General features: G+C 70.8%; 46 protein-coding genes and 2 tRNA genes. 17 read left to right on the forward strand and 31 right to left on the reverse strand.

What is annotated here, in order from left to right; genetic code table 11:
- Window positions 1-200 precede the first annotated feature (200 nt).
- Complete coding sequence (locus tag ACFXPL_RS19355) at window positions 201-1,598, forward strand: tyrosine-type recombinase/integrase (protein ID WP_384920533.1); 1,398 nt, start codon at window positions 201-203, stop codon at window positions 1,596-1,598.
- Window positions 1,599-1,645: 47 nt separating this feature from the next.
- Here the strand turns inward: ACFXPL_RS19355 and ACFXPL_RS19360 are convergent.
- The 11 genes from ACFXPL_RS19360 to ACFXPL_RS19410 all read right to left on the reverse strand — a co-directional run bounded on the left by ACFXPL_RS19360 (window position 1,646) and on the right by ACFXPL_RS19410 (window position 18,128).
- Window positions 1,646-1,719: transfer RNA gene (locus ACFXPL_RS19360), tRNA-Thr, on the reverse strand.
- A 106-nt stretch (window positions 1,720-1,825) separates the two neighbouring features.
- Window positions 1,826-3,367 (reverse strand): alpha/beta hydrolase, encoded by a 1,542-nt coding sequence (locus ACFXPL_RS19365; RefSeq protein ID WP_384920536.1) that lies wholly within the window; start codon window positions 3,365-3,367, stop codon window positions 1,826-1,828.
- A gap of 110 nt (window positions 3,368-3,477) precedes the next feature.
- Window positions 3,478-4,683 (reverse strand): DNA polymerase III subunit delta', encoded by a 1,206-nt coding sequence (locus ACFXPL_RS19370; protein ID WP_384920539.1) that lies wholly within the window; start codon window positions 4,681-4,683, stop codon window positions 3,478-3,480.
- 163 nt (window positions 4,684-4,846) lie between these two features.
- The gene (tmk, locus tag ACFXPL_RS19375) at window positions 4,847-8,182 is read right to left on the reverse strand and encodes a dTMP kinase (protein ID WP_384920542.1); all 3,336 of its coding nucleotides are present in this window, start codon (window positions 8,180-8,182) and stop codon (window positions 4,847-4,849) included.
- 224 nt (window positions 8,183-8,406) lie between these two features.
- Entirely contained in the window at window positions 8,407-11,250 is a 2,844-nt protein-coding gene (gene topA / locus ACFXPL_RS19380; RefSeq protein ID WP_384920545.1) for a type I DNA topoisomerase, read from the reverse strand.
- Between the two features lie 433 nt (window positions 11,251-11,683).
- On the reverse strand, window positions 11,684-11,881 hold the full coding sequence (locus tag ACFXPL_RS19385) for a hypothetical protein (RefSeq protein ID WP_384920548.1): 198 nt from the start codon (window positions 11,879-11,881) through the stop codon (window positions 11,684-11,686).
- Between the two features lie 145 nt (window positions 11,882-12,026).
- A complete protein-coding gene (locus ACFXPL_RS19390; protein WP_384920551.1) occupies window positions 12,027-13,529 on the reverse strand; it encodes a methyltransferase in 1,503 nt (500 codons plus the stop codon).
- Between the two features lie 145 nt (window positions 13,530-13,674).
- Window positions 13,675-14,268 carry a small secreted protein gene (locus ACFXPL_RS19395; protein ID WP_384920554.1) on the reverse strand — a complete coding sequence of 198 codons (594 nt, stop codon included), beginning with the start codon at window positions 14,266-14,268 and terminating at the stop codon, window positions 13,675-13,677.
- Between the two features lie 310 nt (window positions 14,269-14,578).
- Complete coding sequence (locus tag ACFXPL_RS19400) at window positions 14,579-16,990, reverse strand: sodium-translocating pyrophosphatase (protein WP_384920557.1); 2,412 nt, start codon at window positions 16,988-16,990, stop codon at window positions 14,579-14,581.
- A 235-nt stretch (window positions 16,991-17,225) separates the two neighbouring features.
- Window positions 17,226-17,672: an ATP-binding protein gene (locus tag ACFXPL_RS19405; RefSeq protein WP_384920560.1), complete on the reverse strand. Its 447-nt coding sequence runs from the start codon at window positions 17,670-17,672 to the stop codon at window positions 17,226-17,228.
- 102 nt (window positions 17,673-17,774) lie between these two features.
- Window positions 17,775-18,128: an STAS domain-containing protein gene (locus tag ACFXPL_RS19410; RefSeq protein WP_003967428.1), complete on the reverse strand. Its 354-nt coding sequence runs from the start codon at window positions 18,126-18,128 to the stop codon at window positions 17,775-17,777.
- Window positions 18,129-18,207: 79 nt separating this feature from the next.
- Between ACFXPL_RS19410 and ACFXPL_RS19415 the strand changes: the two genes are divergently transcribed.
- A complete protein-coding gene (locus tag ACFXPL_RS19415) occupies window positions 18,208-20,757 on the forward strand; it encodes a DEAD/DEAH box helicase (RefSeq protein WP_384920562.1) in 2,550 nt (849 codons plus the stop codon).
- Here ACFXPL_RS19415 and ACFXPL_RS19420 read toward each other — a convergent pair.
- The 7 genes from ACFXPL_RS19420 to ssd are packed head-to-tail and all read right to left on the reverse strand — an operon-like array spanning window position 20,639 to window position 25,697.
- Complete coding sequence (locus ACFXPL_RS19420; protein ID WP_384920565.1) at window positions 20,639-21,067, reverse strand: Rv3654c family TadE-like protein; 429 nt, start codon at window positions 21,065-21,067, stop codon at window positions 20,639-20,641. The two genes, ACFXPL_RS19415 and ACFXPL_RS19420, sit on opposite strands and share 119 nt — an antisense overlap.
- A complete protein-coding gene (locus tag ACFXPL_RS19425) occupies window positions 21,064-21,504 on the reverse strand; it encodes a TadE family type IV pilus minor pilin (protein WP_384920568.1) in 441 nt (146 codons plus the stop codon). Before ACFXPL_RS19425 ends, ACFXPL_RS19420 begins: the two co-directional genes overlap by 4 nt.
- Complete coding sequence (locus ACFXPL_RS19430; protein WP_384920571.1) at window positions 21,491-21,712, reverse strand: DUF4244 domain-containing protein; 222 nt, start codon at window positions 21,710-21,712, stop codon at window positions 21,491-21,493. The genes ACFXPL_RS19425 and ACFXPL_RS19430 overlap by 14 nt, the downstream gene beginning before the upstream one ends.
- 55 nt (window positions 21,713-21,767) lie before the next feature.
- Window positions 21,768-22,544: a type II secretion system F family protein gene (locus tag ACFXPL_RS19435; RefSeq protein WP_384920574.1), complete on the reverse strand. Its 777-nt coding sequence runs from the start codon at window positions 22,542-22,544 to the stop codon at window positions 21,768-21,770.
- On the reverse strand, window positions 22,541-23,407 hold the full coding sequence (locus ACFXPL_RS19440; RefSeq protein ID WP_384920722.1) for a type II secretion system F family protein: 867 nt from the start codon (window positions 23,405-23,407) through the stop codon (window positions 22,541-22,543). Before ACFXPL_RS19440 ends, ACFXPL_RS19435 begins: the two co-directional genes overlap by 4 nt.
- A gap of 8 nt (window positions 23,408-23,415) precedes the next feature.
- Window positions 23,416-24,591, reverse strand: coding sequence for a TadA family conjugal transfer-associated ATPase (locus ACFXPL_RS19445; protein WP_384920577.1), 1,176 nt, complete (start codon window positions 24,589-24,591; stop codon window positions 23,416-23,418).
- Between the two features lie 8 nt (window positions 24,592-24,599).
- Window positions 24,600-25,697 carry a septum site-determining protein Ssd gene (ssd, locus tag ACFXPL_RS19450; protein WP_384920580.1) on the reverse strand — a complete coding sequence of 366 codons (1,098 nt, stop codon included), beginning with the start codon at window positions 25,695-25,697 and terminating at the stop codon, window positions 24,600-24,602.
- A 514-nt stretch (window positions 25,698-26,211) separates the two neighbouring features.
- On the opposite strand from ssd, the gene ACFXPL_RS19455 reads away from it, so the two are divergent.
- Window positions 26,212-27,057: an HAD family hydrolase gene (locus ACFXPL_RS19455; protein ID WP_384920584.1), complete on the forward strand. Its 846-nt coding sequence runs from the start codon at window positions 26,212-26,214 to the stop codon at window positions 27,055-27,057.
- Between the two features lie 306 nt (window positions 27,058-27,363).
- Here the strand turns inward: ACFXPL_RS19455 and ACFXPL_RS19460 are convergent, their stop codons facing one another.
- Window positions 27,364-28,302, reverse strand: a complete 939-nt coding sequence (locus ACFXPL_RS19460) for an oxidoreductase (protein WP_384920587.1) — start codon at window positions 28,300-28,302, stop codon at window positions 27,364-27,366.
- Window positions 28,303-28,426: 124 nt separating this feature from the next.
- Between ACFXPL_RS19460 and ACFXPL_RS19465 the strand changes: the two genes are divergently transcribed.
- Window positions 28,427-29,413 (forward strand): ATP-binding protein, encoded by a 987-nt coding sequence (locus ACFXPL_RS19465; protein WP_384920589.1) that lies wholly within the window; start codon window positions 28,427-28,429, stop codon window positions 29,411-29,413.
- Between the two features lie 225 nt (window positions 29,414-29,638).
- On the opposite strand, the gene ACFXPL_RS19470 is transcribed toward ACFXPL_RS19465, so the two are convergent.
- On the reverse strand, window positions 29,639-30,913 hold the full coding sequence (locus ACFXPL_RS19470; RefSeq protein WP_384920592.1) for a hypothetical protein: 1,275 nt from the start codon (window positions 30,911-30,913) through the stop codon (window positions 29,639-29,641).
- 258 nt (window positions 30,914-31,171) lie between these two features.
- Between ACFXPL_RS19470 and ACFXPL_RS19475 the strand changes: the two genes are divergently transcribed.
- The 6 genes from ACFXPL_RS19475 to ACFXPL_RS19500 all read left to right on the forward strand — a co-directional run bounded on the left by ACFXPL_RS19475 (window position 31,172) and on the right by ACFXPL_RS19500 (window position 39,303).
- Window positions 31,172-33,625, forward strand: coding sequence for a bifunctional SulP family inorganic anion transporter/carbonic anhydrase (locus ACFXPL_RS19475; protein WP_384920595.1), 2,454 nt, complete (start codon window positions 31,172-31,174; stop codon window positions 33,623-33,625).
- A gap of 221 nt (window positions 33,626-33,846) precedes the next feature.
- Entirely contained in the window at window positions 33,847-35,802 is a 1,956-nt protein-coding gene (gene acs / locus ACFXPL_RS19480) for an acetate--CoA ligase (RefSeq protein WP_384920598.1), read from the forward strand.
- Window positions 35,803-35,986: 184 nt separating this feature from the next.
- Complete coding sequence (nhaA, locus tag ACFXPL_RS19485; protein ID WP_384920601.1) at window positions 35,987-37,387, forward strand: Na+/H+ antiporter NhaA; 1,401 nt, start codon at window positions 35,987-35,989, stop codon at window positions 37,385-37,387.
- Between the two features lie 85 nt (window positions 37,388-37,472).
- Window positions 37,473-37,967, forward strand: a complete 495-nt coding sequence (locus tag ACFXPL_RS19490) for a phage holin family protein (RefSeq protein ID WP_384920604.1) — start codon at window positions 37,473-37,475, stop codon at window positions 37,965-37,967.
- Entirely contained in the window at window positions 37,964-38,959 is a 996-nt protein-coding gene (locus ACFXPL_RS19495) for an alpha/beta fold hydrolase (protein WP_384920607.1), read from the forward strand. The genes ACFXPL_RS19490 and ACFXPL_RS19495 overlap by 4 nt, the downstream gene beginning before the upstream one ends.
- A 164-nt stretch (window positions 38,960-39,123) precedes the next feature.
- On the forward strand, window positions 39,124-39,303 hold the full coding sequence (locus tag ACFXPL_RS19500) for a hypothetical protein (RefSeq protein WP_384920610.1): 180 nt from the start codon (window positions 39,124-39,126) through the stop codon (window positions 39,301-39,303).
- A 331-nt stretch (window positions 39,304-39,634) separates the two neighbouring features.
- On the opposite strand, the gene ACFXPL_RS19505 is transcribed toward ACFXPL_RS19500, so the two are convergent.
- The 3 genes from ACFXPL_RS19505 to nth form a co-directional block, all read right to left on the reverse strand.
- Window positions 39,635-40,834 (reverse strand): MarP family serine protease, encoded by a 1,200-nt coding sequence (locus ACFXPL_RS19505; RefSeq protein ID WP_384920613.1) that lies wholly within the window; start codon window positions 40,832-40,834, stop codon window positions 39,635-39,637.
- Between the two features lie 68 nt (window positions 40,835-40,902).
- On the reverse strand, window positions 40,903-41,607 hold the full coding sequence (locus ACFXPL_RS19510) for an NUDIX hydrolase (RefSeq protein WP_384920616.1): 705 nt from the start codon (window positions 41,605-41,607) through the stop codon (window positions 40,903-40,905).
- A 192-nt stretch (window positions 41,608-41,799) separates the two neighbouring features.
- The gene (nth, locus tag ACFXPL_RS19515; protein WP_384920619.1) at window positions 41,800-42,660 is read right to left on the reverse strand and encodes an endonuclease III; all 861 of its coding nucleotides are present in this window, start codon (window positions 42,658-42,660) and stop codon (window positions 41,800-41,802) included.
- Window positions 42,661-43,012: 352 nt separating this feature from the next.
- Between nth and ACFXPL_RS19520 the strand changes: the two genes are divergently transcribed.
- Complete coding sequence (locus tag ACFXPL_RS19520) at window positions 43,013-43,687, forward strand: Crp/Fnr family transcriptional regulator (RefSeq protein ID WP_015034542.1); 675 nt, start codon at window positions 43,013-43,015, stop codon at window positions 43,685-43,687.
- Between the two features lie 120 nt (window positions 43,688-43,807).
- Here the strand turns inward: ACFXPL_RS19520 and ACFXPL_RS19525 are convergent, their stop codons facing one another.
- The 4 genes from ACFXPL_RS19525 to ACFXPL_RS19540 form a co-directional block, all read right to left on the reverse strand.
- Window positions 43,808-44,665: an MBL fold metallo-hydrolase gene (locus tag ACFXPL_RS19525; RefSeq protein ID WP_384920622.1), complete on the reverse strand. Its 858-nt coding sequence runs from the start codon at window positions 44,663-44,665 to the stop codon at window positions 43,808-43,810.
- Entirely contained in the window at window positions 44,662-45,726 is a 1,065-nt protein-coding gene (locus ACFXPL_RS19530; protein WP_384920625.1) for an NUDIX hydrolase, read from the reverse strand. The genes ACFXPL_RS19525 and ACFXPL_RS19530 overlap by 4 nt, the downstream gene beginning before the upstream one ends.
- Window positions 45,727-45,943: 217 nt before the next feature.
- Window positions 45,944-46,414, reverse strand: a complete 471-nt coding sequence (locus ACFXPL_RS19535) for a RidA family protein (RefSeq protein WP_384920627.1) — start codon at window positions 46,412-46,414, stop codon at window positions 45,944-45,946.
- Complete coding sequence (locus ACFXPL_RS19540) at window positions 46,411-46,572, reverse strand: DUF4177 domain-containing protein (protein ID WP_329824119.1); 162 nt, start codon at window positions 46,570-46,572, stop codon at window positions 46,411-46,413. The genes ACFXPL_RS19535 and ACFXPL_RS19540 overlap by 4 nt, the downstream gene beginning before the upstream one ends.
- A 71-nt stretch (window positions 46,573-46,643) precedes the next feature.
- On the opposite strand from ACFXPL_RS19540, the gene ACFXPL_RS19545 reads away from it, so the two are divergent.
- Together ACFXPL_RS19545 and ACFXPL_RS19550 are read left to right on the forward strand one after the other, a co-directional pair.
- Window positions 46,644-47,609: an ArsA family ATPase gene (locus ACFXPL_RS19545; RefSeq protein ID WP_384920630.1), complete on the forward strand. Its 966-nt coding sequence runs from the start codon at window positions 46,644-46,646 to the stop codon at window positions 47,607-47,609.
- Window positions 47,606-49,030 carry an ArsA family ATPase gene (locus ACFXPL_RS19550; protein ID WP_384920633.1) on the forward strand — a complete coding sequence of 475 codons (1,425 nt, stop codon included), beginning with the start codon at window positions 47,606-47,608 and terminating at the stop codon, window positions 49,028-49,030. Before ACFXPL_RS19545 ends, ACFXPL_RS19550 begins: the two co-directional genes overlap by 4 nt.
- A gap of 240 nt (window positions 49,031-49,270) precedes the next feature.
- On the opposite strand, the gene ACFXPL_RS19555 is transcribed toward ACFXPL_RS19550, so the two are convergent.
- Window positions 49,271-49,615, reverse strand: a complete 345-nt coding sequence (locus tag ACFXPL_RS19555; RefSeq protein ID WP_030353248.1) for a WhiB family transcriptional regulator — start codon at window positions 49,613-49,615, stop codon at window positions 49,271-49,273.
- A 397-nt stretch (window positions 49,616-50,012) separates the two neighbouring features.
- Here ACFXPL_RS19555 and ACFXPL_RS19560 point away from each other — a divergent pair, with 397 nt between their 5' ends.
- Window positions 50,013-52,286, forward strand: a complete 2,274-nt coding sequence (locus ACFXPL_RS19560) for a transglycosylase domain-containing protein (protein WP_384920635.1) — start codon at window positions 50,013-50,015, stop codon at window positions 52,284-52,286.
- Window positions 52,287-52,392: 106 nt separating this feature from the next.
- Here ACFXPL_RS19560 and ACFXPL_RS19565 read toward each other — a convergent pair whose 3' ends face one another.
- Window positions 52,393-52,863 carry a GatB/YqeY domain-containing protein gene (locus tag ACFXPL_RS19565; RefSeq protein ID WP_384920638.1) on the reverse strand — a complete coding sequence of 157 codons (471 nt, stop codon included), beginning with the start codon at window positions 52,861-52,863 and terminating at the stop codon, window positions 52,393-52,395.
- A 131-nt stretch (window positions 52,864-52,994) separates the two neighbouring features.
- On the opposite strand from ACFXPL_RS19565, the gene ACFXPL_RS19570 reads away from it, so the two are divergent.
- The 3 genes from ACFXPL_RS19570 to ACFXPL_RS19580 all read left to right on the forward strand — a co-directional run bounded on the left by ACFXPL_RS19570 (window position 52,995) and on the right by ACFXPL_RS19580 (window position 55,803).
- Window positions 52,995-53,933 (forward strand): metallophosphoesterase, encoded by a 939-nt coding sequence (locus tag ACFXPL_RS19570; protein ID WP_384920641.1) that lies wholly within the window; start codon window positions 52,995-52,997, stop codon window positions 53,931-53,933.
- A gap of 168 nt (window positions 53,934-54,101) precedes the next feature.
- Window positions 54,102-54,175, forward strand: a tRNA-Pro gene (locus ACFXPL_RS19575).
- A 227-nt stretch (window positions 54,176-54,402) separates the two neighbouring features.
- Window positions 54,403-55,803, forward strand: a complete 1,401-nt coding sequence (locus tag ACFXPL_RS19580) for a DNA-binding protein (protein ID WP_384920644.1) — start codon at window positions 54,403-54,405, stop codon at window positions 55,801-55,803.
- A 139-nt stretch (window positions 55,804-55,942) separates the two neighbouring features.
- Here ACFXPL_RS19580 and ACFXPL_RS19585 read toward each other — a convergent pair whose 3' ends face one another.
- Both ACFXPL_RS19585 and ACFXPL_RS19590 read right to left on the reverse strand, forming a co-directional pair.
- A complete protein-coding gene (locus ACFXPL_RS19585) occupies window positions 55,943-56,302 on the reverse strand; it encodes a hypothetical protein (RefSeq protein WP_384920647.1) in 360 nt (119 codons plus the stop codon).
- A gap of 258 nt (window positions 56,303-56,560) precedes the next feature.
- Complete coding sequence (locus ACFXPL_RS19590; RefSeq protein ID WP_384920650.1) at window positions 56,561-57,079, reverse strand: DUF4232 domain-containing protein; 519 nt, start codon at window positions 57,077-57,079, stop codon at window positions 56,561-56,563.
- Between the last annotated feature and the right edge of the window lie 592 nt (window positions 57,080-57,671).

A 57,671-nucleotide genomic window follows, 5' to 3' on the forward strand; every position in this document is an offset into this window, starting at 1 on the left:
CCCACACCCCCCCCACCGCCCCCCCGCCCCGCCCGCCCGCGGCGCCGCGCACCACCTCCACCCCCGCGTCCTCGTGCAGCCTCCGGAGCCCTCCGAGATCTTCTCGACCTATGTCGTGGGCAGCGTCAGTTGTGTATAAGCGACAGCCCCTGTGGCGCCCCGCCCACCCCCCGGGGGGCGCCTCCTGCATGGAGGAACACATGAGCCCGCGAAAGCCCAACATGGAATCGTCCATCTACCTTGGCGCCGACGGCTGGTGGCACGGTCGCGTCACGATGGGCGTGAAGAACGACGGCAGTCCCGACCGACGCCACCGTCGCGCCAAGACCGAGCCCGGCATCAAGAGCAAGGTGCGGGAGTTGGAGCGCCTCCGCGACCAGGGCCGCGCGCCGGCCGCCGGGCGCAAGCCGACCGTAGCGAAGTGGATGGAGACCTACCTCACCGACATCGCGAGCCTGAAGCTCAAGCCGCGGTCGCTGGATGACTACTGGTCCAAGACCCGCAACGACATCGTCCCGGGGGTCGGTCAGCACCGGATCGACAAGCTTCAGCCGGAGCACCTGGAACGCATGTACCGGGCGCTGCTCGATGCCGGACACGCACCGTCCCACGTGGTGAAGGTGCACCGCATTCTGTCCCGCGCCCTGAAGATTGCCCACCGCCGCCGCATCATTGGCGAGAACGTCGCCACGCTCGTGGACCCGCCCAGCGTCGACGAGACGGAGGCCAACCCCTTCACGCAGGAGGAAGCGAAGGCGTTCCTTGAAGCTGCGGCGAAGCGGCCCTCCTTCATGCGGTGGATCGTCGGCGTCGGCATGGGGTTCCGGCAGGGCGAGACGCTCGGGTTGCGGTGGCAGTACGTCGACCTGGAGGCCGAACTGTTCCACCCCAAATGGCAGCTTCAGCGGCTGACATGGCGGCACGGCTGCGGCGACCCGCACGCCTGTGGAGCGCGTCTGCACCGCTTCAGCCCGTGCCCGCCGAACTGCACCACGCACGAGGGCTACAAGCGCGGTTGCCCGAGGCCCTGCGCCAAGACGTGCACGAAGCACGCGAGCGCCTGCCCCGCGCGCAAGGAGGGCGGTCTGGTCTTCACCCGGCCCAAGACCAAGAAGAGCCAGAACTCCGTGCCGATCCCGCCCGTCTTTGTCCCGTTCCTTCATGACCACAGGGCGCAGCAAGACGAGATGCGAGCCGCAGCGGCCGAACTGTGGCAGGAGTACGACGTCGTCTTCTCGCGGCCGGACGGGCGCCCGCTTGACCCGCGCGCCGACTACGAAGAGTTCAAGGAGCTGCTTGTGGAGGCTGGGATCGACGACCGCCGCCTGTACGACGGCAGTCGCCACACGGCCGGCACGATCCTCAACGAACTGGGCGTGGACATGCCCACCATCATGGAGATCCTTCGACACACCCAGATCAGCCAGACCCGGCGGTACGTGAAGGGGCGGTCCCACCTGTCGAAGGACGCCATGCGCCGCATGGGCGAGTTCTTCGTACCCCCGCCGGCGAAGCCGGATCCGGGCCCCACTGAGACCAGAACTGAGACCAGCGACACTCGCGCGGCCCGCGCTCGGCGGCGCCGCCGCATCCAGTAAAAGCAAAAGCCCCAGGTCACGGCGAGTGAGTCCTGAGGCTTTCACGGAGCCGCCTTCGGGATTCGAACCCGAGACCTACGCATTACGAGTGCGTTGCTCTGGCCAACTGAGCTAAGGCGGCGTGCCGTCCGGACCATCGTGCGGTCTGCGGCGCCGCCAAGTCTACACAGTTTCGAGGGGTGCTCCGTACACCCCCGGTTCGCAGGAGTTCTCGCAGGTCAGGGCGGTCAGGAGCACTTCTTGCCCTGGGCGGGGGGCGTGCCCTCCAGGAGGTAGGTGTTGATCGCCGTGTCGATGCAGTCGCTGCCGCGGCCGTACGCCGTGTGGCCGTCGCCGTTGTACGTGAGCAGCGTGCCGGAGGAGAGCTGGTCCGCGAGGGAGCGGGCCCATTTGTAGGGGGTGGCCGGGTCGCGGGTGGTGCCGACCACGACGATGGGGGCCGCGCCCTTCGCCTCGATGCGGTGGGGGGCTCCGGTGGCCTTGACCGGCCAGTACGTGCAGTTCAGGGCGGCCCAGGCGAGGCCCTTGCCGAAGACCGGGGATGCCTGTTCGAACGAGGGGAGCGCCTTGGTGACTTCGTCGGGGCCGGTGAAGGAAGGCGGGAGGTCCAGACAGTTCACGGCGGAGTTGGCGAACATCAGGTTGGCGTACGTGCCGTCGCTCTCGCGTTCGTAGTACGAGTCGGCGAGGGCGAGCAGCGCCGCCCCGTCGCCGTCCATCGCGCCGGCCAGCGCCTCGCGGAGCTGGGGCCAGGCGGACTCGTCGTACATCGCGGCGATCACGCCGGTCGTGGCGAGGGATTCGCCCAGCTCGCGGTTTTCGCCCGCCGGGACGGGCCGCGCGTCCAGCTTCGCGAAGAAGGCCTTCATGCGGTTCGAGACATCGGCCGCGGACTTCTGGCCGAGGGGGCAGTCCGCCTGCTTCACACAGTCCTCCGCGAAGGACCGGAAGGCCGTCTCGAAGCCGGCCGTCTGGTCGCGGTTCAGCTCGCGAGCTGGGAGGGACGGGTCCATCGCACCGTCGAGGACAAGGCGGCCGGTGCGCTTCGGGAACAGTTCGGCGTAGGTCGCGCCGAGGAAGGTGCCGTACGAGGCGCCGACGTACGACAGTTTCCGGTCACCCAGGACGGCGCGGAAGACGTCCATGTCGCGGGCCGCCTCGACCGTGGAGACATGCGGGAGGACCGTTCCGGAGCGCTTCTTGCAGCCTTGGGCGAACCTCTTGAAGGACTCGGTCAGCTTCGTGACCTCCGCCTGGTCGTCAGGGGTCTGGTCGACCTGCGTGTACGCGTCCATCTCCTTGCCGTTGAGGCATTCGACAGGCTCGCTGCGGGCCACCCCGCGCGGGTCGACGGCCACCATGTCGTACCGGGCACGAACCGGGGCCGGGTAGCCGATGCCCGCGTACGCCTGGAGGTAGCCGACGGCTGAGCCGCCGGGGCCGCCCGGGTTGACCATGAGGGAGCCGAGGCGCTTGCCAGGACCCGTGGCCTTCTTGCGTGCGACGGCCAGGTCGATCTCGGTGCCGGCCGGCTTCGCGTAGTCGAGCGGCGCCTTCATCGTGGCGCACTGGAAGTCGGGGACACCGCAGCCGCGCCACGTGAGCTTCTGCTCGTAGTACTTCTTCAGCGCGGCCGGATCGGCGGATCCCGAGGACGAGTCCGACGCGGACGCCTCCGAGGGCGAGCCGCCGGAGCTGCAGCCGGAGATCAGCAGACCGGCAGCGGCCAGCGCGGTGGCGGAGATGCGGAGCAGGCGCCTGGTGTCCATCCAGGGATGCTAGCCGTCCGGCCACGTCAGAGGTCCGGCCACGCTCGTACGGGTGAATACCAGCCCATACGGATGACCTTCCGACCGCACGAGCGAGTCGGCCCCCCGGATCACCCCGTTCTGAGCGACACGGCCATCGCCTCCACCGCGAGCAGCGGCGCCACGTTACGGTCCAGGGCCTGGCGGCAGGCGACGATCGCCTCGATGCGGCGCAAGGTCCGCTCCGGGGTGGAGACGCGGGCGACCCGTTCCAGCGCGTCCCGCACATCGGTGTTGGCGAGCGCGACCCGTGATCTCATCTGGAGGGCGAGCACATCGCGGTAGAACCCGGTCAGGTCGGTGAGGGCCAGATCGAGGCTGTCGCGCTGTGTGCGGGTGGACCGGCGCTTCTGGCGGTCGGCCAACTCCTTCATCACCCCGGCCGTGCCCCGGGGCATCCTGCCGCCCGCCGCGGCGCCGAGCGCGGCCTTCATCTCGTCGGTCTCCTTGACGTCGACCTCCTCGGCGACCTGCTTGGCGTCCTCGGTGGCGGCGTCGATCAGCTCCTGCGCCGCCTTGAGGCAGCCGCCGATGTCGTCCACGCGCAGGGGCATCTTGAGGACGGTGGCACGCCGGGCCCGGGCGCGCGGGTCGGTGGCCAGGCGGCGGGCCCGCCCGATGTGGCCCTGGGTGGCCCGCGCCGCGGCGTGGGCGGCGTCCGGCTCGATGCCGTCGCGCCGGATCAGGACATCGGCGACGGCGGCCACGGGCGGGGTACGCAGGACCAGGTGGCGGCAGCGGGAGCGGATCGTGGGCAGGACGTCCTCCAGGGAGGGCGCGCAGAGCAGCCAGACCGTCCGGGGCGCCGGCTCCTCCACCCCCTTCAGCAGGACGTTGCCCGCGCCTTCGGTGAGGCGGTCGGCGTCCTCCAGCACATTGACCTGCCAGCGTCCGCCGGCCGGCGAGAGCTGGGCGCGGCGGATCAGTTCCCGGGTCTCCTTGACACCGATGGAGAGCAGGTCCGTACGGATGACGTCCACATCGGCGTGCGTACCGATCAGGCTCGTGTGGCAGCCGTCGCAGAATCCGCACCCCGGCTCCCCGCCGAGGGCCCGGTCCGGGCTGGTGCACTGAAGGGCCGCGGCGAATGCGCGGGCCGCCGTGGACCGGCCCGACCCCGGCGGTCCCGTGAACAGCCAGGCGTGCGTCATCTTCGACGCCTCGGGCGGGGTCCCGCCCCCGGCCTCGGCCGTGACCAGCGCGTCGGCGTCCCGGGCGGCGGCGGCCAGCGTCTCGCGGACGCGGTCCTGCCCGACCAGCTCGTCCCATACGGTCATGCGCTGTCACCCCGTTCTCGCCGCGCGGCCCCTTGGCTCAGCGACTCCGTACCGTGTGCCGTCCCGACGGGACGGGCCCGCTCGGATTCCATTGTGGGGCCGGGGTCTGACAATCCGGCCCCACACGGTCACCAGGCCGAGTCTCCGGGCAGAGTCGCCAGGTTCAACGGCGGCGCTTGCCGTCGGAGTCGTCTTCGTCGTCGTCACGCGGGCCGAGCAGCTCGTCCGCCAGGGTCGGCAGATCGTCCAGCGGCGTCTCCTCCGCCCAGTCCGAGCGGCGGCGCGGGCGCTCCGGCGGCCGCTGGAGGCGGGCCTCCGGAGCGGCGTCCGGGTCGATCACCGGCAGTTCCCTCGTGCGCTCGTTCTCCCGCTCGCCGGACGGCGCCGGAGCGTCCTCGCGGAAGAAGCCCCGCGGCACCCGGTCCGCCGGATCGCTGTCCCGGGCAGGCGCCGCGTCACCGTTCCGCACGGGCGGCAGGACGGCGGTCTCGTCGGCCGCACGCGCATCGCGCGGGGACTCCTTCCGCCCGTCGCGCGCGGCCCCCCGCGGTTCGTCGCGCACCTGCGGCAGGACGGCCGTCTCGTCGGCCGCGCCGGTCCTGTCCTGTCCGGCGCCCGGCCGGTCTCCCCCGGCCCGCCGAGTATCCGGGCGTACCGCCGGAACCTCCTGCGTCACGTCCTCCGGGGTGCTCTCCGGCTTCCTGAGGTTCGGCTTGACCACCGGTGTGGGCACCGTGATCTCGTTCGGCGAGACCTCGGCCGCGGCTGCCGCCGCCGCGGCCTCCTCCGCGCGCCGACGCGCTTCCTCGGCCCTGAGCAGCGCTTCCTCCGCCTTGCGCTGCTTCTCCAGACGCCGCTCCTCCGCTTCGGCACGGAGCCTGGCCTCCTCCTGGGCCTGCCGCCTGAGACGCGCCTGCTCCGCCTCGTACGCCCGCTCCTCGGCCTCGCGCCGCTTGCGCGCCTCCTCGGCGACCCTGCGCTCCTCCTCGGCGCGCGCCCTGGCCTCCTCCGCCAGGCGCTCCTCCTCGCGGCGGCGCGCCTCCTCCAGCTCGCGGCGCTTGCGCTCCTCCTCCTCGGCACGGAGCTTGGCGAGCTGCGCCTGGCGCTCACGCTCCAGCCGCTCCTCCTCCGCCTTGCGCGCGGCTTCTTCCTCGGCCTTGCGGCGGGCCTCCTCGATGGCGGCCTTCCGCGCCTCCTCCCGGGCCTCGATCTCGGCCTCGGAGAGCGGCAGAAGCTGGTCGAGCCGGTGCCGTACGACCTTGGTGACCGCTTCCGGCTCCTGGCCCGCGTCCACGACGAGGTAGCGCGTCGGGTCCGCGGCGGCCAGGGTGAGGAAGCCGGACCGTACCCTCCGGTGAAACTCGGCGGGCTCGGACTCCAGCCGGTCCGGTGCCTCCGTGAAGCGCTCGCGCGCCGCCTCCGGGGAGACGTCGAGCAGCACCGTGAGGTGCGGTACGAGACCGTCCGTCGCCCAGCGCGAGATACGGGCGATCTCGGTCGGGGAGAGGTCGCGGCCCGCTCCCTGGTAGGCCACGGACGAGTCGATGTAGCGGTCGGAGATGACGATCGCGCCACGCTCCAGGGCGGGGCGTACCACCGAGTCGACGTGCTCGGCGCGGTCCGCGGCGTACAGCAGTGTCTCGGCGCGGTGCGAGAGTCCGGCGCTGGACACGTCGAGCAGGATCGACCGGAGCCGCTTGCCGACCGGGGTGGCGCCCGGCTCGCGCGTGACCACCACCTCGTGGCCCTTGGCCCGGATCCAGTGGGCCAACGCCTCGACCTGTGTGGACTTCCCGGCACCGTCCCCGCCCTCCACAGCGAGGAAGAAGCCGGTCCCGACCCGAGCCGGTACGGGGTCGGCTCCGCCGCGCACCGCGTCACGGAGATCACGCCGGAGCGGCACGCCGGACCGGTCGTCCGTCTTGGCCAGCACGACCGCCGCGACGGGCAGCAGCAGCGCGCCGACCAGCATCAGGGTGAAGGCGGCGCCGTCGTGGGCGAAGACGAAGGTGCCGCTGGCGAGGCGGTGCGGGCCGATGGCCGCGGCGACGAGGGGGGCGACGACGACGCCGAGCGCGACAAAGACCCTTACTACAGCGTGCAGGTGTTCGGTGACTCGCTGTCGACGATACTCCTCGATCTCCACATCGATAAGGGCGTGGCCGGTATACGCCACGACACCCGCCGTGAAGCCGGTGAACAGTGCGAGGAACAGCACCGTAGCCGTGTCCGGTACGAGACCCATGGCGAGCAGCGCGACACCGGTGACCGCGACGCCCAGCGCGAACAGCCGGCGCCGGGACAGGGAGGGGAGCACCTTCGCGCCGCTGCGGATACCCAGTGCCGTACCGCCGGTCAGCGCGAGGACCAGCAGGGCGAAGGCGACAGGGCCGCCGCCGAGGTCCTTGGCCTGGAGGACGGAGACGGCCACGGCCGCCGCGACGGCTCCGGCGATCGCGCCGCAGGCGGCGACGAGCAGCGGCACCGCGCCCGTACGGCCCTTGTCGCCGCCACCGGAACCGGAGCCGCCGGGTCGGCGCAGTCCTTCGAGCGGGGAGCGCGGCCGGGGCGTCGGCCCGTCGGGCAGTTCCAGGAAGTACAGCGCGGAGACGGATGCCGAGAAGAGCCCGGCCGCGACGTACGAGCCGAGCGCCGCCTGGTGGAGCGAGAACCACTCGATGCCGGTGCCCAGCAGATTGCCGATCAGCGTGGCGACGAGCAGGACCGCGGCGGCGGCGGGGACTGACAGGAACGTCGTACGGAGCGAGAGCCGGCGCAGCGCGTCGAGGTGGTCGGGCAACGGGCGTACGGCGGCGCCCTCCAGCGGCGGGGGCGGCAGCAGGGCCGGGGCCGCGCTCTCCTTGGCCACCGCCCAGAAGCGCTCGGCCACGCCCAGGACGAAGACGGTGCTGAGGAGGATCGGAAGGGCGCGGTCGGGTGTCCAGTCGAGCCAGAGCGGCGCGACGATCAGCAGGCCGAGGCGGAGGACGTCCGCGACGATCATCGTCCAGCGGCGGTCCAGCGGACCGCCGTCCCGCGCGGGCTTGGCCGGTTTGGCGGGTTTCACGGGGGTCGCGCCGGTCCCGGCCCCGTCAGACGCCGCACTCGCGGGCACGGGCTTCCCGGCCGCCTCCTGCTTCCCGGCGGCTCCTGGGGCTCCCGTACGGGGTGCGACCAGCGCCGTCAGCGGTCCCAGCAGCACGGCGCCGAACAGCAGCGTGGCCAGGATCCGGGCGCCGAACACGGCGGCGACGGCGAACGCCGCGCCCCGGTATCCCGTACCGAGCGAGCCCTCGGAGATCGCCGCTTGCAACGACAGCAGCAGAAGCACGAGAACGGCGAGTACGTCGCCGATCCCGCCGACGAACTGGGCGCCCCACAACCGCCGCAGCGGAGGGAGGCGCAACAGTGATCGAACGGCGCGCTCTCGTGAGTCTGCGGCAAGTGCGTCGGAGTCGGAGGAAGGGCTCACGACCGTTGGCTGCTCGGCTCGCGTCATCCGCCCAGCCTATCCGGCCCCACCGACAACCCTGGAGCCCCGTCCGAACAAACGACCACGTGGCCGCCCCCGCCGGACCTCCCGGGCCGCGCCCGGCCGTCTCCCCGCCCCGTCTCCTACCGCACGGACACGTCCGCGCCTCGTACAGCGCCCAGGCCTCGTACAGCGCCCAAGACCTCTTAGGCCGCCCATGCCTCGTACAGCGCCTACGCGTCTTACGACGTCTACATGTCCGTCTTCGCCGAGCCCGAGGCCGAAGCCGACGACTTCTTGGCAGCCGTCTTCTTCGCGGTCGCCGTGCCGGCTCCGGCCGCCTTCTTCGCCGTCGTCTTCTTCGCGGCGGCCTTCTTCGCCGTCGTCGCCTTCTTGGCCGGGGCCTTCTTCGCCACCTTCTTGGCGGTCTTCTTGGCCGGGGTCTTCGCGCGCTTCTCCGCGAGCAGCTCGTACCCGCGCTCCGGGGTGATCCCCTCGACGCTGTCGTCCGTCCGCAGGGTCGCGTTCGTCTCGCCGTCCGTGACGTACGGGCCGAACCGCCCGTCCTTCACGACCACCGGACGCTCGCTCACCGGGTCCGTGCCCAGCTCCTTCAGCGGAGGCTTGGCCGCGGCCCGGCCCCGCTGCTTGGGCTGCGCGTAGATCGCCAGCGCCTCTTCGAGGGTGATGTCGAAGAGCTGGTCCTCACCGGTCAGCGACCGCGAGTCGGTGCCCTTCTTCAGATACGGGCCGTACCGGCCGTTCTGTGCGGTGATCTCGACACCTTCGGCGTCGGTCCCGACGACCCGCGGCAGCGACATCAGCTTGAGCGCGTCGTCGAGGGTGACCGTGTCGAGCGACATGGACTTGAAGAGCGAGGCGGTACGGGGCTTGACCGCGTTCTTGCCGGTCTTCGGCGTACCGTCCGGCAGGATCTCGGTGACGTACGGGCCGTAGCGGCCGTCCTTCGCCACGATCTGGTTCCCGGAGACCGGGTCGGCGCCCAGCTCGAAGTCGCCGCTCGGCTTGGCCAGCAGCTCCTCCGCGTACGCGACGGTCAGCTCGTCGGGCGCCATCTCCTCGGGCACGTCGGCGCGCTGGTGGCCCTCCGCGTCCTTCTCGCCGCGCTCCACGTACGGTCCGTACCGTCCGACGCGCAGCATGATGCCGTCGCCGACGGGGAACGAGGAGATCTCCTTGGCGTCGATCGCGCCGAGGTCGGTGACGAGCTCCTTGAGCCCACCGAGGTGGTCCCCGTCGCCGTTGCCCGCGCTGGAAGCGGCGCCCGCGTTGTCGTCGCCCTCACCGAAGTAGAAGCGCCTGAGCCACGGCACGGCCTGGGCCTCGCCCTGCGCGATGCGGTCGAGGTCGTCCTCCATCTTGGCCGTGAAGTCGTAGTCGACCAGGCGGCCGAAGTGCGTCTCCAGCAGGTTGACGACAGCGAAGGACAAGAAGGACGGGACCAGCGCCGTGCCCTTCTTGAAGACGTAACCGCGGTCGAGAATGGTGCCGATGATGGAGGCGTACGTCGACGGGCGGCCGATCTCGCGCTCTTCCAACTCCTTGACCAGCGACGCTTCGGTGTAGCGCGCCGGGGGCTTGGTGGCGTGGCCGTCGACCGACATCTCCTCGGCGGAGAGCGCGTCGCCCTCGGCGACCTGCGGCAGCCTGCGCTCGCGGTCGTCCAGCTCCGCGTTCGGGTCGTCCGCGCCCTCGACGTACGCCTTCATGAAGCCGTGGAAGGTGATCGTCTTGCCGGAGGCGGTGAATTCCGCGTTCCGGCCGTCGCTCGACGTTCCGCCGATCCTGACGGTGACGCTGTTGCCGACCGCGTCCTTCATCTGGGAGGCGACGGTCCGCTTCCAGATCAGCTCGTACAGCCGGAACTGGTCGCCGCTCAGCCCGGTCTCCGCCGGGGTGCGGAAGCGGTCGCCCGAAGGACGGATCGCCTCGTGCGCCTCCTGCGCGTTCTTGACCTTCCCGGCGTACGTACGCGGCTTGTCCGGCAGATAGCCCGCCCCGTACAACTGCGTGACCTGGGCGCGTGCCGCCGAGATCGCGGTGTCCGACAGCGTCGTGGAGTCCGTACGCATGTAGGTGATGAAGCCGTTCTCGTACAGCTTCTGCGCGACCTGCATCGTGGACTTCGCGCCGAAGCCGAGCTTGCGCGAGGCCTCCTGCTGGAGCGTCGTCGTGCGGAAGGGCGCGTACGGGGAGCGGCGGTACGGCTTGGACTCGACCGAGCGCACGGCGAAGGAGGAGTCCGCCAGCGCGGCGGCCAGCGCCCGCGCGTTCGCCTCGTCGAGGTGCAGCACCTGGTCGGACTTGAGCCGGCCGTCCGGGCCGAAGTCGCGGCCCTGGGCGACGCGCCGGCCGTCGACCGAGTTCAGCCGGGCGACCAGCGAGGACGGGTCGGAGGGGTCACCCGGGCGGCCGGTGGAGAACGTGCCGGTCAGGTCCCAGTACTCGGCGGAGCGGAAGGCGATGCGCTCGCGCTCGCGCTCGACGACGAGCCGGGTGGCGACGGACTGGACGCGGCCCGCGGAAAGGCCGCGCATGACCTTCTTCCACAGGACCGGCGAGACCTCGTAGCCGTACAGCCGGTCGAGGATACGGCGGGTCTCCTGGGCGTCGACCATGCGCGTGTTCAGCTCACGCGGGTTGGCGACGGCGGCCCGGATCGCGTCCTTGGTGATCTCGTGGAAGACCATCCGGTGGACGGGGACCTTGGGCTTCAGGACTTCCTGGAGGTGCCACGCGATGGCTTCGCCCTCGCGGTCCTCATCGGTGGCGAGGTAGAGCTCGTCGGACTCGGCCAGCAGCTCCTTGAGCTTTCTGACCTGCGCCTTCTTGTCGGCGTTGACGACGTAGATGGGCTGGAAGTCGTGCTCGACGTCCACACCGAGGCGGCGCACCTCGCCGGTGTACTTCTCGGGCACCTCGGCGGCGCCGTTCGGGAGGTCGCGGATGTGCCCGACGCTCGCCTCGACGACATAGCCAGGGCCGAGGTAGCCCTTGATCGTCTTCGCCTTGGCAGGCGACTCGACGATGACGAGTCGGCGGCCGCCGTGTGCGGTCTCGCTGGTCGGGGACAACTTCGCTCTTCTCTCCGGTCGACGCTGGGTGGGCCCGTACGGCAGTACGGCAGAACGGCACGGCGGGGCGCGGGACCGCCCAGCGATGACGCTGCTTCGCTGCGGAGTGTGACGGTACAACCCGCCCCTGTGTCAAACGACGAAAGACCGCAACGGCCACTCGAACGGTAACCCGACTCCAGCCATTCCTGCCGCCCGGACCCCCGCGCCCGTCGCGTCGGGCCATGCCGGCGGTGGGTACGCCGGGACGCCTGAGGAGCGTCGGGCAGGGGGGCCGCGTGAGGCGCCCGACGAGGCGCCCGCGCGGGCCCCGGCGCAGGTCCGGCCCAGGTCCGGCACGCCTCAACGGCAGGTCCGGGGCGATGTCGGCGCGGCGCGGAGGGCCGGGACGATCATGGCCAGGAAACTGCCTCAGGGCCGGGGAACGTGTGGATCAGATACGACCGAAGCACCACACGCCGAGAGCGAGAAAGACCACGCCCGAGAGTGTCGCGAGCGTGATGGACGCCGCAGGCCGGACGCCGTGGGCCACCGGCGCCCGGTGCAGGACGCGAGCCCCCGTCCACAGCAGCAGCCCTGCGCCGAACAGCGTGAACACCGCTCCCGCGAAGATCGCCGGCTCGCTCTCCATGTCCGCCCCCATTCCTCCTCCGTGGCGCCTGTTCCGTGGCGCCGGGAATCCAGTAGGCGGATGCTGGCAGCCCGGGACATACCCGGCGCGAACTCCGGGTGAACGCGGCACGTCGCCGTCCGTCGGGCGGCTCACCGGGGAGGGCTCATCCCCGCGAGGCCGGTTCCAGGAAGCCCTCCTCCACCAGCAGCCGGATCGACTGCGGGGTCCGGTCACGGAGCAGGACCGGGTCCTCCCCCATGAGCTGGGCGATCGCGTCCAGGATCCGTCCGGCGCTCAGGGATCCGTCGCAGACCCCCGCGAACCCGGCGCCGACCGTGTCGACCTTGGTGGCCCGCCGCATCCCGCGGTTCTGCCGGAGCACCACGTGCTCGGGGTCCTCCGCGCCCGGCAGCCCGACCTGCTCCTGGACGACCTCGGCCGCGAGGACGAAGTGGTCGGAGAGCAGCGCGGCGTCGTCACGGGCCCGCAGATAGTCCTGCCGGTCGAAGTGGGCCCGTACGCTCTCGCCGAGCGGCTGCTCCACCGAGTGCGGCCACTCCTCCACGACGACGGACGGCTGCGCGGCGCCCGACTTCCTGAGCGAGATCCAGCCGAAACCGACGGCCTTCGTCCCACGGGCTTCGAACTCGTCCAGCCAGGCGTCGTAGCGCGCCGCGTACGCCTGCGGATCGCTGCGGTGGTCACCGCTGTCGCGCAGCCACAGCTCGGCGTACTGCGTCACGTCCTGGATCTCGCGCTGCACGATCCAGGCGTCGCAGCCGCGCGGCACCCACGACCGCAGCCGCTCCTGCCAGTCCTCCCCCTCCACGTGCTGCCAGTTGGCGAGGAACTGCGCGTATCCCCCCTCGTTCAGCCGCTCCCCCGCCTGCTGAACGAGCGTGCGGCACAGATCGTCCCCGCCCATCCCGCCGTCCCGGTAGGTCAGCCGGGCGCCGGGCGAGATCACGAACGGTGGGTTGGAGACGATCAGGTCGTACGTCTCGTCCCCGACCGGCTCGTAGAGCGAGCCCTCGCGCAGCTCGGCGGCGGGCGCGCCGGAGAGCGCCAGCGTCAGCCGGGTGAAGCCGAGCGCCCGCGGGTTGAGGTCGGTGGCGGTGACGCGGGTGGCGTGCTGGGCGGCGTGCAGCGCCTGGATGCCGGAGCCTGTGCCCACGTCCAGCGCGCTGCCCACGGGCGTACGGACCGTGAGCCCGGCCAGGGTCGTCGAGGCGCCGCCGACGCCGAGCACCACGCCCTCGTCGTGGCCGCTCGCCCCGGAGGCGCCGCCGACGGAGCAGCCCAGGTCGGAGACGATGAACCAGTCCTGCCCCTCGGGTCCGCCGTACGGCCGTACGTCCACGGCGGCGGTGATCCGCGCGCCGTCCCGTACGACCCAGCCGTCCGTCAGGACCTCGTCCAGCGGAAGGGCGGCTTCCGCACGCTCCTGGGGAACGGACCGCTGGAGCAGGAAGAGCCGGACGAGCGTTTCGAGCGGCGTGTCGCCGCGGGTGGCGCGCAGGGCGGGCACGGTCTCGCTGCGGGCCAGGGCGGCGTAGGCGGGGGCGCCGAGCAGCTCCAGGAGGCCGTCGGCGGTGAAGTCGGCGGCGAGCAGGGCCGCACGGAGTCGGGGCGAGTGGTCGGGCGCGGGAAGGCTGGTCGTACTCACCCGCCCATTGTGGCGTCTCCCACTGACAACGGCCCGCGGCCCGGCCCCTGGACGAGCGAGTCCGGGCCGGGCCGCGGGTACCGCGTTCGAGAGCGCGAGCCGCGCGTCGCGGCCCGTGGACCGCGGGCGGACTCCGCGGCGCCGGTCAGGACTGGCTGCCCGCCGTCGTGGGAGAGGCGGACGCGCCGCCGACCGTGGGCTTCTGGCAGCCGGGCTGCTTCGCCATCGCCTTGCCGACATCGCCGGACTGGAGCTTCTGGAGCGCCTGGTCGCCGCTCTTGCTGAGGGTCGCCAGTTCGTCCGCGACGCCCTTGAGGCCGTCGGCGAACTTCGCCTGGTCCTTGGTGTCCAGCTCGTCGACCTTCGCCTTGAGGCCTCCGTAGGACGCCGCGGTGGCGTTGAGCTCCTTGACGGCCTCCTGCTGGGTCTTCTCGCCGTCGGTGACGGGCGGGGCGCCCGCGCTGTTCACGGCGGCACCCAGCGACTTGTACGCCTGGGAGATGGACTGGAAGGCGGCGGAGTCCGTCGTCTGGACGTCAGCGGGCTTACTGCTGTCCGAGGTCGCCTGCTGGATGGACGTGTTGGCGTCCGCGATCTTCTTCAGCTGTGGCTGTACCTGGTCGCAGACCTTCTTGGCCCAGTCGTTCACCTTGCTGTCGTTGTCGTCGCCACTGCAACCGGACAGCGCCATGAGCAGTACCGCACCGCCGGACAGCGCGGCCACAAGCTTCTTGTTCACCGGATGGGTCCCTTCCAAGGCTCTCGGCCCCGGAACATACACGCCGTCGGGGCGGCAGCCATGCGCCGGACGTCCGGTACGTAGGCTATTGAAGCCATTTGCACCAAGGGAGAGACACCTCACGCGTACGACCCGTTCCGGGACGGCGCGGCCCCCGGTCCGCGCGCCGGCCCCTGTCGGCCCGCGTACGGACGGCGCGTCAATCCACGCCGTCCGTACGTTTCTTGACCGGCTCCGATCAGCTAGGCGGCGAGAAGTGAAGAGAAGCGGTCGTTCGGTGATCGGTGGGCGATCGGCGGATGACCGGCTGTCATGAGGCCGCCACCGGATCGGGCGACTTCTCGCTGCCGCCGCCACTGCCCTCCCCGCCGCCCCCGTCCGCGTCGTCCACGGTGACGGAGCGCCGCTTGGAGACGTAGACCGCGCCCACGATGACGGCGAGGGCGAGCACCGCGACCAGCGCGCGGACCCCGGCGTTGGCGTCGTCGCCGTAACTGAACTGCACGACCGCCGGGGCGATCAGCAGCGCCACCAGGTTCATCACCTTGAGCAGCGGGTTGATGGCGGGCCCTGCCGTGTCCTTGAACGGGTCGCCGACGGTGTCGCCGATGACCGTCGCGGCGTGCGCCTCGCTGCCCTTGCCGCCGTGGTGCCCGTCCTCGACCAGCTTCTTCGCGTTGTCCCAGGCGCCGCCGGAGTTGGCGAGGAAGACGGCCATCAGGGTGCCGGTACCGATCGCGCCCGCCAGGAACGATCCGAGCGCCCCCACGCCGAGCGAGAACCCCACGGCGATCGGCGTGAGCACCGCGAGCAGCCCCGGCGTGGCCAGCTCGCGCAGCGCGTCCTTGGTGCAGATGTCGACGACGCGCCCGTACTCCGGCTTCTCCGTGTAGTCCATGATCCCGGGGTGCTCGCGGAACTGCCGCCGCACCTCGTAGACCACCGAGCCGGCCGACCGCGACACCGCGTTGATCGCCAGCCCGGAGAAGAGGAAGACGACCGCGGCGCCGAGGATCAGCCCGACCAGGTTGTTGGGCTGGGAGATGTCCAGGCTGAGCGTGAGTTCGCCCGCTCTGGCCCCCACGTCCGCGACGGCCGTCGCGATGGCGTCCCGGTACGAGCCGAAGAGCGCCGCCGCGGCGAGTACGGCCGTGGCGATGGCGATGCCCTTCGTGATCGCCTTGGTGGTGTTCCCCACGGCGTCGAGGTCGGTGAGCACCTGGGCGCCCGCGCCCGTCACGTCCCCGGACATCTCGGCGATGCCCTGGGCGTTGTCGGAGACCGGCCCGAAGGTGTCCATGGCGACGATCACGCCGACGGTGGTGAGCAGCCCGGTGCCGGCCAGGGCCACCGCGAAGAGGGCGAGCATGATCGACGTACCGCCGAGCAGGAACGCCCCGTACACCGCGAGACCGATCAGCAGCGCCGTGTAGACGGCGGACTCCAGGCCGATGGCGATGCCCGCGAGCACGACCGTGGCGGGGCCGGTCAGGGCTGATTTCCCGATGTCCTTGACCGGGCGCCGGGAGGTCTCGGTGAAGTAGCCGGTGAGCTGCTGGATCAGGGCCGCGAGCACGATACCGATGGCCACCGCGACCAGGGCCAGGACCCTCGGGTCGCCGCCGTGCGTGAGGATCGACCGGTCGGAGACGCCGTCCAGCTCCGCGTACGAGGACGGCAGGTAGACGAAGGCCGCCACGGCCACGAGGGCGAGCGAGATCACCGCGGAGATGAAGAAGCCGCGGTTGATGGCGCTCATGCCGCTGCGGTCGGCACGGCGCGGGGCGACGGCGAAGATGCCGATCATGGCGGTCACCACGCCGATCGCGGGGACGATCAGCGGGAAGGCGAGACCGAAGTCCCCGAAAGCCGCCGTGCCGAGGATCAGCGCGGCGACGAGCGTCACGGCGTACGACTCGAAGAGGTCGGCGGCCATGCCCGCGCAGTCGCCGACGTTGTCGCCCACGTTGTCGGCGATCGTGGCGGCGTTGCGCGGATCGTCCTCGGGGATGCCCTGTTCGACCTTGCCGACCAGGTCGGCGCCGACATCGGCGGCCTTGGTGAAGATGCCGCCGCCGACCCTCATGAACATGGCGATCAGGGCGGCACCGAGGCCGAAGCCCTCCAGCACCTTGGGGGCGTCGGCCGCGTAGACGAGCACCACGCAGGAGGCACCGAGCAGGCCGAGCCCCACCGTGAACATCCCGACCACGCCGCCCGTACGGAATGCGATCTTCATGGCTTTGTGCGAGACGGCCGTCAGATCCTTTTCCGGTTCACCCTCCGCCGGTGTCGCCTCACGCGCGGCGGCGGCCACCCGCACATTGCTGCGTACGGCGAGACGCATGCCGATGTAACCGGTGGCCGCCGAAAATCCCGCACCCACCAGGAAGAACAGCGAACGTCCCACACGCTGCGACCAGTTGTCGGCCGGCAACACCAGGAGCAGAAAGAAAACCACCACGGCGAAAACGCCGAGGGTGCGCAACTGCCTGCCCAGATAGGCATTCGCGCCTTCCTGTACAGCGGCCGCGATCTCCTTCATGGAATCGGTGCCCTCACCGGCCGCCAGGACCTGGCGTACCAGCACCTGGGCGACGAACAGGGCGGCCAGTGCGACGACCGCGATGACGATCACGATCAGCCGATTGCCGTCCGTGAGTATCGCGGCCGCGAGAGAAGTGGGGTGCTCGGACAGTTGTGGTTGGAAGTGTCCCGCCATTCGTCCTCCTTGACGCTCAGCGTTCAAGATGGACGGATTGTAGGGAGCGGAACCTGATCAAAACAGAGCGCGCCACAGCGTCATTGACCTTGACATAAGGAATCACCCGGGAAACGAGTAATGGGATAAAAGCGTTTACGAAGCCCGGGGAAATAAGAAAGGCCCTGCTCAGCAGGGCCTTTCTCCGGACGGCCGGAAGGGGTCGGCCGACAGAATGATCAGGAGATGAGAATGATCAGGACGTCGAGACGGGTGGCGTCGTGGGCCAGGTCATCCGGATGACGCCGCCGTCGTCCCCCGATGTCACCTCGACGTCGTCGACGAGGCCGCTGATGACCGCGAGGCCCATCTCGTCCTCGCTCTCGGCGTCACCCTCGTAGTCGCCCGAGGACGCGCCCTCGCCCGCCTCCGAGGCCCTGGCGCTGCCCGTACCGGACACTCCGTCGCCGACCTCGATGGAGAAAGTCTTCTCCTCCTCGGTGAGCACGACGCGCACGGGTTCGGTGACGCCATGGCTACGGTGCAGCCCGACCGCACGGCTGCATGCCTCGCCGACGGCAAGTCTGACCTCGTCCAACACAGCTTCGTCGACGCCTGCCCGACGAGCCACGGCGGCCGCCACCAGACGGGCCGTTCTGACGTGTTCGGGCTGGGCGCTGAAGCGGAGTTCAACGGTGGCCATGCGATCCCCCTCGAACGTACGGGCGTGCGAAATCACGGGCGCGGGCACCCGGGCGGGATGCCCGGTGCCTCTGCCCACTCCTCCGGAAAGCGGCGTCCGACCTCAGTCGGTGGCCGCCACGGCCTCGTCGACCGTGGTGTGGATCGGGAACACCTTGGTCAGACCGGTGATCCGGAAGATCTTGAGAATGCGCTCCTGGTTGCAGACCAGACGCAGCGAGCCCTCATGGGCGCGCACACGCTTCAGTCCACCCACGAGCACGCCGAGACCGGTCGAGTCAAGGAAGTCCACGCCCTCCATGTCGACGACCAGGTGGTAGCTGCCGTCGTTCACCAACTCGACCAACTGCTCGCGCAGCTTGGGCGCGGTATACACATCAATCTCGCCACCGACCTCGACGACCGTACGGTCGCCACCAGGGCCGGACACATTGCGAGTCGACAGGGACAGGTCCACGGATCCTCCAGCACCTTGCTATCGAGCGGTCGCCCCTCGGGTCTCCCCGACGGAGCCAGGGGACGTATCGCCAGCCGCGATGGCATTCAATCACTTACCAGCGGTCATGCACGACGCCTTGGGTCCATTGTCCGTCATGCCAGTGACACACTCGATGCCGATGGCCAGGAATCATCACCCCAGTGGACCCCCGCAGACCGGGGGCGAACGCCCCTCTCCCGGTACGGTCCTCGACCGGCTCGCCGCGGGGGCGGGCCGTGCTGCGCGCATCACCCATACGGAGCACCTGCCCCCACGTGAGGGCCGTCATGCCGTCTGGCCCGATCGCATCCGCGGAGAAGTGATCAACGCCATTCAGCAGGCGGGCATCGACCATCCGTGGACGCACCAGGCCCTCGCCGCCGAACACGCCCTGGACGGCGCATCCGTCGTGATCGCCACCGGAACGGCCTCCGGCAAGTCGCTGGCCTACCTCGCCCCCGTGCTGACCACGCTCCTCGACGGCTCCGAGGCGCCCAACGGCCGGGGCACCACGGCGCTCTACCTCGCCCCGACGAAGGCCCTCGCCGCCGACCAGCGGCGCGCCGTGAAAGCCCTGGCCGCCCCGCTCGGCAACAGCGTGCGCCCCGCCGTCTACGACGGCGACACCCCCGTGGAGGAGCGTGAATGGGTCCGGCAGTACGCGAACTACGTACTGACCAACCCGGACATGCTGCACCGGGGCATCCTCCCGTCCCACCCCCGCTGGGCCTCCTTCCTGCGCTCGCTGCGCTATGTCGTCATCGACGAGTGCCACACCTACCGCGGCGTCTTCGGCTCCCACGTGGCCCAGGTGCTGCGCCGGCTGCGCCGCGTCTGCGCCCGCTACGGCGCGAACCCGGTCTTCCTGCTCGCCTCGGCCACCGCCGCCGAGCCTGCCCAGGCCGCGGGCCGGCTCACCGGTCTGCCCGTGCGCGAGGTCGCCGACGACGCCTCGCCCCGGGGCGAGGTGGTCTTCGCCCTGTGGGAGCCCCCGCTCACGGAGCTCCACGGTGAGCGGGGCGCGCCCGTACGCCGTACCGCCACCGCCGAGACCGCCGACCTCCTGACCGATCTGACCCTCCAGGGCGTCCGTACGGTCGCCTTCGTACGCTCGCGACGCGGCGCCGAACTGATCTCCGTCATCGCCCAGGAACGCCTCGCCGAGGTGGACCGCTCGCTGGCCCGCCGGGTCGCCGCCTACCGGGGCGGCTACCTCCCGGAGGAGCGCCGCGCGCTGGAGAACGCCCTGCACTCCGGCGAGCTGCTCGGCCTCGCCGCCACCACTGCCCTGGAGCTCGGCATCGACGTCTCCGGCCTGGACGCCGTCGTGATCTCCGGCTACCCCGGCACCCGTGCCTCGCTCTGGCAGCAGGCGGGCCGGGCAGGGAGGTCGGGACAGGGCGCGCTGGCCGTTCTCGTCGCCCGGGACGACCCGCTGGACACCTTCCTGGTCCACCACCCCGAGGCGCTGTTCCAGCAGCCCGTGGAGTCCACCGTTCTCGATCCGGACAATCCGTACGTACTCGCTCCCCATCTCTGCGCCGCCGCAGCCGAACTCCCCCTCACCGAGGACGACCTGACGCTCTTCGGCCCGGCCGCGCCCGCTCTGCTGCCGCAACTGGAGTCGGCGGGGCTGCTGCGCCGCCGCGCCTTCGGCTGGTACTGGACCCGCCGCGAGCGGGCCGCCGATCTCGCCGACATCCGGGGCGAGGGCGGCCGTCCCGTCCAGATCGTCGAGGCGTCGACCGGGCGGCTGCTCGGCACGGTCGACGAAGCCGCCAGCCACACCGCCGTCCATGACGGCGCCGTCCACCTCCACCAGGGCCGCACCTACCTGGTGAAGGAGCTCGACCTGTCGGAGTCGGTCGCCCTGGTCGAGGAGGCCAACCCGCCGTACTCCACCACCGCACGCGACACCACCGCCATCTCCGTCCTCGAAACCGACACCGAGATCCCCTGGGGCACCGGACGCCTGTGCTTCGGCTCCGTCGAAGTCACCAACCAGGTCGTCTCCTTCCTGCGCCGCCGGCTCATCACCGGCGAAGTGCTCGGCGAGAGCAAGCTCGATCTGCCACCACGGACCCTGCGCACCCGGGCCGTGTGGTGGACGGTCACCGAGGACCAGCTCGACGCGGCCCGGATCAACCCCGAGCAGCTCGGCGGCGCGTTGCACGCCGCCGAACACGCCTCCATCGGCATGCTGCCGCTCTTCGCCACCTGCGACCGCCGGGACATCGGCGGCGTCTCCGTACCGCTGCACCCGGACACGCTTCTGCCGACCGTCTTCGTGTACGACGGTCATCCCGGCGGCGCGGGGTTCGCGGAACGTGCCTTCCGCACGGCCCGCGCGTGGCTCACCGCCACCCGTGAGGCCATCGCCTCCTGCGAGTGCGAGGCGGGCTGCCCGTCCTGCATCCAGTCGCCCAAGTGCGGCAACGGCAACGACCCGTTGCACAAGCGGGGCGCCGTACGGCTGCTCACCGAACTGCTCAGGGAAGCGCCGGCGGACCCGGCCGGCCCAGGCGCGGCGGATCCGGGTACGGCGGACCCGGCGGGGAAGGCGGATCCGGCGGGTACGCCGATCGGGGCGGACCGGCCCGCGCCCTGACCGTGGGCGCGTACGGGCCGAATTGCGCCGTGGCCGTCACCTCCGCGATCTCACCGCTCACCACGCACCGGACCACCCGCGCACCCTGCGCCGCCGCCACGTCGGCCGCCCCGCGACAGGCGACGGCCGGGCCGCTCGGCACGCGGTCGGCCGCGGCGAGCGCCGCCAGGTCCGCGGCGGCCCCGGCACGGTGGCGTGCGACGACCGCCTGGCCCAAGGCGAGCACCGCGGCGAAGACCACACACATCGTGGTCGCCGCCATGGCCGCCCACACCGTCGCCGCGCCCCGGTCCCGGCTCGTGCGGCTCATGAAGTCACCTCCACCGGTCCCGGGCCTCCTGGGGCCTCTCCAGGGCCGTCCTGGGCGTCCTCCGCCGCCGCGACGGCCTCGGAGGCGAGCGTCAGAGACAGTGAGCCCGGTCCTGGCGCCGGCGCCTCCACCCGGACCCGCCACAGATCGCCCGTACGGCCCAGGGTGACCCGGGCGCCCTTCGGGGCGGCGGAACGGGCGGCGTCCAGCGCCACGGCCCGGGGCTCGGACCTGGCCGCCGCCCGCGCCCCCGCTCTGGCGGCGTCCACGCACTGAATCTGCGCTGCCGCCGCCGTCAGCCCCCAGACCAGCGACAGGGCGAGGACCACCAGCGCGGGCACCGCGACGGCCGCCTCCGCCGTCACTGAGCCCCCGTCCGCCGCTCCCGCCCCGGAGCGATGCCCCAAGGCCGTACGGACCGGCTCAGAACTGCGCATCGAGCGCCCTGCCGATCAACCCCTGCAACGCGCCCGAGACCGACCCGCTCGTGACCACCCGGTAGAGCACCGCCGCGAAGGCGCAGGCGGCGATCGTGCCCACCGCGTACTCGGACGTCGTCATCCCCGTGTCGGCCCGCGCCCGCCTCAGGCAGGTCCGGCGCAGCCTGTCCGCTCGCCGCGTCCATCGTGTCCACACATGCCGCATAGGACTCTCCCCGTGTTCCCCGTGAGAAATCGTCGAAATTCGTCGACGGAACAGTTCAGTTGCCGCTCAGCAGCCCGCTCGCCAGACCGATGACCACCGGGGCCACCCCCACCGCCAGGAAGGCGGGCAGGAAGCACAGCCCCACCGGCGCGGTGATGAGCACCTGGGCCCGCTGGGCCCGGGCCACCGCGTCCCGGGACCGGGCCGCCCGGAAGCCGTCGGCGAGCCGGGAGACCGGCTCCGCGGCCGGCGCCCCGGTGACGCCCGCCCGCTCCAGGCAGCGGGCCAGCCCGGCGGCGCCCGGTATCGCACCGAACCGCCCCCACGCCTCGGCCGGTTCACCACCGAGCCGGATCTCGGCCGCCGTACGCGCCAGTCGGTCACCGACGGGGCCGCCCAGCGACTCACCGACGGCCTCCGCGGCCTCGCGCGGCCCTGCCCCCGCCGCGACGCAGGCGGCCAGCAGATCGGCGGCGAGTGGAAGCTGTCTCGCCGTCGCGTCGGCAAGAGAGCGGTCGGCCGGCCGGTGCGTACGCAGCCATCTCCGGATCCCGTACGCCCCGGCCAGCCCGATCGCCGCTCCCGTCGCTCCGCCGATCAGGGCCCAGCCGATGGCCACCACGCCGAGCGGCGGACCCCAGCGCCAGGCCCGTTCCGCCGTCCACGGACGCGCCCGTGAAGGCCGCTGTTCGTACCCGACGCCCAGGAGCACCGCGAGCCGGCCGCGCACCCGCCGTTCGTGCCGCCCGACCGATACGGCGAGAGCCAGGCACCCGACGGCGGCCAACAGCGGAACAACCGTCCACAGCCCGGGGAGGAACGCGGCGCTCATGGCGCCTCCCCGGTCCGTACGATCCGTGCCGCCCACAACAGCCCCGCAGCCTCCAGCAGGCCGCCCACCGCCAGACAGCCCAGACCGGCGGGGGTGTGCAGCAGCACACGCAGAGGGTCCGCGCCCAGCGCCCAGCCCAGCGCCAGCCCCACGACGGGCAGCAGCGCGAGCACGACGACCGTCGACCAGGCGCCCGCCAACTGCGCGCGCAACGCCTCCCGCTGATCCCTCTCCGCCCGGAGCGCCGCCTCCAGCCGGTCCAGCCCTGCGGCCAGCCCCGCGCCGCCGTCCACAGCCACCCGCCAGCACGCCGCGAGCCCCACCAGCCCCTCGGCCCCCGGCTCACGCGCCGCCCGCCGCAACGCGTCCGGTACGTCACCGCCGAACCGCGCCGCGGCCAGTACGGCGGGCTCGGCGCCGCCCAGACCACCGGTGAAGGCCGCCGCCGCCAGCAGGGCCTGTACGGGCTGGAGACCCGCCCGCAGTTCGGCCGCGGCCGCACCGCAGATCGCCACGATCCCGTCGGCCCGCCGCTCCCGCGCCTTGCGCTCCTCGACGGCCCGCAGCCGTCGCCTCACCAGCGGCACCGCCAGCGCGCCTCCGAGCAGCGGCAGCACCGACTCGCCCAGCAGGGCGAGCAGCGCCGCCGGAGGCACGCACAGCCACTCCCGGGGCAGCCCGCGCGCCCGCTCACGGGCCCCGGGCAGCAGGCCCTCCCACAGCGGCCTCCCGAGCGCCGGGCGCCGGGGCGTGCCGACGGGCGCGAGCAGCAGCCAGGCCCTGCGCAGTCCCCTCTCCTGGTGCAGAGCCAGCCGGACGGCGGCCACCGCGCACGGCACCGCCGCACAGGCGACGGCCGTCATGGACGCAGTCACAGCGCACCCCCGAGCAGAGTCCGCAGCCGCGGCCAGCCCCGCTCGTACGCGAAGCCGTCAACACCCCAGCGCAGCGCGGGCACCGGCACCACGAGCCCGGCGTCGTCCCGCTCCAGAACATGCACCTCGGCGAGTCGCCGGCGCCCGTCACGGTCCCGTACGAGATGGATGACGACGGACAGCGCGGCCGCCAACTGGCTGTGCAGCGCGGCCCGGTCCAGCCCCGCCACTGTGCCGAGGGCTTCCAGGCGCGCGGGTACGTCCGCCGCCGTATTGGCGTGGACCGTGCCGCAGCCGCCCTCATGGCCCGTATTGAGCGCCGCCAGCAATTCAGAGACTTCCGAACCTCTGACCTCGCCGACCACCAGCCGGTCCGGCCGCATCCGCAGTGCCTGCCGGACCAGATCCCGCAGGGTCACCAGACCGGCGCCCTCCTGGTTCGCCGGGCGGCCCTCCAGCCGCACCACGTGCGGATGGTCGGGCCTCAACTCCGCCGAGTCCTCGGCCAGTACGATCCGCTCGCGCGCTCCGACCAGGCCGAGCAGGGTGGACAGGAGCGTCGTCTTCCCGGTGCCCGTACCGCCACTGATCAGGAAGGACAGCCGGGCGTCCATCAGCGCGCGGAGCAGCCGCTCGCCGCCCGGCGGGACCGTTCCGGCCTCGGTCAGCTCCGCGAGGGAGTAGGCCTTGGGGCGCACCACCCGCAGTGACAGACAGGTCGAGCCGACGGCGACCGGGGGCAGCACCGCGTGCATCCGTGTCCCGTCGGGCAGCCGGGCGTCGGCCCAGGGCCTGGCGTCGTCGAGTCTGCGTCCGGCCGCCGCGGCGAGCCGTTGTGCGAGCCTCCGTACGGAAGCCGCGTCCGCGAACGACACCGCCGTGCGTTCGAGGCCCCGGCCCCGGTCCACCCACACCTGATCAGGTGCGGAGACCAGCACATCCGTCACGGACGGGTCGGCGAGCAGCGGCTCCAGCGGTCCCGTGCCCACCAGCTCGCACCGTAACTCCTCGGCGGCTCCGAGTACTTCCGAGTCGCCCAGCAGCCGCCCCTGCGCCCGTAGAGCGGCGGCCACCCTGGCCGGTGTCGGTTCGGCCCCGCTCTCCGCGAGCCGTTGCCGCACGGCGTCCAGCAGGCCGCCGGCCGCGGAGGCTGACCTGGATGTCAGAGGCATCGTGGGCGTCATGCCGTCACGCTCCCGTCCCCGGCGAGGGCTTGCTCCCAGAAGGCCGCGCAGAACGCCGCGAGCGGGCCGCGCACCCTGGATCCCGGCGGCGCTCCGCTCTCCTGGGCCTCCGACAGCCTTGGCTCCGGAGGAAGTTCGCCCGCCAGCGGGAGGCGGAGCGCGTCCGCGATCCACTGCTCGTCGAGGCCCACGGCGTACGGACCACGGACCACCGCGCGCAGATCCTGAAGGACCATGCCCACCGCCGAGGCCACCCGTCCGGCCGCCGCGACGGCCCGCAACTCGGCCGGGACCACCAGCAGCCCCAGGTCCACCTGGGCCAGCGCCTCGGCCATGGCCTCGTCCACGCGGCGCGGGAGGTCCACGACGACCACACCGCCACGCCTGCGGGCGGCGGCGAGCACCGATCTCATGGCCTCCGGCCGGACCACCACGGAATCTCCACGGTCCCAGCTGAGCACCCGCAGGTCGTGCAGGAAGGGCAGCGACTCCTCCAGGGCGCCGCCGGCGACCCTTCCTTTGGAAGCCGCGAAATCCGGCCATCGCCGCCCCTCGACCTGTTCGCCGCCGAGCAGGACGTCGAGACCTCCGCCGAGCGGATCACCGTCGACGAGCATCGTGCGCCGGCCGGCCCGAGCCGCGGTGACGGCCAGGGCGCAGGCGAGCGTGGAGGCCCCGGCGCCGCCCCGTCCGCCGATCACCCCGACGGTCAGCGCCGGCCTGCCGACGCCTTCGACGGCGTCCGCGATGCGGTCGACCAGCCAGTTCTCCGCGTCGGGCAGTCGCAGCACGCAGTCGGCGCCGATCTCCACCGCACGCCGCCATACCTCCGGATCGTCCTGGTCCTTCCCGACGAGCATGACTCCGCGCCTGCGCGTGGCGCCCCGGCAGCGGGCCGCCGCGTCATCCCCGACCAGGACCATCGGCGCGTCCTCCCAGGAGCCCTTTCGCTCCGGCACCGAGTGGTGCACCTCCGGCTCGGCGCCGGCCGCGGCGCACAGGCGCAGCAGGTCGTCGAGCAACTCCACGTCCTCGGTGAGGATCAGCGGTCCGGTCCGGTGTCCGTCCGGCCCGTGCGAGCGATCGGATGTCATGGATCCAGCCACGATCTCCGCCCCCTATCTCTGACGTGATCCGGTATCCGCGAGGCGCATCTCTCCGCGATCTCGCACTGATCCGGTATCCGTGATTCCGGCTGCCGCGAAGTTCGCGGCCGGAATCACCGTGCAGGACAACAAGAAATCGTGTGGATCTTGCTGGAAAACTGTGGACAACTCACCAGTTGTGAATATCCCGGTAGCTCATACCGGTGACTTTCGGAGCGGAGTGCATCGACTACACAACGTGACGAGCATGCTGATCGCGAGGTCGCCGCGCAGAGAGATCAAAGAGAGGGGGACGCCGTGGCACGAGAGCCAAAAACGCGTCCGGACATGCGACGACCCCCGCCGGGGGGGAGAGCGGGGGTCGTCCCCAGGGCCGACTCGGGGGGGGGAGGAGCCGGACCGGGTTAGCACGGTCGCGAACGATCCGTGACTTCCATGGTGTACCCGAGAGGCTTCTCAGGCAAACCCACGCGCCGCACCTTACGCCGAATGGTGGGCGCATATGCTCGACCTCGTGGAAAACCACTCCTTGCCTCGCACAGCAGCCTTCTTTGACCTGGACAAGACGGTCATTGCGAAGTCCTCGACGTTGACCTTCAGCAAGTCCTTCTACCAAGGCGGCCTGATCAACCGCCGCGCCGTGCTGCGCACCGCGTACGCACAGTTCGTCTTCCTCGCCGGGGGCGCGGATCACGATCAGATGGAGCGGATGCGGGAGTACCTTTCCGCGCTCTGCAAAGGCTGGAACGTCCAGCAGGTCAGGGAGATCGTCGCGGAGACCCTGCACGATCTGATCGACCCGATCATCTACGACGAGGCGGCCTCCCTCATCGAGGAGCACCACACCGCCGGCCGCGACGTGGTGATCGTCTCCACCTCGGGCGCGGAGGTCGTCGAGCCCATCGGCGAGCTGCTGGGCGCCGACCGGGTCGTGGCCACCCGAATGGTCGTCGGTGCCGACGGCTGCTTCACCGGCGAGGTGGAGTACTACGCGTACGGGCCGACCAAGGCGGAGGCGGTCAGGACGCTCGCCGCGTCCGAGGGGTACGACCTGGCCCGCTGTTACGCGTACAGCGACTCTTTCACCGATGTACCGATGCTCGAATCGGTCGGTCACCCCTTCGCCGTCAATCCGGACCGGGCGCTGCGGCGCGAGGCGGTGGCACGCGAATGGCCGGTTCTCGTCTTCAACCGGCCCGTCCGGTTGAAGCAACGGCTGCCCGCCTTCTCCATGCCTCCCCGCCCCGCGCTGGTCGCCGCGGCGGCGGTGGGCGCGGCAGCGGCGACGGCCGGGCTGGTCTGGTACGCGAGCAGGCGTCGCCAATCCGCTCTCTTTGCCCGTGTTTGAACCTAAAAGTAAAGAAGTGGGGCCGGGGGTTCCGCATCCTGGCGGACAGGAGTAGAAAGGAGTCAACGGCCCGCGAGACCAAGGACATCCGAGAGGATCACCTTTTATACGCACCAGGCCCCACGGACCGAGCATGGAAGCTGGGCACCCACGCGACGTCGACCCGTCGATTACGGGCCAGCCGCACCAGGTGACGGGCAAAGCACCCGACCTGATGGGCGAACACACGAGGACGCCTGGTAACCCGGTGGACATGCCAGCGGCGGTGCCCCTACGGCGCCGCCGCAACTTCGTCCGGGACGGGCTTCAGGCCGCGCCTCGCTGGAGCGCCTCGCAGACGGCCGTCGACTCCCGCACCCCCAGCTCGACCGCGCGACCGCAGTGCGTGATCCACGCCACCATCCCCTCGGGGGTCCCGGAGAGATAGCCGTCGAAGGCAGCCGCGTACGCCGCGCGCCCCAGCTCCGCGTGACCGACCTCCGCCGGACAGATCGACTTGGGGTCGAGACCGCTGCCGATCAGCACGACGCGCTCGGCCGCCCGCGCCACCAGGCCGTTGTACGAGCCGAAGGGGCGCAGTGCCAGCAGTTCGCCGTGCACCACCGCGGCGGTCACCAGCGCGGGCGCGGCGCTGGTCGCGATCACCAGCCGAGCCAGCCCGTCCAGCCGGGCGGCGACCTCGTCGGCGTCCGGCAGTGGCGTCCCGGCCAACGGCACCCGGGCCGGAGCCTCCTCGGCCGCCATCTCCTTGGCAGGCGGGGCTCCGGGCGCCGGAGCCCCGGCGACAGCTCCAGGCGCTTCCACGACCGGCTCGCCCGCCAGCCGGGGCCGACCCACGGTGCGGTCGGACACTCCGGCGCCACCGGCCGCCACCAGGTGCAGCCGGGCCAGCACCCGGAGCGGCGACTGCGACCAGACGGAGAGCAGTTGGCCTGCCTCGGCGTTCAGCCGCAGAGCGGCACCGACCGTACGGGCCTCGGCGTCGGAGCCGAAGTCGCTGCGCCGGCGCACCTCTTCGAGCGCCCAGTCCGCCCCGGACAGCGCGGCGGACCCCCGCGCCGCCCGCAGGGCCGCCTCGGACGTGACCTCGGCGCTGCGACGCCGCATCACACGGTGGCCGTAGACCCGGTCGACGGCCTTGCGTACGGATTCCACCGCGCCGGGAACGCCCGGCAGGGCGGCCAGGGTGGCCAGGGGGTCCTCCGGCCGCGGCGCGGAGGAGGCGTCAGGGGCTGTCGTACTCATAGGCAGCGAGGCTACGCGCCCCGTGCGCGCGCCCCACCTTGGAGTGGTCTTCTCCACACGAGGGAGTGGTCTTCTCCACACGAGCCCATCACCTGGAGCGAAATTACCGCTACCCTACGTGAACATGAAGATCGCTTTCGTGGGGAAGGGCGGCAGCGGCAAGACGACGCTGTCCTCGCTCTTCATCCGCCACCTGACCGCCAATGAAGCCCCCGTCGTCGCGGTGGACGCCGATATCAACCAGCATCTCGGGGCCGCGCTCGGCCTTGACGAGACAACGGCCGCGACGCTGCCCGCGATGGGGGCGCATCTCCCGCTGATCAAGGAGTATCTGCGGGGCACCAATCCGCGGATCGCCTCGGTGGACGCGATGATCAAGACGACGCCGCCGGGTGAGGGCTCACGGCTGCTGCGGGTCTGCGAGAACAACCCCGTGTACGACGCGTGCGCCCGCCCCGTGGCTCTCGACGACGGCGAGATCCGACTGATGGCCACCGGCCCGTTCTCGGAATCCGATCTGGGGGTGGCCTGCTACCACTCGAAGGTCGGCGCGGTCGAGCTGTGCCTGAACCATCTCGTCGACGGGCCCCACGAGTACGTGGTCGTCGACATGACGGCCGGTTCCGACTCGTTCGCCTCCGGGATGTTCACCCGGTTCGACATGACGTTTTTGGTGGCCGAGCCGACCCGCAAGGGCGTGTCGGTGTACCGCCAGTACAAGGAGTACGCGCGGGACTTCGGCGTCTCGCTGAAGGTCGTCGGCAACAAGGTCCAAGGCCGCGACGACGTGGAATTCCTCCGCGACGAGGTGGGCGAGGACCTGCTCGTCACGGTCGGCCACTCCGAATGGGTCCGGGCGATGGAGAAGGGCCGGCCCTCCCGGTTCGAACTGCTGGAGGCGGACAACCGCTGCGCCCTCCAGACACTGCAGGACACGGCGGAGGACTCGTACGAGCTGCGCGACTGGGAGCGCTACACACGGCAGATGGTCCATTTCCACCTCAGGAACGCCGAGAGCTGGGGCAACGCGAAGACGGGCGTCGACCTGGCATCCCAGGTCGACCCCGCCTTCGTCCTCAGCGAAGCACTCGCCCTGCCTCAGCCGTCCTGACCGGGACACACGCCGATCGCGCCCACCGGCGGACGGAGTCCGGCGCAGCGCGCCGAAGCCCGGGAGGCGCCCCGGCGCCGACCGGTGCGAGGGGCGCGTGAAGAGGAATCCGCCCGGCATCCCAGGTCGACCGGACCCCGCCGTCGTCCTCAGCGAAGCACCCGCCCCGCCCGGCCCTCCTGACGAGAGTCCGTCCGCCCAGCGACGTTCCGGCCCCGGAGCAGCTCAGTGCTTCGCTGCCACCGCCGGGGAGGCCGAGTCGGCCGGGGAAGCGGAGTTCGGCGGGGTCGACGTGTAGGCCGGCCAGCCGCCCTTCGGGGCCTCGCCCACGCCGAGGCCCCGAAGCTTCTCCAGGGTCGCCGGGTCCTGCGCGTCCAGCCAGTCAACAAGCTGGCGGAAGGTCACGCACCGTACGTCCTTCTGGGGGCAGACCGTCTTGATGGTGTCCTCGACGGCGCGCATGTACGTGCCCCCGTTCCAGGACTCGAAGTGGTTGCCGATGATCAGCGGGGCGCGGTTGCCCTGGTAGGCGCGGTCGAACGCCTGGAGCAGGCCGTCACGCATCTGGTTGCCCCAGTACGCGTGCTGCGACTCGTCGCCGCTCGACTCCCCCGACTGGTTGTACATGAAGTTGTAGTCCATCGAGAGCGTCTCGAACTCGCGGCCGGGCACCGGGACGAGCTGGAGCGGGATGTCCCACAGCCCCTCCTTCCTCTTCGGCCAGACCTGGTTGCCGATGCCGCTGGAGTCGTAGCGGAAGCCCATCGCCTTGCCCGCGCGCATCGCGTTCTTCTGCCCCTCCAGGCACGGGGTGCGGGCGCCGATCAATTCCTTGTCGTAGTCGAAGGGCAGCGGGGCCTCGCTCTGGAGGCCCGCGTTGGTCTTCCAGCCCTTCACGAACGACTTGGCCTGGGTGATCTCGCTCTTCCACTCGTCGACGGACCAGGTGCCGACGCCGCCGTTCTTGCCGCAGAAGTGGCCGTTGAAGTGGGTGCCGATCTCGTTGCCCTCGCTCCAGGCGGCGCGCACCTCCCGCAGGGTGTCCTTGATTCCCTCGGTGTCGTTGAAGCCGATGTCGGATGTGCCGACGGTGTGCTTCGGCGGGTCGTACTGCTTGGCCTTCTCCTCGGGGAGCAGGTAGACGCCGCTCAGGAAGTACGTCATCTTCGCGCCGTACTTCTTGGACAGCTCCCGGAAGTACGAGAAGAGCTGCTGGCTGTCCTCGCCTGCGCCGTCCCAGGAGAACACCACGAACTGCGGAGGCTTCTGGCCGGGCTTCAGCCGCTGCGGCTTGTCGAGGTGAGGCTGGAGGCCGGTGAACGCGGTCGAGCCGTCACCGATGAGCCGTACGGCAGCGGGTGCCCCCGGCGCCTCCTTCGCCGCCTTTGAGCCCTTCGACGTTTCCTGCTTGGCGTCCTGAGCACCGGAGCATCCGGCGAGGCCGACGGCGAGCGCCATGGCAGCAGCGCCGAAGGAAATTCGTTTTGTGGCGGCCAGCATCCGCCCACCTCTTCCTTCAGATTCAGTACCGAAGTGCCGAGCGGCGACTGCCGGCGCGGCGTCGAGCGCCGACAACCTCGCACCGAGACTGATCAGAAGAAGAAACGACAAGCCGTACAAAATGACTAATCATCATCCTGGGTGAACGGCTAGCCCATTTGCCCGAAATATCATGTCTTGATCTTTACTCTCCGTTACGATCCATTTACCAAGAGTTGAGATAACGCATCCGCCAGCCGCCCGGAGGGGACGGGAAATATGACTGCCGGCGTACCCACTCACACCGACCGCCCGACCCGCCCCACCCCGCCTGGCGGCCGCGGATTCCGGATCGCGGGGGCCGATCTCTCCGCGTCGATCTCCGTCTTCCTGATCGCGCTGCCGCTCTCCCTGGGCATCGCGCTCGCCACCGGCGCGCCGCTCCAGGCGGGCCTGGTGGCCGCCGCGGTCGGCGGGCTGGTCGTCGGCCGGCTGGGCGGCGCCCCGCTCCAGGTCAGTGGGCCGGCGGCCGGACTCACCGTCGTCACGGCCGATGTGATCCAGCGATACGGCTGGCGCACCACCTGCGCCATCACCATCTGCGCCGGTCTCGCCCAACTCGGCCTCGCGGCGCTGCGGGTGGCCCGCTCGGCACTCGCCGTCAGTCCGGCGATCGTGCACGGCATGCTCGCGGGGATCGGCGTCACGATCGCCCTCGCCCAGCTCCACATCGTCCTCGGCGGTTCGCCGCAGAGCTCCGCCGTCGCCAATGTGAGAGGGCTGCCGACCCAGTTGGCCCATCTGCACCCGGGCGCCCTCTCCGTGAGCGCCGTGACCGTCGCGGTGCTGCTCCTCTGGCCGCGCGTCCCGGGGCGCACGGGCCGGACCGTACGGAAGATCCCGGCCGCTCTCGCCGCGGTGACCCTCTCCACCACGGCGGCGGCTCTCGTCGGGCTGCGCCTGGAGCGGGTCGACCTGCCGTCCTGGAGCAGCCATGCCCTGCCCGAGCTGCCCGAGGGGCCTGCGCTCGGGCTGCTCGCCGCCGTCCTCACGATCACTCTGGTCGGCAGCGTCGAATCGCTCCTGTCCGCGGTCGCCGTGGACAAGCTGGTGGCCGCGCGCAAGACGCCGGGCATCCGGATCCCGCGCGCCCGCCTCGACCGGGAGCTGGCCGGACAGGGTGCGGGGAACGTGGTCTCCGGCGCGCTCGGCGGGCTCCCGGTCACCGGGGTCGCCGTGCGCAGCGCCGCCAATGTCGCCGCCGGTGGTGTGAGCCGGGATTCGACAATGCTGCACGGCCTGTGGGTCGCGGTGGCGGCGTTGCTGCTCGTTCCGGTGCTCGATCTGATCCCGCTGGCGGCCCTGGCCGCGCTGGTGATGGTCGTCGGGGTGCAGATGGTGAACATCACGCATCTGCGCAGCGTGCGGCGGAACCGCGAACTGCTGGTGTACGCGGTGACCCTGACCTCCGTGGTGATCGTCGGCGTACTGGAAGGGGTCGTGATCGGCATCGCGGTGGCCGTGGCGGTTTCGCTGCACCGGCTCACCAGGACCCGGATCACGATGGAGGAGCGGAACGGCGTCCACCGGGTGTGTGCCAGGGGCCAGTTGACCTTCCTCGCCGTTCCGAGACTGAGTCGGACACTGCACCAGGTCCCGCCGGACGCCCGGTGCGTGGTGGAGCTGGACGGATCCTTCATGGACCACGCTGCGTACGAGGCCCTGCACGACTGGCGGTCCGCGCATGTCGCCCAGGGCGGTACGGCGGAGTTCACCGGCCGGGCGGGCGGCGGCATCCCGGAACCGCCCGCCGGTGAGCCGCGTGTCCGCTGCCGCCCCTGGGCCCCGTGGCGCAACCAGCACCACGTCGCGCCGGCCGACCCCCGGCCGGATGCCGCGCCCGCCGTGTCGCTGTCCCCACGGGGCGCGTCCCCCGAAGGGGACCGTACCGAGGACGGCCGCTCCCACGCCGCCCCCCTGCCCGACTCCGACTCCGTCTCCGTCCGGTCGCCCGGCGGGCGTCAACTGGTCAGCGGGCTCAGCTTCTTCCAACGCAACACGGCCCCGCTGGTGCGCGGTGAGCTGGCACGGTTGGCGCGCGAGGGCCAGCGTCCCTCCCAGCTCTTCCTCACCTGCGCCGACTCCCGGCTGGTCACGAGCATGATCACGTCCAGCGGCCCGGGCGACCTCTTCACCGTACGGAATGTGGGGAACCTGGTTCCGCCGCCGGGGGCGGACGGTGCGGACGACTCGGTGGCCGCGGCGATCGAATACGCCGTCGACGTGCTGCGCGTGGAGTCGATCACCGTATGCGGACATTCGGGGTGCGGGGCGATGCTGGCCCTGCTCGACACGCCCGAGCAGAACCCCGTGCCCGCCCCGGTGCCGCCGACCCCGCTGGCGCGCTGGCTACGTCACGGACAGCCCAGTCTGGCGCGGATGAGAAGCCGTCAGCACGCGGGGGCAAGGATCTCGGGGCGGCTGCCGGCCGATGTGGTCGAGCAGCTCTGTCTGACCAATGTGGTCCAGCAGTTGGAGCATCTCCGGGCCCATGACGCGGTCGCGCGCGGACTCGCCGAGGGCCGACTGGAGCTGCACGGCATGTACTTCCATGTCGGCGAGGCACAGGCGTACCTGCTGGCGGACGGCGTCGGGACCGGCGCCGTCGCCGCCCCGGACGAAGAAGACTTCAACCGGGTGGCGCCCACCGCATGGGAGGAGTCGCGCGCCTGAACCGTCCGCGTACCGCATCCGTGAGACTGTGTGGCCCCTCCCTCCTCTTCCCACCCACCCGTCCGGGGGAAGCGGGCCGCTCCCGCCCGGCAGGGCACCGGGCGGGAGGCCGGGCGGTGCCCGGGTGCCGGAAGGGAAGCCCCTTGTCACCAGGGCATCCGCCTGATGAGCTAGGGCCGGGACACATAGGACGCTAGGACGCCCTGGGAAAGGGAGATGTCGTGAGCAACGAAAGCCTGGCCAATCTTCTCAAAGAGGAGCGGCGGTTCACCCCGCCGGCCGAGCTGGCCGCGCACGCCAACGTGACGGCGGAGGCGTACGAGCGGGCCGAGGCGGACAGGCTTGGCTTCTGGGCCGAGCAGGCGAGGCGGCTCACCTGGGTCACCGAGCCGACCGAGACACTCGACTGGTCGAACCCGCCGTTCGCGAAGTGGTTCGCGGACGGCGAGCTGAATGTCGCCTACAACTGCGTCGACCGCCATGTCGAGGCCGGTCACGGCGACCGCGTGGCGATCCACTTCGAGGGCGAGCCCGGTGACAGCCGGACCCTCACCTACGCGGAGCTGAAGGACGAGGTGTCGCGGGCCGCGAACGCGCTCACCGAGCTGGGTGTCCGCACGGGGGACCGGGTCGCCGTCTATCTGCCGATGATCCCCGAGGCCGCGGTCGCTATGCTGGCCTGCGCCCGGATCGGCGCCGCGCACTCCGTGGTCTTCGGCGGCTTCTCCGCCGATGCCGTCGCCTCCCGTATTCAGGACGCCGACGCCAAGCTGGTCATCACCTCCGACGGTGGCTACCGCCGAGGCAAGCCCTCCGCGCTCAAGCCGGCCATCGACGAGGCCGTCGCCAAGTGCCCGCAGGTCGAGCACGTCCTCGTGGTGCGCCGTACGGGACAGGACACCGCGTTCGACGACTCCCGGGACGTGTGGTGGCACGAGATCGTGGGCCGCCAGTCCACGGAGCACACGCCCGAGGCGTTCGGTGCGGAGCACCCGCTCTTCATCCTCTACACGTCCGGTACGACGGGTAAGCCGAAGGGCATCCTGCACACCTCGGGCGGCTATCTCACCCAGGCCGCCTACACCCACCACGCCGTCTTCGACCTCAAGCCGGAGACGGACGTGTACTGGTGCACGGCCGACATCGGCTGGGTGACCGGCCACTCGTACATCGTGTACGGGCCGCTCGCCAACGGCGCGACGCAGGTGATGTACGAGGGCACCCCCGACACCCCGCACCAGGGGCGGTTCTGGGAGATCGTCCAGAAGTACGGGGTGACGATCCTCTACACCGCGCCGACCGCGATCCGTACGTTCATGAAGTGGGGCGACGACATCCCCGCCAAGTTCGACCTGTCGTCCCTGCGCGTGCTGGGCTCCGTCGGTGAACCGATCAACCCCGAGGCGTGGATCTGGTACCGCGAGCACATCGGCGCGGGCAAGACCCCGATCGTGGACACCTGGTGGCAGACCGAGACCGGCGCCATGATGATCTCGCCGCTCCCCGGCGTGACCGCGACGAAGCCGGGCTCCGCGCAGCGCGCCCTGCCCGGCATCTCCGCCACGGTCGTGGACGACGAGGCGCGCGAGGTGCCCGACGGGGGCGGCGGCTATCTCGTCCTCACCGAGCCGTGGCCGTCGATGTTGCGCACCATCTGGGGCGATGACCAGCGGTTCATCGACACGTACTGGTCGCGCTTCGAGGGCATGTACTTCGCCGGGGACGGCGCCAAGAAGGACGACGACGGCGACATCTGGCTGCTGGGCCGTGTCGACGACGTCATGCTGGTCTCCGGCCACAACATCTCGACGACCGAGGTCGAGTCCGCCCTCGTCTCACACCCCAAGGTCGCCGAGGCAGCCGTCGTCGGCGCCGCCGACCCGACCACCGGCCAGGCCATCGTCGCCTTTGTGATCCTGCGCGGCACCGCCTCCGCGGACGACGGTCTGGTGGCCGAGTTGCGGAGCCATGTCAGTGGGGTGCTCGGCCCGATCGCCAAGCCCAAGCGGATCCTTCCGGTCGCCGAACTGCCGAAGACCCGCTCCGGCAAGATCATGCGGCGCCTGCTGCGGGATGTCGCCGAGGACCGCCAGCTCGGCGATGTCACCACCCTCACCGACTCCTCCGTCATGGATCTGATCCAGACCCAGCTGCCCGGCGCGGCCAGCGAGGACTGAGCACCGGCGCACGCGCCCGGTGAACGGGGCGCCCGGCGTGGAACCGCACGCCGGCGCCCCGTTCCACGCATCCGGGTAAGGTACGGAACGCGTCAACAAATGAACACGAAGTCCATAGGGGCGCCGGGAAGTCTGGTCGGCATGTGAGTACGTCATGCCCGCCGACCCGACCGAAGGACGCCGGATGCCCGCGCCTGCCCCCACTCCCGTACGCACGTTCCTCGGACGGCTCTCGCTCCCCGAGCGGAACTACGTCGCGGAGGCGCTGCGCACCGAGACCGTCGGCGGTGTGCTGCTGCTCGTGGCCGCCATCGCCGCTCTCGTCTGGGCCAACACCCCGCTCAGCGGGGCCTACGACGCCGTACGGGACTTCCATTTCGGGCCTGGCGCGCTCGGTCTCGACCTCTCCGTTCAGCACTGGGCGGCCGACGGCCTGCTGGCCGTCTTCTTCTTCGTCGCCGGCATCGAACTCAAGCGCGAGCTGGTGGCCGGGGAGCTGCGCGACCCGAAGGCCGCGGCCCTCCCCGTCATCGCGGCGCTCTCCGGGATGGTCGCACCCGCGCTGGTGTACGTACTGGTCAACACGGTGGGCGGCGGTTCGCTCGGCGGCTGGGCCGTGCCCGTCGCCACCGACATCGCCTTCGCCCTCGCCGTCCTCGCGGTCCTCGGCACGTCCCTGCCGTCGGCGCTCCGCGCCTTCCTCCTCACCCTCGCCGTCGTCGACGACCTCTTCGCCATCCTGATCATCGCCGTCTTCTTCACCGGCAACCTGAACTTCGCGGCGCTCGGTGGCGCGTTCGCGGGTCTCGTCGTCTTCTGGCTGCTCGTGAGGAAAGGGGTACGCGGCTGGTACGTGTACGTCCCACTGGCCCTGGTCGTCTGGGGCCTGATGTACAACAGCGGCGTCCACGCCACCATCGCCGGGGTCGCGATGGGCCTGATGCTGCGCTGCACCCGGCGCGAGGGCGAGGAGCGCTCCCCCGGCGAGCGCATCGAGCACCGGGTGCGCCCCCTCTCGGCAGGCCTGGCCGTGCCGCTCTTCGCCCTGTTCTCGGCGGGCGTCCCGGTCTCCGGCGACGCGCTCGGCCGGGTCTTCACCCAGCCGGAGACCCTCGGCGTGCTCCTGGGACTGGTGGTCGGCAAGGCCGCCGGCATCTTCGGCGGCACGTGGCTGGCCGTACGGTTCACCCGCGCCGAGCTGAACAAGGACCTGGCCTGGCCCGATGTCTTCGCCCTAGCGACGCTCGCCGGGATCGGCTTCACGGTCTCGCTGCTCATCGGCGAACTGGCCTTCGCCACCGATCCCGTACTCACCGACGAGGTGAAGGCCGCGGTGCTGACGGGCTCCCTGATCGCCGCCGTTCTGGCGGGCGCCCTGCTGAAGATGCGGGTCCGTACGTATCGTGCGCTGTACGAGGCCGAGGAGCGCGACGAGGACCTGGACGGCATCCCCGACATCTATGAGCAGGACGATCCGGGGTACCACTTGCGCATGGCCGCGCTGTACGAGGCGAAGGCGGCGGAACACCGCCGGCTGGCGGAACACGCGGGGGCGGCGCGCGATGACGGCCCCGGTCCGGCATGATCGGACATCCGACGGACCTGGGATCGCACGGTCGGACCGACCTGCGATCCGCAGACGAGAAGAGCGAGAAGGTAGGGAGTCACCGATGAGCGACCCCGGCATGCACGTCGCCGAGCCTGTCACGACCGGCACCGTTGTCGAGGCCGGCAGTGCGGACCGCAGTATCGGTCAGCTTGTCGCCTTGGCGACCGCCGAGATGTCCGCGCTGGTGCACGATGAGATCGCCCTGGCCAAGGCGGAGGTCCGGCAGGACATCAAGCGCGGCGTCACCGGTGGCGCCGCCATCAGCGTCGCGGCGGTGTTCGCGCTGTTCGCGCTGCCGGTGCTGAGCTTCGCCGCCGCGTACGGGATCCACAATCTGGGCCTCGGCCTCGCCTGGTCGTTCCTGATCGTGGGCGCCGCGTTCCTGGTGATCGCCGGGCTGCTGGCGGTTCTCGCCCGCGCGAAGTTCAAGAAGGTCAAGCCACCGGAGAAGTCCATCGCCTCGGCCAAGCAGACCGCCGCCGTACTCCAGAACGTGAAGCCTCACCCGCGCGAGGTAGGGGAAGACTACAAGTCTGTGGCACGCTCGACCGTATGACCGCCCCTGATTCCGAGCCCGGCGTCACCCCCGGTACGACCCCGGCGAGTTCGCCAGGTCCGGCGCACCGGGCCGCCCCGGCGCCGGGCTCCGCCGTACGCCTCGACGGGCCCTGGACCCATCGCGACGTGGCGGCCAACGGCGCGCGCTTCCACATCGCCGAGATGGGCGACGGGCCGCTGGTGCTGCTGCTGCACGGCTTCCCGCAGTTCTGGTGGACGTGGCGGCACCAGCTCCCGGCGCTCGCGGACGCCGGGTACCGGGCGGTCGCGATGGATCTGCGGGGGGTGGGCGGCAGCGACCGGACGCCACGGGGGTACGACCCGGCGAACCTCGCGCTCGACATCACCGGTGTGGTGCGCTCCCTCGGTGAGCCCGACGCCGCGCTCGTCGGCCATGACCTGGGCGGCTATCTCGCCTGGACAGCTGCCGTGATGCGACCCAAGCTGGTGCGCCGGCTGGCCGTCTCCTCGATGCCGCACCCACGCCGCTGGCGCTCGGCGATGCTCTCCGACTTCTCGCAGAGTCGGGCCGGGTCGTACATCTGGGGCTTCCAGCGGCCGTGGCTGCCGGAGCGTCAACTGCTCGCCGACGACGCGGCGCTGGTGGGGCGGCTGATCCAGGACTGGTCGGGGCCCCGGCTGCCCGACGACGAGGCGATCGGGGTCTACCGGCGCGCGATGGCCATTCCGTCCACGGCGCACTGCTCGATCGAGCCGTACCGCTGGATGGTCCGGTCGATGGCGCGCCCGGACGGCATCCAGTTCAACCGGCGGATGAAACGGCCCGTGCGGGTGCCGACCCTCCAGCTCCACGGGTCACTCGATCCGGCGATGCGTACGCGCAGCACGGCCGGGTCGGCCGCGTACGTGGAGGCTCCGTACCGGTGGCGGCTGTTCGACGGTCTGGGACACTTCCCGCACGAGGAGGATCCGGCGGCGTTCTCCTCGGAGCTCGTCAACTGGCTCAAGGACCCCGAACCGGACCGTTGAAGAGCCGGTGGAGCGTCGCGGTGACCGGCGAAGTGACCGGCGCACACTCCATCGGGTGAACGCCACGAACGCTTGTCCTACGAACGGCCAAATGCCGGACGCATAGGCCGATTGGCCGCCTCCGGCGCGGTTACCGACCATGGGGCACGGGCAGACGTCGGGGTATGGGCTGGACGCACGACTACGGTGACGCAGCACGCAACCGCCGCTCGGCCTCGGGGCCGATCACCCACAGAAGGGGCGGCCCCGATGATCAGCGCCATGATGCCCGGCTCGGCATTTCGCTGATTCTCCGCCGCAGGGCGCGCTGGGTCTCGGCCCGGCTGCGCCATCAACGTACCTAGGGCGTGTTTCGAAAGTAGCGCCGTCCGCCCGTAGGGCGGGCCTGCGGCGTCCGGTGCACTGCACTCGCTCCGCTCGCTCCGTCTCGGCGCACTGAATTGCCCTTGGGATGCCGAGCGCGATCGCGAGGCGGAGGATCGGCACCCTCGACGGCCCGGACGTACTCGGACGACTCCGGCAACGCAGCGAGCGTGCGTGCCAGGCGTCGCGGGCCAGGCGGGACTTTCGAAACACGCCCTAGTACCCCTCCCGGCAAGCTGTGCCCCGCCGCGGCACCAGCTCCTGCGGCTTGCTCCTACGGCTGGAGCACCAGGGCAACCGCGCCAGGGCTCGCTAGAGCGCGCATCCCTGGGTATCGACCTGCTGGTTCGCGGTCCGGCCCAGGGTGATGTCGTCGCGGATCTCGTCGACCGTCAGCGCGTAACCGGTCTGCGCGTCGTCGAGCGACCTGGCGAAGATCACCCCGTACACCTCGCCCTCGGGGGTGAGGAGCGGGCCGCCGGAGTTGCCCTGGCGCACGGTCGCGAAGAGCGAGTAGACGCTGCGCTGGACCTCGCCGCGGCGGTAGATGTCGGGGCCGTTGGCGTCGATGGTGCCGCGGACACGTGCGGAGCGGACGTCGTACGCGCCGTTCTCCGGGAAGCCGGCGACGATCGCGTCGTCCCGGCTGGACGCGGCCTCGGAGGCGAACTGGAGCGGTGTCGCCGGGAGGTCGGGCACGTCCAGTACGGCGATGTCCCGCCGCCAGTCGTAGAGGACGACCTTGGCGTCGTACAGCTTGCCCTCGCCGCCGATCTGGACCGTCGGCTCGCTCACGCCGCCGACCACGTGCGCGTTGGTCATGACCCGGCGGTCGGCGAAGACGAAGCCTGAGCCTTCGAGGACCTTGCCGCAGCTCTGGGCCGTGCCGACGACCTTGACGATGGACTTCTGGGCGCGGGCCGCGACCGGGCTGCCGGCGAGCGCCGGGTCCGGGGGCTTGACGTCGGGGATGGGCTCGTTGACGAACGGGCTGAAGACCTGCGGGAAGCCGTTCTGCGCGAGGACGGACGAGAAGTCCGTGAACCAGCGCGACGCCTCCGAGGGCACGACCTGGGAGACACCGGCGAGCACCTTCGAGCTGCGGACCTCCTTGCCGAGCGTCGGCAGGGACGTACCGGCGAGGGCGGTACCGATCAGCCAGGCGACCAGCAGCATCGCCACGACGTTGACCAGCGCGCCGCCGGTGGCGTCCAGGGCCCTGGCCGGGGACCAGGTGATGTAACGGCGGAGTTTGTTGCCGAGGTGCGTGGTGAACGCCTGCCCCACGGAGGCGCAGACGATCACTATGACGACCGCGACGACGGCGGCCGTCGTGGAGACCTCGGAGTCCTGCGTGAGCTTGGCCCAGACCACGGGCAGGAGATAGACGGCGACGAGACCGCCGCCCAGAAAGCCGACCACGGACAGGATGCCGACGACGAACCCCTGGCGGTAGCCGACGACGGCGAACCAGACGGCGGCGAGCAGCAGCAGGATGTCCAGCACGTTCACCGTCAGTAGCCTCGCTCGCCTCGCGGAGATGTCACCAGTGGCCCCGGCCAGGGCACCGGGTCAGCCTTTCATGCACGCCAGTCGAGCGAAACGTGCCGGGAACGGTCCCACGGCCGCTCCCATCCCGCGTGGTGCAGGATGCCGTCGATCACGCCGGCGGTGAAACCCCAGACCAGGGCGGACTCGACCAGGAAGGACGGGCCCTGGTGGCCTCGGGGGTGGCGGGTGATCGCGCGGTTGGCCGGGTCCGTCAGCTCGGCCACCGGGACCGTGAAGACCCGGGCCGTCTCCGCGGGGTCGACGACACCGACCGGGGTCGGGGTACGCCACCAGCCGAGGACGGGCGTCACCACGAAGCCGCTCACCGGGATGTAGAGCCGGGGCAGCACGCCGAAGAGCTGGACGCCCGCCGGGTCGAGGCCGGTCTCCTCCTGGGCCTCCCGCAGGGCCGCGCGCAGCGGGCCGGTGGTCGCCGGGTCGCCGTCCCCGGGGTCGAGGGCGCCGCCGGGGAACGCGGGCTGCCCCGGATGCGAGCGGAGGCTGCTGGCGCGCTCCATGAGCAGCAGTTCGGGCCCGTGGTCACCCTCGCCGAAGAGGATCAGCACGGCGGACTGCCGGCCGCCTTCGCTCTCCGGCGGCAGGAAGCGGCTGAGCTGCTCGCCCTGGACGGTCCTGACCGCGCCGACGACGGGCGCCAGCCAGTCGGGCAGGCCTTCGGTGGTGACGGCGATGCCGTCGGCCGATGGGTCGTAGGTCTCTCTAGCGCGCGTCATAGGCACCCCCGTCGTACAACGCCTGCCGTCGGCCGGATCGTTCCGTGCCCGTCCGGCTCCACCCGATCGTGCGGCCCGCTCGGCCGCCACGGCCCGCCGTGCCCCGCAATCCCGTACGGCGCTTCATATGGCGCTTCATACGGCGCACCTCCTCCGCCTGCTCAATTCCGCTCCGCTGCTCGATCCCGCCGCTCAATCCCGCGCGGTGCCCGCGGGCGGGGCCGGCTTGCCCGGGTAGCCGGCGGGCGGGCTCAGGCGCTGGCCCGGATACCCGCCCAACTCGTACTTGAGAAGCTTGCGCGCCTTCTCCGGGTCCGTCTCGCCCTCTCCGTACGAGGGGCAGAGCGGCGCGATCGGGCAGGCGCCGCAGGCGGGCTTGCGGGAGTGGCAGACCCGGCGGCCGTGGAAGATCACCCGGTGGGAGAGCATCGTCCACTCGCTCTTGGGGAAGATCGCGGCGATCTCCGCCTCGACCTTCTCCGGATCCTCCTGCTCCGTCCACTTCCAGCGGCGGACCAGGCGGCCGAAGTGCGTGTCCACGGTCAGGCCAGGGACACCGAACGCGTTGCCGAGCACCACATTGGCCGTCTTGCGGCCGACGCCGGGCAGCGACACCAGATCGGCCAGCCGGCCCGGCACCTCGCCGTCGAACCGGTCACGGAGCGCGGTGGAGAGCCCTATGAGGGACTTGGTCTTGGCGCGGAAGAAGCCCGTCGGCCTGATGACCTCCTCCATCTCCTCCGGCACGGCCGCGGCCATGTCCTCGGGCGTCGGGTACCTGGCGAAGAGCGCGGGCGTCGTCTGATTGACCCGGAGATCGGTCGTCTGGGCGGACAGGACGGTCGCGACGAGGAGCTCGAACGGATTCCGGAAATCCAGCTCGGGATGGGCGTACGGATAGACCTCGGCCAGTTCACGGTTGATCCGGCGGGCCCGGCGGACCATCGCCAGTTTCGATTCCTGTCCGGCCTTGACCCCGGCGGCGGGCGTCTCAGCCTTGGGTTTTGACCTTTTTGTGGCTTTTTTCGGTTTCGCCGAAGGCTGTTCGCCCACAGCGGAATTACGCTCCGCGGACACTCTTCCAGCCCCCTTGGCCTGCGCTGTCACCGGCGAGTTGGACACCCGGCCAGCGTAAAGCCCACCACCGACATCCGCCCCGACCATGGCGGATCACCACTCGAATCGGCCCTCGGGGCACGGTGGGGCACGTACGTACGTCAAACTTGTGACTGATCGCACGGTTTCGAACAGCCAGTTCGAACAGTCGGAGCTCGGAGCAGGGCGGAGAAAGCCCGGGATGCCGAGCCACCCGAGAAGAAGCAGCACGTACGGCATCATGGGGACCACGGTCCTCTGAGCAGGTGGGGACCACGGTTCCCTGAGCAGGTCGACAAGGAGAGAACACGTGGACGACGTTCTGCGGCGTGCCCCGCTCTTCGCGGCGCTCGATGACGAGCAGGCAGCGGAGCTCCGCGCCTCGATGAGTGAAGCGACGCTGGCGCGCGGTGACGCGCTGTTCCACGAGGGCGACCCCGGCGACCGCCTTTACGTGGTCACCGAAGGCAAGGTCAAGCTCCACCGCACCTCCCCCGACGGCCGGGAGAACATGCTGGCCGTGCTCGGCCCCGGCGAGCTGATCGGCGAGCTGTCCCTGTTCGACCCGGGCCCGCGCACGGCCACCGCGACCGCGCTCACCGAGGTCAAGCTCCTCGGCCTCGGCCACGGCGACCTCCAGCCCTGGCTGAACGCCCGCCCCGAGGTGGCCACGGCACTGCTGCGCGCCGTCGCGCGACGGCTGCGCAAGACGAACGACCAGATGTCCGACCTGGTCTTCTCCGATGTTCCCGGCCGTGTGGCGCGGGCGCTCCTGGACCTGTCACGCCGCTTCGGCGTGCAGTCGGAGGAGGGCATCCACGTCGTCCACGACCTGACCCAGGAAGAGCTGGCCCAGCTCGTCGGCGCCTCCCGCGAGACGGTCAACAAGGCGCTCGCCGACTTCGCCCAGCGTGGCTGGCTGCGGCTGGAGGCGCGCGCGGTGATCCTGCTGGACGTGGAGCGCCTCGCGAAGCGCTCGCGCTGAGCGCACGACACGGGCTTCCTGCTCGCTGCTGACGGGCCCCGCCGGACGACGGCGGGGCCCGTCGGCGTGTGCCGAGGGCGCCCGGGGCGCGGCACGGCCCGGCTGCTCCGGGACGCTCAGCTAATCCGGGATGCCCGGCTGTTCCGGAATCAGGCCGTGCTCGCGCAGATAGTCGAGCTGGGCGCGTACGGACAGCTCGGCGGCGGGCCACAGCGAGCGGTCCACCCCCGCGTACACGTGCGCCACGACCTCGGCGGGCGTGCGGTGGCCGTTCTCGACCGCGGTCTCGATCTGGGCGAGCCGGTTCGCCCGGTGGGCAAGATAGAACTCGACGGCGCCCTGCGCGTCGTCCAGGACCGGGCCGTGGCCGGGCAGGACCGTGTCGACGCCGTCGTCGACGGTGAGCGAGCGCAGCCTGCGCAGTGAGTCGAGGTAGTCGCCGAGCCTGCCGTCCGGGTGCGCGACGAGCGTTGTGCCGCGCCCCAGGACGGTGTCTCCCGTCAACACCGCGCGGTCGGCGGGCAGGTGGAAGCAGAGCGAGTCGGAGGTGTGGCCCGGGGTCGGCACGACCCGCATCTCCATGCCTCCGGTGGTGATGACGTCGCCGGCCGCCAGACCCTCGTCACCGAGCCGCAGGGCCGGATCCAGGGCGCGGACTTCGGTACGGGTCAGGGCGGCGAAGCGGGCGGCGCCGTCCGCGTGGTCCGGATGGCCATGAGTGAGCAGGGTCAGCGCGATCCGCTTCCCGGCCTTCGCCGCGGTGCTGATGACCGCCTTGAGGTGGACGTCGTCCAGCGGCCCGGGGTCGATCACGACCGCCAGATCGGAGCCGGGCTCCGAGACGATCCAGGTGTTGGTGCCGTCGAGCGTCATCGGGGAAGGGTTCGGGGCGAGGACGTTCACGGCGCGGGCGGTGGCGGGGCCGGAGAGCACTCCGCCGCGCGGCCGGCCGGGGAGGGCGGCGGCGGCGTCGCTCATCGGGTGCCTCCGGCCGGGCTCTGCTCGCCGGAGCCGGAGCCGGCGCCGAGGCCGGAGCTGGGACCGGGACCGGGGATGGGACCGCTCGGATCGCCGCTCAGGTCGTGCGGGGGCGCCGGGTCGACGCGCTTGGTGAACTCGTCGTGCCCCGGCCAGCTCAGGACCAGCTCCTCGCCCTCCAGACGGGCCGTGGCCAGGACGGGCGCCAGGTCCCGTCCCTCGGCCCCGGCGAGCGCGTCGGCGGCCGTACCGTACGGCTGGAGCTGACGCAGTGTCGCGACGGTCGGCGGCATCATCAGCAACTCGCCCCTGTCGTAGGCCTCCGTCGCCTCGGAGGGCCTGATCCACACCGTACGGTCGGCCTCGGTCGAGGCGTTCCTGGTCCGCTGGCCGGGCGGCAGGGTGGCCACGAAGAACCAGGTGTCGTAGCGGCGCGGCTCGAACTCCGGGGTGATCCAGCGGGCCCACGCACCGAGCAGATCGCTGCGCAGGATCAGCCCGCGCCGGTGCAGGAAGTCCGCGAAGGACAGCTCGCGGGCGACGAGGGCCGCGCGATCGGCCTCCCAGCCGTCCCGGTCGTCGTCACGCGCGCCATGAACACCATCGACGCCACGGGCACCACCGGCACCACCGGCACCACGGTCGTCGCCTCCCGTCCGGTCGTATCCGCCGAGGTCCCCCACGACCGTGTCCGCGGTCTCCCCCGCGAGCAGGACGCCCGCCTCCTCGTACGTCTCCCGTACCGCCGCGCAGACGATCGCCTGCGCGGCGGCCGGGCCGACGCCGAGCCGCCGAGCCCATACGTCGCGGCCAGGACCGGCCCAGCCGACGAGGCGGTCGTCGTCCCTGGGGTCGACTCCCCCGCCCGGGTAGGCGTACGCGCCCGCGGCGAAGGCCATGGAGGTACGGCGGCGCAGCATGTGGACGGCGGGGCCGCCGGGCTCGTCGCGCAGGAGCATCACGGTCGCGGCCCGCCGGGGGGTCACCGCGGTGATCTCGCCGGCGGCGAGGGCGCGGATCTGCTCGGGCCATTCGGGCGGGTACCACTGACCATTGGACATGGCCGGATGCTATGCGCTGGCGCGAGGATGTTCGAGAGGCGCTTGGCCACGCGCCGAAGTCCCGGACGGTGTCACGAGGATGGTCCCGGGCGGTGTACGGGCCCGGCGGTCCGGGCGTGTACGCGGAGAGGCCCCGCCCTGTACGTGCCGTACACACGTACCGGACGGGACCTCTCAGCATCGGGCGAGGACCCCGGGATCCGGGGATCCGGCCCGCTCAGTCCTGGGTCAGCTCCACCTGGATCTCGACCTCGACCGGCGCGTCCAGCGGCAGCACGGCCACGCCGACGGCGCTGCGCGCGTGCACGCCCTTGTCGCCGAGGACCTGGCCCAGCAGCTCGCTCGCGCCGTTGATGACGCCCGGCTGTCCGGTGAAGTCCGCGGCCGAGGCGACGAAGCCCGTGACCTTCACCACGCGCGCGATCCGGTCCAGGTCGCCGATGACCGACTTGACGGCGGCGAGTGCGTTGAGCGCGCAGGTGCGGGCCAGTTCCTTGGCCTCTTCGGCGGTGACCTCGGCGCCCACCTTGCCGGTGACCGGAAGCTTGCCGTCCACCATCGGGACCTGGCCCGAGGTGTAGACGTACGCACCGGACCGTACGGCCGGCTGGTAGGCGGCCAGCGGCGGTACGACCTCGGGCAGCGTCAGCCCGAGTTCGGCGAGGGTGGCGTCGACGGTGCCGCTCATACGCCCTTCTCCCGCTTCAGGTAGGCCACCAACTGCTCGGGGTTGTTCGGTCCGGGAACGACCTGGACGAGCTCCCAGCCGTCCTCGCCCCAGGTGTCCAGAATCTGCTTGGTCGCGTGCACGAGAAGGGGCACGGTCGCGTATTCCCACTTGGTCATGGGGCGACTGTAGTCGTACCGGGTGGCAGCCTCGTGCGTAGCCCGTGGCCTTACTGGTTAGGCTCGAATACGTGAGCAGGCTCCAGGTCGTCAGCGGCAAGGGCGGTACCGGTAAGACGACGGTCGCCGCCGCCCTCGCGCTCGCCCTCGCGACGGAGGGCAAACGCACTCTTCTCGTCGAGGTCGAGGGCAGACAAGGGATCGCACAGCTTTTCGATACGGAAGCCCTTCCTTACGAGGAGCGGAAGATCGCCGTCGCCTCGGGCGGCGGTGAGGTGTACGCGCTGGCCATCGACGCCGAGCGCGCCCTCCTCGACTACCTCCAGATGTTCTACAAGCTCGGCAGCGCGGGCCGGGCGCTCAAGAAGATCGGCGCGATCGACTTCGCGACGACGATCGCGCCCGGCGTACGGGACGTGCTGCTGACCGGCAAGGCGTGCGAGGCCGTACGCCGACGGGACAAGCAGGGACGTTTCACTTACGACTATGTCGTGATGGACGCGCCGCCCACCGGCCGCATCACCCGCTTCCTCAACGTGAACGACGAGGTGGCGGGGCTGGCGAAGATCGGCCCCATACACAATCAGGCGCAGGCGGTGATGCGGGTCCTGAAGTCGCCGGAGACGGCGGTGCATCTCGTGACACTGCTGGAGGAGATGCCCGTTCAGGAGACCGCGGACGGCATCGCCGAGCTGAAGGGCGCCGAGCTGCGGGTCGGCAAGGTGATCGTGAACATGGTGCGTCCGCATCTCCTGGACGAGGCGGCCGTACGCGCCGCGGCGGGCGACCGCCGCGAGGAGGTGGCGAAGGCGCTCGCCTCGGCCGGGGTGGCCGAGCCGGCGAAGCTGGTCGGGCCGCTGCTCGACCAGGCCGCCGAGCACGCCCAGCGCGTGGAGCTGGAGCGCGAACAGCGGGCCGTGCTCGCCAAGCTGGGGCTGCCCGCGTACGAGCTTCCCCTCATCGGGGAGGGGATGGACCTCGCCGGTCTCTACCGGCTGGCGGGAGAGCTACGGAAACTTGGTGAGGTCTTCGCATGACCCTGGACTCCGCGGCCGCCCCGCTCGACATCGATCCGCTGCTCGACGACCGGGACACACGCATCATCGTGTGCTGCGGCTCCGGCGGGGTCGGCAAGACGACGACCGCGGCGGCCCTCGGTGTACGGGCCGCCGAGCGTGGCCGCAAGGCCGTCGTCCTGACCATCGACCCGGCGCGCCGGCTGGCCCAGTCCATGGGGATCGACTCGCTGGACAACACGCCGCGGCGGGTCAAGGGCGTCGAGGGACCCGGCGAGCTGCACGCGATGATGCTCGACATGAAGCGGACCTTCGACGAGATCGTCGAGGCGCACGCGGACGCGGACCGGGCCCGCGCCATTCTGGAGAACCCGTTCTACCAGTCCCTGTCGGCCGGGTTCGCCGGCACGCAGGAGTACATGGCGATGGAGAAGCTGGGGCAGCTACGGGCCCGCGACGCCTGGGACCTGATCATCGTCGACACCCCGCCGTCGCGCTCGGCACTGGATTTCCTGGACGCGCCGAAGCGGCTGGGGTCCTTCCTCGACGGGAAGTTCATCCGGCTGCTGATGGCCCCGGCGAAAATGGGCGGCCGGGCGGGGATGAAGTTCCTGAATGTCGGTATGTCGATGATGACCGGAACGCTGGGGAAGCTGCTGGGCGGTCAGTTCCTCCGTGACGTGCAGACGTTCGTGGCGGCGATGGACACGATGTTCGGCGGCTTCCGCACCCGCGCGGACGCGACGTACCGGCTGCTCCAGGCGCCGGGCACGGCCTTCCTGGTGGTGGCGGCGCCGGAGCGGGACGCGCTGCGGGAGGCCGCGTACTTCGTGCGGCGGCTGGCGGCCGAGGAGATGCCGCTGGCGGGGCTGGTCCTCAACCGGGTCCACGGCAGCGGGGCGGCCCGGCTGTCGGCGGAGCGGGCGCGGGCCGCTGCGGAAAATCTTGAGGAGGGGTGCATGGCGGATCGGATACGGGGGAATGCTGGCAGTGGCGCTACCGCCCCGGACAGCTCCTCTCCCGAAGCGTCCGAGCCGCACGGACTTCATGAAGCCGTCGAGCCCCCCGTAGCGGCCGAGCAGGCTTCCGACGCGGACCAGACCGAAAAGACCCCCGACACATCAGACAGCCGAGAGACTCCAGAGGCCCCGCGGACTCCGGAGACCTCGCGGACTCCGGGTGACATCGCGACCGATGTGTCCGTTTCCGACACCGCCGACGCAGCGGCTTCTGTCACAACTGTGGAACAGCTCACCGCGGGTCTGCTGTATCTCCACGCCGAGCGCATGCAGGTACTCGCGCGTGAGCGGCGCACGCGCGATCGCTTCACCTCGCTCCACCCCGAGGTGGCGGTGGTCGAGGTGGGAGCCCTGCCAGGTGATGTGCACGACCTGGCCGGACTCAGGGTGATCGGTGAGCGTCTCGCCTCAGGGACACGCTGAAGACCTGGGAGCACAGAGGTGTGCCGGGGAGCTGGAACTGGGGGTACGTGGACGACCTGTTGCGAGGCCACGGGGATGTATGGCCCCCCAATGTGCGACACGAGGATCAGTCCTGCCTCGCGGCCGCTCGTCCACGTCACACCCAGCGCGCTTCCGGCAGGCTCCCGGCCAGGGCGGAGTCCGTTTCGGTAATCGGTGGGACCGAAACGCATCCGCCCCAGCACCGGGACGGCCAGGGATCTACCCGACCGCCGCGTAGGTCTCGTACGTCTCGTCATCCTCCAAGCCCACGGGCAACAGGCCCGCGCTGCGCTCGTACTCCGTACGCGCCGTCTCCAGCAGCCTGCGCCACGAAGTGACGGTCGGACGCCTGCGCAGCAACGCGCGGCGCTCCCGCTCCGTCATCCCGCCCCACACGCCGAATTCCACGCGGTTGTCCAGCGCGTCGGCCAGGCACTCGGTCCGCACCGGACATCCGGTGCACACCGCCTTGGCCCTGTTCTGCGCCGCACCCTGTACGAACAGTTCATCCGGATCGGTAGTGCGGCAAGCTGCCTGCGCACTCCAGTCGGTTACCCAGCCCATGCCGGCGCCGTCCTCTCCCGAATCGAGGCTCCCCCACGGCGGCAGCGGCATATTCACCGTTGCCAGTTGAGGACGTTACGGAAGGCGGGCACAGCGCAACACCCCCTTCGGGCCCAATCTTGAATGGCCCGAACGGACTATGCGTACGCGGCAGATCACCCAGAGGAGTGACCCCAGGGCATAAAGGAACAATCCAAAAGAGTCGGGTTATTTCAGTCGAGCCACAACGGACACACGGCGGCAGGTCAGGGCGATTCGGACATCGCTTCTCGCGTTTCGGGTTCACGGGAAGTTCGTCGGGAGGTCTTGATGCATGACCGCACTGCTGTGACAGTTGGGGACAGCTTAGGCCAGAGCCTTGACGCGTGTCCGGCGATTGAGAACGTAGGCTGCCCTCATGCCAAAGAAGCGCTCGGGCGGGGGTCTGACCGGGACCCAGCAGGCCGCCAAGTTCCTCGGTGTCAGTGTGCTCGCGGGGGCGGTGCTCGCCGGAATCGCACTGCCGGCCTTCGGCGCGCTGGGGCTCGCCGCGAAGGGGACGGTCGAGGGGTTCGACGAGATCCCCGCCAACCTCAAGACGCCGCCGCTGAGTCAGCGCACCGCGATCCTGGACTCCCAGGGCGGCCGCATCGCCACCGTCTATTTCCGTGACCGTACGGTCGTACCGCTCGACAAGATCTCCCCGTACATGCAGAAGGCGATCGTCGCGATCGAGGACTCGCGTTTCTACGAGCACGGGGCCATCGACCTCAAGGGCGTGCTGCGCGCGGTCAACCGCAACGCACAGTCGGGCGGCGTCGCGCAGGGCGCCTCGACCCTGACACAGCAGTACGTGAAGAACGTGTTCGTCGAGGAGGCCGGCGACGACCCGGACAAGGTCGCGCAGGCCACCCAGCAGACCCTGGGACGCAAGATCCAGGAGTTGAAGTTCGCGATCCAGGTCGAGGAGGAACTGGGCAAGAAGAAGATCCTGGAGAACTACCTGAACATCACGTTCTTCGGGCAGCAGGCGTACGGGATCGAGGCGGCGTCGCAGCGCTACTTCTCGAAGCCGGCCAAGGACCTGAAGCTGGAGGAGGCGGCGATGCTCGCGGGCATCGTCCAGTCGCCGACCCGCTACGACCCCGTCAACGACGAGGAAGAGGCGACCAAGCGGCGCAACACCGTGCTCCAGCGGATGGCCGCCGTCGGCGACATCGCGCAGGCGGAGGCCGACCGTGCCAAGGCCGCGCCGATCGAGCTGAAGGTGAGCCGTCCGAAGAACGGCTGCATCACCGCGGTCAGTGGGGCGGGCTTCTTCTGCGACTACGTGCGCGAGGTCTTCCTGACGAACCCGGTCTTCGGCAAGAGCCGCGAGGAGCGCGCCAAGGTCTGGAGCCAGGGCGGCCTGACGATCCGCACGACGCTGGACCCGCAGGCCCAGTCCTCGGTGCAGGCGTCGATCAAGGACCACGTCAACCAGAGCGACAAGGTCGCGACGGCCGTGACGCTGGTCCAGCCCGGCACCGGCAAGGTCCTGGGCATGGGCCAGTCCAAGCCGTACGGCTTCGGGAAGAACGAGACCCAGATCAACCTCTCGGTCGACCACGGAATGGGCGGCTCGAACTACGGCTTCCCGACCGGTTCGACCTTCAAGCCGTTCCTCGCGACGGCGGCGATCGAACGCGGCGTACCGCCGACGCAGTCGTACCCGTCGCCGTACGACATGCCGTACCCGGCCTCGATCCAGACGTGCAGCGGCAAGCCGTGGGTCAACACCGGCGGGGACACGGCCGAGAACGAGAACGAGTCCGAGGTCGGTCCGTACGCGCTGAAGGAGGCGATGGCCAAGTCGGTCAACACCTACTTCGTGCAGATGATAGGGCAAATCGGGCTCTGCCCGGTGACGGAGACGATCTCCAAGCTGGGCGTCGTCCAGGGTGACGGCAAGAAGCTCCCCGAGTCGCCGTCCGCCCTGACCCTGGGCTCCCAGGGCATCTCGCCGCTGCGGATGGCCAGCGCGTACGCCGCCTTCGCGAACCGCGGCACGTACTGCACGCCGATCGCCATCTCCTCCATCAAGACGGTGGCGGGCGAAAGCCTCAAGGTTCCGAAGTCGAGCTGCTCGCGGGCGATGACCGAGAACACGGCCGACACCATCAACACCCTGCTCAAGGGCGTGGTGGACTCCGGTACCGGTGAGTCGGCCGGTCTGACCAGCCGCGACAACGCGGGCAAGACGGGTACGACGGACCTCAGGAAGAACGCCTGGTTCGTCGGCTACACCCCGAACCTGTCCGGCGCGGTCTGGGTCGGCAGCCCCTCCCAGCAGGTCGAGATGGAGAACATCACCATCGGCGGCACCTACCACGACAAGGTGTTCGGTGGTCAGGTACCGGGACCGATCTGGAAGGACGCGGTCACCGGAGCGCTGGACGGCAAGGAAGCGCCGACCTTCAACACCGTCGACATCCCGGACGCGCCGAAGAACAAGGACCCGGACCGGGGCAACAACCCGGGCGGCGGCGACGGCGGCTCCGACAACGGCGGTTCGAACAACGGCGGTTCGAACAACGGCGGCAACGGAAACGGCGGCTCGGGCGACGGGAAGCCGGGCGGCGGTTTCGAGTTCCCGTTCGGCGGTGGCCGCAACGGCGGCGGCAACGGGAACGGCGGCGGGAATTTCCCGTAACCGCGCGCCCGCGCTTCTGACCGCGTAACCGACCGGAGGGCGGCCCGCACGCACGCGGGCCGCCCTCCGGTGTGTTCGGAACCGCCACCCCGGCGGCCCTCCGGGCTCAGCCCTGGCCGGCCAGGGACCGCTTCACCAGGGCCGCCACACGGCCGCCCTCGGCGAGACCGGCCACCTTCGGGTTCACGATCTTCATGACGGCGCCCATCGCCCGCGGCCCCTCGGCGCCCGCGGCCTTCGCCTCCGCGACGGCCTGGGACACGATCCCGGCCAGCTCCTCGTCGGTGAGCTGCTTCGGCAGGTACGTGTCGAGCAGCGCGCCCTCGGCCTTCTCGCGCTCGGCCTGCTCGTCACGGCCGCCCTGGGCGAACGCCTCGGCCGCCTCGCGGCGCTTCTTCGCCTCCTTCGCGATCACCTTCAGCACGTCGTCGTCGGACAGCTCGCGCGCCGACGTGCCCGAGACCTCCTCCTTGGTGATCGCGGTGAGGGTGAGCCGGAGCGTGGCCGAGCGGAGCTCGTCCCGCGCCCTGATGGCCGCGGTGAGGTCTTCCTTCAGTCTGGACTTGAGGCTGGTCATGGGGCCAAGTGTGGCAGGTGGGCCGAGGTGGCCGCCTGCGGATATCCCCGCCTGTGGACAACCACCCCGCGGATGCCTCGCCGGGCTCCCCGCGGATCTCCCGCACCCGGCGCGTCTGCGACCATGGACGCATGCGCGCACGCTACGGGGTTCCCCTCAAAGTCACCGCCGGTATCGCGGCAGTCGGGGCCGCCGGCCTCGCCTACGCCGCCGGATTCGAAGCCCGCTCGTTCCGGCTGCGGAGGGTCTCCGTACCGGTGCTGCCGCGCGGTATGCGCGATCTTCGGGTCCTCCAGGTCTCCGACATCCACATGGTGAGCGGACAGCGCAAGAAGCAGCGCTGGCTCCAGTCGCTGGCCGGGCTGGGCCCCGACTTCGTCGTCAACACCGGCGACAACCTCTCCGACCCGGAGGGCGTGCCGGAGGTGCTGGACGCGCTCGGCCCGCTGATGGAGTTCCCCGGTGTCTATGTCTTCGGCTCTAACGACTACTACGGCCCGAAGCTCCGCAACCCGGCCCGCTACCTCTTCGAGAAGACCCGGGGCCGCCACGGCCTGAACGGCAACGCCCCGGCCGTCCACGCGGTGCACAACCCGTGGGAGCCCCTGCGTGACGCGTTCGACGAGGCGGGCTGGGTGGGCCTGAACAACGCCCGCGGCCGGCTGAAGATCGACGGCCACGAGATCGCCTTCACGGGCGTCGACGACCCGCACATCAAGCGGGACAGGTACGCACGCGTCGCGGGCGGCCCCGCCCAGGACGCGGACCTCTCGATCGGCGTGGTCCACGCCCCGTACCTGCGCTCCCTGGACGCCTTCACGGCGGACGGCTACCCCCTGATCCTCGCGGGCCACACGCACGGCGGCCAGCTCTGCATCCCCTTCTACGGCGCGCTGGTCACCAACTGTGACCTCGACACGGACCGCGCCAAGGGCCTCTCCACCCACCGCACGCCGGAGCACACCGCGTACCTCCACGTATCCGCGGGCTGCGGCACCAACCGCTACACCCCCCTCCGCTTCGCCTGCCCCCCGGAAGCGACCTTGCTGACCTTGACGGCGCGCGCCTGACGGGGACGGGCCCGGCGCTCTCCAGTCCCCGGGGCCCGGGCCCCGGGCCCCGGGCCCCGAAGGGACGCCACCACACGTCCCGGGACGCCCCGGGCCCGCCAAAACCGGATTTCGTCTCCGGCCAGCGGTGGGCTAAAGTAATCGATGTCGCGAGGACAACAGCGACATCGGGGTGTAGCGCAGCTTGGCAGCGCGCTTCGTTCGGGACGAAGAGGTCGTGGGTTCAAATCCCGCCACCCCGACAGCTGAAGCACCAGGTCAGGGGCCTGATCCACTTAGTGGATCAGGCCCCTGACTCGTTCCTGGGGCCATCTTGGGAGCCGTTTGGGAGCCAACCTCGGAAACCGGCTCCCAGAAGGCGACAAGAGGGCGTGTCCGTGGTCTGGCGAAAGAACCTTCGAGGGGAAATCCAATCCACGTAGGCTCTGGACGTCCGGCGCACCGCTACCGGGCGTACCAAGGGGGCACCGTGGATCATCTCTTCACCGTCGCGGGCGGGACGGCCACGCCGATCTGGCGCACCGGGCTGGCCGCGGAGAGTCTTCTTGAGCGGCAGCACCTTCAGGAGTGGGTGATCGCCCACCCGCAGGTGCTGGGGGAGGCGGTGCTCGTGATCACCGCGGAGTACGACCGGTGGGCCGACACCGACGGAGTACCGGCGCGCGACCGGTTGGACGTTCTGGGGCTGGACGCGACCGGACGCCTCGTCGTGGTCGAGCTGAAGCGCGGAACGGCAGACCGGGACGTACACCTCCAGGCGATCACCTACGCCGCGCTGGTCTCCCGCTTCGACCTCGACACACTCTCCCGAGCACACCGCGACTTCTTGTCGCGCAGGGGACAGCTTTTCGACCTCGACACGTGCAGGCAGCGTCTGCTCGACCACGTGGACGGGGACTGGAGTCCGGAGTTGCTCCAGCGTCCTCGGCAGGTGATCATCGCAGCCGACTTCCCCAAACAGGTCACCCACTCGGTGGTCTGGCTGTCGGAGATGAGCCTCGACATCGACCTCGTACAAGTGGGCCTGTGGAAGGTGGAGGGCCACCTCGTCGCCGGCTTCACCAAGGTCTATCCGACTGCCGAGGTCGAGGAGTTCACGCTCACTCCGGCCCGGGTCGAGAGTGAAGCCGCAGCCCGGAAGCTGGAGGAGCGCTCGCGTTCGGGCAACGCCGTGCATGTCATCGTCGGCGCGGGCCTGCTGCCGGACGGAACAAGGCTGCGGTTGACGCCGCGCCACGGTGCACCGGAATCCATCCGCAACGCCATCCTCGCGTGGGTGGAAGAGGACATGAGCCGGGCGACGGCCACCTGGACCAACAACACGGCCAAGCCACTGCGCTGGGACGCCGACGGCGCGTCCTATTCTCCGACCGGCCTCGCCAACCACATCTTCACGAGCGTGACAGAGCGCACCGCCGACGGCATACAGGGGACGACGTGGTGGGACGTCGATACTGACCATGTGCCGGCCGATGTCGATCCCGAGGAATGGGCCACGTTGGCGGGGATCGATCTCGCAGGTCTGGCCAGGCAGCTCAACGGCACCCGCAAGGACTGGACGGGGCTGCATACCCTGCTGAGCGCCGTCCCCGCCGGGCGGTGGACCACCTACGGAGACGTAGCGGCGGTGATCGGCAGCCATGCCGTCCCGGTTGGCACCCATCTGGCCACCTGCGGCCAATGCCCCAACCCCTGGCGCGTCCTCAATGCTGCAGGACGCGTCAGCCAAGGCTTCCAGTGGCGCGACCAGACGCGCGCGGACACACCTGCAGACGTCCTTATCGCCGAAGGCGTCCGTTTCGACGGCGACGCCGCCGCCCCGGAAACGCGCCTGCGTCGGGACGCTCTCCGGCAACTGCTCGACAGCTGAGAAGTCTCCGGTCTGCGGTGGTGTGACTGCTGCAGGGGCTGGCTTAAAGACTGAGGTGTTGGGGCCGACCACGTCCTCACCGTTCAGGTAGCCAGTCTGCGACGGGTGTGGCTCTCCTGCAGTGAGATCGTTCAGGCCGTCAGGCGGTAATCGGCCTCGTCGAGGCGGAGATAGAGACGTGTGTGTTCCTGACGCACGTGACAGTGCCAGTAGGCGGTGAATCGCCGTTGCTGATGATCGCGCTGAGTTGGAGGAGGGCTTTGGCTCCGGGGACGCTCCAGCGGCTGCCGGTGATCGCGAGGCGGTCGGCGACCAGTTGCCTGGCCGCGCCCTCGATCGCGCCGCTGCCGATCGGCCGGCCCCGGGCGAGCGCCCGGTCGTAGCGGAGGAAGCCGCGGGCTTGGTGCGTTTGGATCCGAACGGTGATGAGGTAGCCGACGGTGCCGGCGATGAAGGCGGGGATTGCGGCCCAACCTGCCAGGGACAACGGCCACGCCATCCGTCCAACCTGCCAGGGACAACGGCCACACCATCCGTTGTGGGTCGACCTTGGCTGGTGAGGTCATATCGATCAGGACCTCATACGCGGCTACCCAGCCGAGACGCACACCTTTCAGGACGAAGAGGAGCCTCCACCCCGGCGAGAGGACTTCCGCCGGACGGAGACTCCTTGGTCAGCCGTCTGTCGCCCGCCACCAGGACAGGAGGCGGGCGACGCTGTTGTCGACGGGCGCCGTGGAGGCGCCCGTCGCGGGGGTCAGCTGTAGGGGACGGCGTCGGCGGGGTCGACGTGCCAGTTGGTGGCGAGGGGGCGGTCGACCTGGACGGTGTGGGGGAGGTTGAGGGTGACGAAGTTGTCCACGTCGCCTGTGACCGAGAGGTGGAGCTTCTCGAACAGCCTGCCGTTCTCGTTGTTGGTGGACTTGGGGTTGATGCCTGCGTAGGCGGCGGCGGAGCCGGAGAGGACGACGTCGTCGCTGACACTGTGCTCGACGGGCCGCACCTCGGTGTCGGCGGCGGAGCCGAAGGACGCGGAGGGGAAGACACCCTCCAGGTAGCAGGTGACGCCGGACTTGGCCTTGGCGGTGACGAGGAGGTAGCCACCTGCCTGCGTCTTCGAGGTGATCTTGAAGGTCAGGTCGTTGGTGGCACAGGCCCGCGCGGCGGTGCTTCCGCTGTCGGCGGTGGCGGCCGGGGTCGCGGTGGCAGCCAGGGCAGCCGCGGCGGCCACGGCCAGGGCGAGGCGGGTGGAGCGGGCGGCAAGTCGCGAACGCATCGAAGATCTCCATGGTGCGGAAGTGGGTCGTCCAGCGGACTGCTTGGACGGCCACAGCTTGTTCCGTGATCTGTTCCGCCCGCCACAAAAAGCGATCATGTTGGGACGCGGGAACGCTGGAACGGGCACTGACCAGCAGAAACGCTGACGGCCTGGAACGGGTGACTGGGACGGGGCCGGGACGGGCAGGGTGGATCATCACCTGGCCCACCGATGTCCGGGGCGTTCTCCTCCAGCCACGGGACAATCCTGTTCGGGTGATCACCAGCCGGGACAACACTTCCTCCTGCCCGGCAAGACGCCTGGTCAACTTCTCAATCTCTGCCCGCAGTAGGGGAGGTTGGCCCCGCGCACGTATAAACGCGGGGCCATACCGGGGCGTGCCCCTCGGGTATGACGGCGCCCCCGTCGTTTGAGCGGCTGGCGACGGGGGCGCATGGGGTGACTGGTGCCGCGAGGAGGCGTGGACCAGCCGGGTCTCACCTTCGAGGCTTCACTTCGGCCTGCGTTATCGGCGTACACGCAGGAGAGCATCGAGCACGTGCACGGGCGACGTGGGACACATCGCCAGGCGCCGCCTTCGAGAACTCCA

Source organism: Streptomyces sp. NPDC059092, assembly GCF_042756365.1.
Lineage (GTDB): Bacteria > Actinomycetota > Actinomycetes > Streptomycetales > Streptomycetaceae > Streptomyces.

Coding starts and splice junctions, on each gene's coding strand:
- ACFXPL_RS19355 (WP_384920533.1), top strand. CDS start 201: ATGAGCCCGCGAAAGCCCAACATGGAATCGTCCATCTACCTTGGCGCC.
- ACFXPL_RS19365 (WP_384920536.1), bottom strand. CDS start 3,367: ATGGACACCAGGCGCCTGCTCCGCATCTCCGCCACCGCGCTGGCCGCT.
- ACFXPL_RS19370 (WP_384920539.1), bottom strand. CDS start 4,683: ATGACCGTATGGGACGAGCTGGTCGGGCAGGACCGCGTCCGCGAGACG.
- tmk (WP_384920542.1), bottom strand. CDS start 8,182: ATGACGCGAGCCGAGCAGCCAACGGTCGTGAGCCCTTCCTCCGACTCC.
- ACFXPL_RS19385 (WP_384920548.1), bottom strand. CDS start 11,881: ATGGAGAGCGAGCCGGCGATCTTCGCGGGAGCGGTGTTCACGCTGTTC.
- ACFXPL_RS19400 (WP_384920557.1), bottom strand. CDS start 16,990: ATGGCGGGACACTTCCAACCACAACTGTCCGAGCACCCCACTTCTCTC.
- ACFXPL_RS19405 (WP_384920560.1), bottom strand. CDS start 17,672: ATGGCCACCGTTGAACTCCGCTTCAGCGCCCAGCCCGAACACGTCAGA.
- ACFXPL_RS19415 (WP_384920562.1), top strand. CDS start 18,208: ATGGCATTCAATCACTTACCAGCGGTCATGCACGACGCCTTGGGTCCA.
- ACFXPL_RS19420 (WP_384920565.1), bottom strand. CDS start 21,067: ATGAGCCGCACGAGCCGGGACCGGGGCGCGGCGACGGTGTGGGCGGCC.
- ACFXPL_RS19425 (WP_384920568.1), bottom strand. CDS start 21,504: ATGCGCAGTTCTGAGCCGGTCCGTACGGCCTTGGGGCATCGCTCCGGG.
- ACFXPL_RS19430 (WP_384920571.1), bottom strand. CDS start 21,712: ATGCGGCATGTGTGGACACGATGGACGCGGCGAGCGGACAGGCTGCGC.
- ACFXPL_RS19435 (WP_384920574.1), bottom strand. CDS start 22,544: ATGAGCGCCGCGTTCCTCCCCGGGCTGTGGACGGTTGTTCCGCTGTTG.
- ACFXPL_RS19440 (WP_384920722.1), bottom strand. CDS start 23,407: ATGACGGCCGTCGCCTGTGCGGCGGTGCCGTGCGCGGTGGCCGCCGTC.
- ACFXPL_RS19445 (WP_384920577.1), bottom strand. CDS start 24,591: ATGCCTCTGACATCCAGGTCAGCCTCCGCGGCCGGCGGCCTGCTGGAC.
- ssd (WP_384920580.1), bottom strand. CDS start 25,697: ATGACATCCGATCGCTCGCACGGGCCGGACGGACACCGGACCGGACCG.
- ACFXPL_RS19455 (WP_384920584.1), top strand. CDS start 26,212: ATGCTCGACCTCGTGGAAAACCACTCCTTGCCTCGCACAGCAGCCTTC.
- ACFXPL_RS19460 (WP_384920587.1), bottom strand. CDS start 28,302: ATGAGTACGACAGCCCCTGACGCCTCCTCCGCGCCGCGGCCGGAGGAC.
- ACFXPL_RS19465 (WP_384920589.1), top strand. CDS start 28,427: ATGAAGATCGCTTTCGTGGGGAAGGGCGGCAGCGGCAAGACGACGCTG.
- ACFXPL_RS19470 (WP_384920592.1), bottom strand. CDS start 30,913: ATGCTGGCCGCCACAAAACGAATTTCCTTCGGCGCTGCTGCCATGGCG.
- ACFXPL_RS19475 (WP_384920595.1), top strand. CDS start 31,172: ATGACTGCCGGCGTACCCACTCACACCGACCGCCCGACCCGCCCCACC.
- nhaA (WP_384920601.1), top strand. CDS start 35,987: ATGCCCGCGCCTGCCCCCACTCCCGTACGCACGTTCCTCGGACGGCTC.
- ACFXPL_RS19490 (WP_384920604.1), top strand. CDS start 37,473: ATGAGCGACCCCGGCATGCACGTCGCCGAGCCTGTCACGACCGGCACC.
- ACFXPL_RS19495 (WP_384920607.1), top strand. CDS start 37,964: ATGACCGCCCCTGATTCCGAGCCCGGCGTCACCCCCGGTACGACCCCG.
- ACFXPL_RS19500 (WP_384920610.1), top strand. CDS start 39,124: ATGGGCTGGACGCACGACTACGGTGACGCAGCACGCAACCGCCGCTCG.
- ACFXPL_RS19510 (WP_384920616.1), bottom strand. CDS start 41,607: ATGACGCGCGCTAGAGAGACCTACGACCCATCGGCCGACGGCATCGCC.
- ACFXPL_RS19525 (WP_384920622.1), bottom strand. CDS start 44,665: ATGAGCGACGCCGCCGCCGCCCTCCCCGGCCGGCCGCGCGGCGGAGTG.
- ACFXPL_RS19530 (WP_384920625.1), bottom strand. CDS start 45,726: ATGTCCAATGGTCAGTGGTACCCGCCCGAATGGCCCGAGCAGATCCGC.
- ACFXPL_RS19535 (WP_384920627.1), bottom strand. CDS start 46,414: ATGAGCGGCACCGTCGACGCCACCCTCGCCGAACTCGGGCTGACGCTG.
- ACFXPL_RS19540 (WP_329824119.1), bottom strand. CDS start 46,572: ATGACCAAGTGGGAATACGCGACCGTGCCCCTTCTCGTGCACGCGACC.
- ACFXPL_RS19550 (WP_384920633.1), top strand. CDS start 47,606: ATGACCCTGGACTCCGCGGCCGCCCCGCTCGACATCGATCCGCTGCTC.
- ACFXPL_RS19555 (WP_030353248.1), bottom strand. CDS start 49,615: ATGGGCTGGGTAACCGACTGGAGTGCGCAGGCAGCTTGCCGCACTACC.
- ACFXPL_RS19560 (WP_384920635.1), top strand. CDS start 50,013: ATGCCAAAGAAGCGCTCGGGCGGGGGTCTGACCGGGACCCAGCAGGCC.
- ACFXPL_RS19565 (WP_384920638.1), bottom strand. CDS start 52,863: ATGACCAGCCTCAAGTCCAGACTGAAGGAAGACCTCACCGCGGCCATC.
- ACFXPL_RS19570 (WP_384920641.1), top strand. CDS start 52,995: ATGCGCGCACGCTACGGGGTTCCCCTCAAAGTCACCGCCGGTATCGCG.
- ACFXPL_RS19585 (WP_384920647.1), bottom strand. CDS start 56,302: ATGGCGTGGCCGTTGTCCCTGGCAGGTTGGGCCGCAATCCCCGCCTTC.
- ACFXPL_RS19590 (WP_384920650.1), bottom strand. CDS start 57,079: ATGCGTTCGCGACTTGCCGCCCGCTCCACCCGCCTCGCCCTGGCCGTG.